The sequence below is a fragment of the Clostridium sp. CTA-7 genome (assembly GCF_054768095.1).
The window spans coordinates 461,372-519,042 of record NZ_BAAAAV010000001.1; the positions used below are offsets into that span (position 1 = coordinate 461,372).

The following is a 57,671-nucleotide window of genomic DNA, read 5'->3' on the forward strand; positions in this document are numbered from 1 at the left end:
CAACTTTTGTTTGTTTAGATGCTGTATTAAAAGCAGTAGAAGGATCAAACATCAAAGTTGCAGCTCAAAACATGCACTTTGAAGAAAAGGGTGCTTTCACAGGAGAAGTTGCTCCAGGAATGTTAGAAGCTATGGGAATTAGCTATGTTGTTTTAGGACACAGTGAAAGAAGAGAATACTTTAATGAAACTGATGAAGCTTTAAACAAAAAAGTTAAGGCTGCATTTGCACATAACTTAACTCCAATACTTTGTTGTGGAGAAAGCTTAGAGCAAAGAGAAAATGGAACAACTAATGAAGTTGTTGGAGCTCAAATTAAAGCTGATTTAGAAGGATTATCAAAGGAATTAGCAGAAAAAGTAGTTATTGCTTACGAACCAATCTGGGCAATAGGAACTGGTAAAACAGCTACTAACGAACAAGCTAATGAAACAATAATGGCAATAAGAAATGTTGTTGTAGAAATGTTTGGAAAAGAAGTTGCTGATAAAGTAAGAATACAATACGGTGGATCAGTTAAGCCAAATACAATTAAAGACCAAATGGCTATGTCAGACATAGATGGTGCTTTAGTTGGTGGAGCTAGCTTAGTTGCATCTGATTTTTCACAAATAGTTAATTTCTAAGAAAATCTCAATATAAATTTCTAAATAACCTTGTAGGAAATAATAAATTTTCTATAAGGTTATTTTTACTTTATAGGAAATTATATTATTGAAATCTGTGTATAAATTATTTATAGAATATAAGTTATTAAAGTTAGTCCTATAGAGTAAAAAATAGAATAAAGTGCGCGTGCAAGATTTTTATAAGGCAAGCTTCGGGCACTGAAAAGTATACTCTCCATTAACCAAATATAAAATTTGTAGTGTCATTTAAATGCACATTCGCGAAAAAAGTCGACAACTCAGTAAGCTCACATTGTCGACTTTTTTATTTTAATTTTACTAATGAGAAAGATAATAATAATTTAAATAGTATATCTTATAGAAAATGAAGTGAAAAATGTTTATAAATGATAAGAATTGACGAGAAAATAGTCACTTAAGGGAAAAATTTGGAATAAGAATAATTTATATATTATCTTATCTATTATAGGGGAAAATAGATAAATATAGGGAAAAATAGATAAAAAATGAAAAAGGAAAATATTTGTAAAACGATTTCTGTAAGAGTATAATGTACCTGTATGATAAATACGACATAACTTTATGATAGCAAAGAAGGTGTGTTTATGATTAATGTTAGTATTTATAATACTTCCTAAAAGAAAGGGTGTATTAATATTATTAAATGTATTAGAGAATTTCGGGGGAACAAATGGGAGAGAAAGTTGGAATGAAAAAATCCTTATCCTTGTGGAATTTTTTTACTATAGGATTTGGAGCAATTATAGGAACTGGATGGGTATTACTTGTTGGCGATTGGATGAAAATAGGTGGCGGTCCTGTACCAGCAATGATAGCTTTCATGATTGGAGCTATTTTTTTATTGCCTATAGGAGCTGTTTTTGGTGAATTAACTTCAGCTATACCAATTTCAGGTGGCATAGTTGAATATGTATCAAGAACTTGTGGTGACAAATTATCTTACTTTACAGGATGGTTTTTAGTGTTAGGAAATGCAATATTATGTCCTTGGGAAGCTATTGCAATTTCAACATTGATAGGAGAGTTTATACCATCGTTAAATGTTATTCCATTATATGAGATTATGGGGGCAACAGTATATCTTCCACCATTAATAATCTCATTAATTTTTGCAGGGTATGTTATTTACCTTAATTTTAAAGGCGCTTCATCAGCGGCTAAGTTACAAGGATTTTTGGCGAAGTTGTTATTAGGTGGAATGCTTATTGCTATGGGAATTTCCTTATTTAAAGGAGGGCCATCAAACATTTTACCAATATATGATGGAACAATATCAGGTGCTGGAGAAGGATCTAGTATATGGATGGGGATATTACCGGTCCTTGTAATGACACCATTTTTTTATGCTGGATTTGATACCATCCCTCAACAAGCAGAGGAAGCTTCTGAGGGATTAGATTGGAATAAATTCGGCAAAGTAATAACTTTAGCTTTATTAGCAGCAGGGGTATTTTATGTGATATGTATATATTCTTTTGGTTCTATTGTTAAATGGCAAGAATTCATAACACATAGTATACCAGCTCTAACGATATTGTCAGTAATAGGACTAGGATTATTTTATAAAATAATGATGGTTATTGCGGTAATGGGACCATTAGGACCAATGAATTCCTTTTTTGCAGCTTCAAGTAGAATACTACTTGCTATGGGCAGAAAGGAACAATTACCAAGTAAGTTTGCAAAGATAGATGAGAAAACTGGAACACCTAAAGTGGCTAACGTATTAATGGCAATTTTAACAATAACAGGTCCTTTTTTAGGTAAAAATATGTTAGTTCCATTAACTAATGTTAGTTCATTAGCATTTATTTTTGCTTGTTTTATGGCAAGTGTAGCATGCTTAAGAATGAGAAAGACAGAACCAAATTTGAAAAGACCATATAAGGTTCCAGGGGGAAAGGTTGGTATTTATGCCGCTTGTTTAACTGCGTTAATCATAATTGCATTATTAGTTCTTCCAATGAGTCCAGCATCCTTAAATAAGGTTGAATGGAGCATAGTTATTATATGGCTTTTATTAGGAATGATTTTTATGGCTGCAAGAAAGAAGAACGTTTACGTTGGTAAGAAAGAAGAATTTTAAGAAATAAATAATTGAATAAGAATGGGTAGGAGGTTTTTATGAGTAAAGTAGCTTTTTTAGGAGGATTATTAATAGATTGTACAGGGGCAGAAGCAATTAAAGATTCTTTGGTATTAGTAGAAGATAAAAAAATAAAATATGCAGGGGAAAAAATAGAATTTGATGATTCATATGAAGTGGTGAATATTAGTGGAAAAACAATAATGCCAGGATTAATAGATTCACATCTTCACTTTAGTGGTAATTTATCAGATAATGATAATGAGTGGGTTTTAGAGCATCCTATTCAAAAAACAGTAGTAGCTGTGGCTCAAGCCAAAGAGGCTTTAGAGCATGGATTAACTTCTGTAGGAGAAATTTCAAGATCAGGTATCCATATACGTAATATGATAGAAAAGGGAATAATTCCAGGGCCACGTGTTGTAACAACTGGACTAGGTTTCTGTAGAACTGCAGGACATGGGGATTCTCACAATCTTCCATGGGAATATAATAATGAGTCACATCCATGGGCAGAGCGTGTTGATGGACCTTGGGAGTTAAGGAGAGCTATTCGTCATAGAATTAGAGAAAATCCAGATGCAGTTAAAATATGGTCAACTGGTGGTGGAATCTGGAGATTAGATGCTAAGGCAGATTCTCATTATTCAATGGAAGAAATACAAGCTGTAGTTGATGAATGTAATATGGTTGGACTACCAGTATGGTCTCATGCTGAAGGTTATCAAGGAGCTTTAGATTCATGTAAGGCTGGAGTAAGTGCGATAATACATGGACAAGAATTAAATGAAGAATGCTTAGAAATAATGAAAGAAAAGGATATAACATTCTGTCCAACATATCAATTCTTCACTGAATGGTTTACTGTGTACGAGCCACCATATAGACCAATACATGATAACTTCCCAGGAGATACAGTGGCAGAAAAAGAATTAAATAGAATAACAAGTAATTTATTAAATGCTAATAAGAAGGGCATTCGTATTACTGTAGGTTCAGACTCTTTCTGTAGTTCATTAACTCCATATGGAAAGTATGCAATTACTGAAATGTATGCATTAAATAAAGCTGGATTGACTGAAAAAGAAGTTCTTTTAGCTGCTACAAAAAATGGAGCAGAAATGCTTAGAATAGATAAGATTACAGGAACTATTGAGGAAGGAAAGTATGCAGATATAATTGTTCTTAAAGGAAATCCTTTAGAAGACATACGTGAGGTAGATGCTGACAAAATGGACGTAATTATGAAAGAAGGACAGTTTGTAAAGAGAAATATTTAATAAATATTTATAAAGAATTAGTATCAAAATAACTTCTGATACTAATTAACAAAAAAGGAGAATTCATATTTGAATTCTCCTTTTTTATGAATTGTTTGAAAATTTATTAAAATTATTTTCTTGCAAAGGTTTACTGAAATAGGTGTTTTATTGTTTATATAGTATAAATATAGTATAATAAAGTTGAATTTAAAGAAAGATAATATTAGATTATTGTCAAATATAGATTTTTTAAAAAATTTGGAGGGAATTATGGCGAAGAAACCTGTAATGTTAATGATATTAGATGGATTTGGAATTGCTCCAAAATCAGATGGAAATGCTGTTGAAACAGCAAAGAAAGTAAATTTTGATGGACTAATAGAAAAATATCCACACACTCAATTACAAGCTAGTGGATTACATGTTGGATTACCAGATGGACAAATGGGAAACTCTGAAGTTGGTCATTTAAATATAGGTGCAGGAAGAATTATATATCAAGAATTAACAAGAATAACTAAAGAGATTAATGAAGGTGGATTCTTTACAAATGAAGCGTTAAATCTTGCAATTAAAAATGCAAAAGAAAATAATTCAGCACTTCATTTAATGGGATTGTTATCAGATGGCGGAGTTCATTCACACATAGATCACTTAAAGGGATTATTACAATTAGCTAAAGATTCTGAGTTACAAAATGTATATGTTCACTGCTTTATGGATGGAAGAGATGTTCCACCATCATCAGGAAAAGAATTTATAGTAGAGCTTGAAAATTACATGAAAGAAATTGGTGTAGGTAAGATAGCGACTATTGCAGGTAGATATTATGCAATGGATAGAGATAACAGATGGGAGAGAGTTGAACTTGCTTATAATGCAATGGTATTAGGAAGAGGGGAAGTAGCCTCATCAGCTGTAGAAGCTATTGAAAGATCATACCATGATAATAAAACAGATGAGTTTGTATTACCCGCAGTTATAGATTCAAATGGAATGATTAAGAATAAGGACTCAGTAATATTCTTTAACTTTAGACCAGATAGAGCTAGAGAAATAACTAGAGCTATAAATGATAAAGAATTTAATGGATTCAAGAGAGAAGCTTTAAACTTAACATTTGTAACTATGACTCAATACGACAAGACTTTAGAAGGTGTTAATGTTGCATATAGAGCAGAAGGTATCAACAATACTTTAGGAGAATATGTATCAAGCAAGGGATTAAACCAATTAAGAATTGCAGAAACTGAAAAGTATGCTCACGTTACATTCTTCTTTAATGGTGGAGTAGAAAAAGAAAACCCAGGTGAAGATAGAGCTCTTATAGCATCACCTAAGGTTGCAACTTATGATTTAAAACCTGAAATGAGTGCTTACGAAGTAACAGAAGAATTAATTAATAGATTAGATCAAGATAAGTATGACATGGTTATATTAAACTATGCTAACCCAGATATGGTTGGACATACAGGAGTAATGGATGCAGCTGTTAAAGCAATAGAAGTTGTAGATGAGTGTTTAGGAAAGATTGCAAATAAAGTTTTAGAAAAGGACGGAACTTTATTTATAACTGCTGACCACGGTAATGCTGAAACTATGATAGATTTCTCAACAGGAAATCCATTTACAGCACATACAACAGATCCAGTTCCATTTGTATGGATATCAAATCATACAGAAGGAAGAACTTTACAAGAAGGAAAGCTTGCTGATATAGCTCCAACTATGCTAAATGTAATGGGACTTGATGTGCCAACAGAAATGACTGGAAAATCATTAATAATAAATAAATAATTTTAAAATAAGATTACGTTAGAGTGGTAAAAGAGTAAGGATATTAATCCTTACTCTTTTATATTTCATAAAATTAACAAAATAAGTATTTTGAATATCAAAACATTTGACATTGGAAAATCTTGATTGTATAATATCTGTAACAAATTAAAAGTTATTATTAATAGGAGTTGAATATTATGAAAGTTAGACTGATAACTGATTCAGCATGCGACTTATCAATAGATTATGTACAAGAGAACAATATAGAAGTAGTACCATTAACAGTTAATATAAATGGAGAATTTATACCAGATGATTTAGGACAGACGTTAAAACATGAAGATTTTTATAAAATGATTAAAGAAGGAGCAATGCCATCTACAGCACAGGTGAATGTTGGAGATTTTTTTGAGGTGTTTAAAAAGTGTGTAGATCAAGGGGACGCTATAATATATATAGGATTATCTTCTAGTTTAAGTGGGACTTATAATAGTTCAACAATAGCAAGACAAATGATATTGGAAGAAAATCCAAATGCAATTATACATGTTATTGACTCACTAAGTGTGTCAGTAGGAGAGGGATTATTAGTTTATCATGCAAATGAAATGTTAAAAGATGAAGTTAGTATAGAGAGTGTTGTAAATTTTGTTGAAGAAAATAAAAGGAAGATTATCCATGCTATAACAGTTAATGATTTAAATCATTTAAAAAGGGGTGGACGTATTTCAGGTACAGTAGCAGCTGTAGGCAGTTTACTTGGAATAAAACCAACCCTTAAAATAGATGATGAAGGAAATGTTATTCCAGGAGATAAAATAAAGGGAAGAAAAAAAGCATTAAAGTATTTAGTTCAAGAATTAAAAGAAAAAGCAATAAATCCAGAAGAGCAAGTTATTTTTATATGTCATGCAGATTGCTTAAGTGAAGCTGAAGATGTAAAAAAAATGATACTTGAAGAAGTTAAGGTTAAGGATATATTAATTAATTCTATAGGAGCAGTAATTGGAACTCATGGAGGTCCAGGAACTTTAGCATTGGTATTTAAAGGAGATAAGAGGTAATAATATTAAAAAATGAAAGCTATGATAAACATAGCTTTTATTTTTTTATAAAATTTTCATCGTATAAGACTCACATATTTAAAGGATTTGGAATAGTTTAATGTATAATTATGTATAAAAAGTAAATTGAATAAAGTATTGACAAGTAAAAACTAAAGAGTATAATTGAAATAAACATATCGGAATAGTAGGAATAAATGCAATGATGAAGAGAGTAGTATAATAATAGTGTTTGCAGAGAGAAGGAAATGGTGAAAGCCTTTAGCGTTATATTATATGAAGTGCACTTCGGAGTATAAAATGTGAAATATATAGTAGCATTTTAACGGAACGCCGTTTATAGCGTAATTTATTAAGGTGGAACTATGTTCAATTAGAGTGGAACCGCGGAGGATAACTTCGTCTCTTATTTAAGTTAAGAGACGAAGTTTTTTTATTACTTAAAATTAATTACTTTCAGAATTGGAGGGATTTTATGGAGCTTGATTTAAACTTTATCATTAGTAGCTTACCTAATTTTTTAGAAGCTGCATTTATAACATTCGAACTAGCTATTATATCTATTATATTATCTATTCTAATTGGATTATTAATAGAAGTAGCAAGATATTTTAATTTAAAATTTATAAATGTTGTATCTAAGATATATATAGAATTTTCAAGAAATACACCACTATTGATACAAGTATTTTTTCTTTATTATGGATTAACTAAATTTGGAATAAAGATAAGTGGTTTTACTTGTGGAGTTGTAGGTCTATCATTTTTAGGTGGAGCTTATATGGCAGAATCATTTAGAGGTGGAGTAGATGCAGTATCAAAAGCTCAAATAGAAAGTGGTCAAGCAATAGGATTAAGTAAAAAACAAATATTAAGGCATATTATTTTCCCTATAAGTTTTTCTGTATCAATTCCATCTATAGCTGCTAATTGTATATTCTTAATAAAAGAAACATCTATTATTGGATCAATAGCAGTTGCAGAGCTTATGTTTGTTACAAAGGATGTTATAGGAATGTATTATAAAACAAATGAGGCTTTATTATTAGTTGTAATATTCTATCTTATAATATTACTTCCTATTTCAATAATTAGTAGAGTTTTAGAGAGGAGGTTAAGATATGGAGAGTTTGGGCAGTAATTTAATTTTTAACTGGGATAACATGAATAGGCTTTTAGAAGGATTACTTGTAACATTAAATGTTGCTTTTGTATCAGTTATTTTATCTACTATATTAGGAATTATATTTGGAATAGTTATGATTAGTAAAAGAAAAGTAGTAAAAATTATTTCAACCATATATCTAGAAAGTATAAGGATAATACCATTAATGGTATGGCTTTTCATATTCTACTTTGGAGTACCAACTCTTCTAGATATTCATTTGGATTCAATATATGTTGGATATATAGTTTTTACATTATGGGGTACAGCAGAAATAGGTGATTTGGTAAGAGGTGCAATTACATCTATTCCTAAAATATATTATGAATCAGCAATGGCTTTGTCTTTAAATAAAATAAAGACTTACAGATATATTATAATTCCAATAAGTATAAGACGAGTTCTTCCTGGGATTATAAATTTAAGTACAAGAATGATAAAAACTACTACTTTAATGACTTTGATTGGAGCAGTAGATTTAGTTAAAGTTGGACAGCAAATCATAGAAAGAACAGTTTTAACAGAGCCATTAGCTTCATTTTGGATTTATGGATTAATGCTTATAATTTATTTTCTAATATGTTTTCCAATATCCTTAGGAGCAAAGGCATTAGAGAAAAAGTTAAACTAGGAGGGATTTTATGAGTGAAGAAATATTACTTAAAGTTAATAATATAAAGAAGAACTACGGAGAAATTAATGCTCTAAAGGGAGTTGACTTAGAAATTAAAAAGGGGGAAGTAGTAGTTATTCTAGGACCTTCAGGTTGTGGTAAAAGCACATTTTTAAGATGTTTAAATGGCTTAGAAAATATAGATGAAGGAGAAATAATTTTAAAGAATTATGGAGTTTTAGGGAAGGAGGTAGAATTTGAAAAGGTAAGAGGAACTATAGGAATGGTTTTTCAAAGTTATGAATTATTTCCTCATATGAATGTTATAAATAATATTTTACTTGGACCAACTAAAGCTCAAAAAAGAGAGAAAGAAGAAGTAATTAAACAAGCAGATGAGCTGTTAAATAGAATTGGACTATTTAATAGAAAGTATGCTTATCCTAGAGAGTTATCAGGTGGTCAAAAACAAAGGATAGCAATTGTAAGAGCATTGTGTATGAATCCAGAAATAATACTTTTTGATGAAGTTACAGCTGCGTTAGACCCGGAAATGGTTAGAGAAGTTTTGAGGGTTTTACTAGAATTAGCACAAAATGGAATGACTATGGTTATAGTTACTCATGAATTAGAATTTGCAAAAAATATAGCAGATAAGATTGTTTTTATGGAGGAAGGTAATATCATAGAAATATCTTCTCCAGAAAAATTTTTTTCAAATCCAAAAACAGAAAGAGCAAAAAGCTTTTTAGCTTCATTTGATTTGTATAAATAATAGCTGTTTTAGATGAAAATGTATAACAGCACTAAATAATAAAAAGAAAGGGGTAAATAAAATGAAAAAAATATTGTCATTGATTTTAATACTAGTAATAGCAGTAGGAGCATTAGTTGGATGTGGATCAAAAAAAGGTGAAAGTAAATCAGCAATAGATGAAATTAAGAAAGCTGGTAAAGTAAGAATTGGGGTATTTAGTGATAAACCACCATTTGGATTCGTTGATGAAAAAGGAGTAAATCAAGGATATGATGTTTATTTAGGAAAAAGGATAGCTAAGGATTTATTAGGAGATGAAAGCAAAGTTGAATTTGTATTAGTTGAAGCGGCAAATAGAGTAGAATATTTACAATCAAATAAGGTAGATATAATACTAGCTAACTTTACTGTAACACCTGAAAGAAAAGAAAAAGTAGATTTTGCGAGCCCTTATATGAAAGTTGCTTTAGGTGTAGTTTCACCTGATGGAAATCCAATAAAATCAGTAGATGATTTAAAGGGTAAGAAACTAATAGTAAATAAAGGAACAACAGCAGAAAATTACTTTACAAAGAATTATCCTGATATTGAATTAGTTAAATTTGAACACAATACTGAGGCTTTTGCAGCATTAAAAGACGGAAGAGGAGCTGCTTTAGCACATGACAATACTTTATTATTTGCTTGGGCTAGAGAAAATAATGGGTTTACAACGTATATTTCAACTCTAGGAGAAGAAGATACAATTGCACCGGCTGTTAAAAAGGGAAATGAAGAGTTATTACAATGGATTAACAAAGAGATAGATAATCTCATTAAAGAAGGATTCTTTAAAGAAGCATTTGATAAGACTTTAGTACCGGCTTATGGGGATACTGTAAAACCAGAAACAGTTATTTTTGGTTCTAATTAAGTTAAATTAATTATTATACTTTTTAATATAATTTAATATAATTTAAAAAAATATATAAATTGTTTTAAAGGGACTCTTCTGCAAGAAGAGTCTCTTTAAACATATCAATAAGAAAACTTACTATAGAAAATACTTAGAAAATTAAAAAAAATATTAAGAAAAAATGTTGACAACCTTTTCAGTAGTAGGTATAATAAAAATATAAAGTAAGTAAACCAGTTTACCAAACTAATTAAATAGTTTGACTCAAGGATGGGATTATTAATAATAAAGATGTTAATAATTCGATTCATTCCAAAAAAATGAAATAGAATGCTATTTAGTTGAAGAAAAAAGTTGAAATTATGAGATTAGATTTGTTGACAGCTATAAGAATGGGATAATTTTCGACAATATAAAACCGGTTTACAAAATGTAGATTTAACTTTCAATTATAGGTATAAAATAGTGATATTCAAACTAAGATAATTATTACGGGGGAAGTCATGATAAAAGAAATAAATGTTGAAGAAATTAAGAAAAGAGAAGAGTTTCTTAATACAGAACTTCTAACAAAAGAAGAAGTAGAAAAAGCAATAGAAAACGTTATAAAACAAATTGATGCGAACATGGAATACTTTAAAGAAAAATTTCCATCATCAGCAACTAAAGATAATAAATATGGAATTATAGAAAATATAGAGTGGACAGATGGTTTTTGGACAGGTTTACTATGGTTAGCTTATGAACATACTGGAAAAGAAAAATATAGAAAATTAGCAGAGAAAAATGTATTATCATTTAAAAATAGAGTTGATAATAATATAGAAATAGATCACCACGATTTAGGATTTCTTTATTCACTTTCAACAGTTAGTGCATATAAATTAACTGGATCAGAAGTAGCTAAAGAAGCATCTATAAAGGCAGCAGATAAGTTAATCTCAAGATACCAAGAAAAAGGTGAGTTTATTCAAGCTTGGGGAGACCTTGGAAGTAAAGACCACTATAGATTCATAATAGACTGTTTATTAAATATACCTTTACTTTACTGGGCATCTGAAACAACAGGTGATAATAAGTACAGAGAAATGGCAGATAAACATTTTGTAACTTCTTGTAATAATGTTATAAGAGATGATGCATCAGCATTCCATACATTCTATATGAATCCGGAGGATGGTAAACCGGTTAAAGGAGTTACAAGACAAGGATATAGCAATGATTCAGCTTGGGCTAGAGGACAAGCGTGGGGAATATATGGTATTCCACTAAACTATAGAAATGCTAAAAACCCACACAGCTTCAATTTATATAAGGGAATGACAAACTACTTCTTAAATAGATTACCAAATGATAACGTTTGTTATTGGGATTTAATATTTGGAGATGGAGACAATCATTCAAAAGATTCTTCAGCAGCAGCAATAGCTGTTTGTGGAATGCACGAAATGGGAAAATATCTTCCAGAAGTAGATAGTGATAAAGAAGTATATAAATATGCAATGCATAATATTTTAAGATCACTAATAGAAAACTATACTAATTCTGATGTTCAAGAAGGAAAACCAGTATTACTACATGGAGTTTACTCATGGCATTCAGGAAAAGGTGTAGATGAAGGAAACATATGGGGAGATTACTACTACTTAGAAGCGTTAATAAGATTTTATAAAGACTGGAATTTATATTGGTAAGAGAAGGAGAAATTAAAATGAGCGTAAATATTGAAATGATGAGAATTGATGAAAGACTAGTACACGGACAAGGACAAATGTGGTTAAATGCATTAGGCGTTAATACTGTAATAGTTGCTAATGATGAAGCTAGCGAAGATAAAATTCAACAAACTTTAATGAAGACAGTAGTATCAAAATCAATTGCTATGAGATTTTTCTCAGTGCAAAAAACATGTGACGTTATTCATAAAGCATCACCACAACAAAAAATATTTATAATATGTAAGACACCAGCAGATGCATTAAAACTTATCGCAGGTGGAGTGCCAGTTAAAGAAATAAACATTGGAAATATTCACAACTGTGAAGGTAAACAACAAGTAACTCGTTCAATATTCTTAGGAAAAGAAGATAAGGCTGCACTAAAAGAATTATCAGTTAAACATGGTATAAAATTCAACACTAAGACAACACCAAGAGGTGACGATGGTGCACTACAAGTAGATATTACAAAATTCTTAGACTAATATTTTCAAAGTGAACTATGCTTTACTCTAGTAAAGTATATAAATAAATAAATAAAAATGGAGGTATAAATATGGAAATTACATTACTTCAATGTACTTTGATTGGACTTTGGACTGCATTCTGTCTATCAGGTATGTTACTTGGAATTTATTCAAATCGTTGTATTATTTTATCTTTCGGAGTAGGAATTATTTTAGGAGATATTCCAACAGCATTAGCTATGGGAGCAGTATCAGAAATAGCTTTCATGGGATTTGGTGTTGGTGCAGGTGGAACAGTGCCACCAAACCCAATGGGACCAGGAATAATAGGTACATTAATGGCAATAACAATGAAAGATCAAGGAATGGATCCAGGTACAGCACTTGCTCTATCATTCCCATTCGCAGTTGCATTCCAATTTTTAATAACAGCAACTTATACTTTCGCAACAGGATTAACTCAATTTGCTAACAAAGGAATAGAACAAGGAAACTTTAAGAAATTTAGATTTTCTGCTAATGCTACAATTTGGATACTTGCAATAGTAGGATTTATCATTGGATTTGCAGGAGCATTTAGTACATCAGGATTACAAGCTGTTGTAGAAATGATACCAGCTTGGTTAATAAATGGTTTATCAGTAGCAGGTAAGATGTTACCAGCAATAGGATTTGCAATGATATTATCAGTTATGGCTAAGGTTGAATTAATACCGTTTGTATTATTAGGATACGTATGTATAGGATACTTAAACTTACCAGTTATGGGAGTAGCTTTCGCAGGTGCTACAGTTGCACTTCTTGAATACTTCAGAAAAGGACACAGTAATGGTTCTGGCAACAACGACGATGAGGAGGTAGTATTTGAAGATGGAATCTAAAAGAGTTTTAAAACAAAGCGATTATATGAGAGCTTCTCTAAGAGCTTTTTACTTACAAAATGGATTTAACTACGGAAATTACCAAGGTTTAGGATATGCAAATGTTTTATATCCAGCTTTAAAGAAAATATATAAAAATAATGAAGAAGGATTAAAGGAAGCTTTAAGTGAAAACGTTGAATTCTTCAACTCTAATCCACACTTCTTACCATTTATAACAAGTCTGCATTTAGTAATGCTTGATTCAGGAAGAACTCCAAAAGAAGCTAGATCTATAAAGCTTGCTCTAATGGGACCTTTAGCAGGAATTGGAGATTCACTTTCACAATTCTGTTTAGCACCTTTATTCTCAACAATTGCAGCTGGTTTAGCACAGGATGGAATGATTGCAGGACCAATACTATTCTTTGTTGCAATGAATGCAATACTATTAACTATTAAGTTATTAACAGGTTACTATGGATACAAATTAGGTACAAGCATTATAGATACATTAAGTGAAAAAATGGCTCAAATATCATCTGTTGCTAGTATGATAGGTGTAACAGTTATATCAGGACTTGCTGTATCATTTACAAAGATAAACATTGCTTACAAATATGTAGCTGCAATGCCAGATGGTAAAGAAAAAGTAGTATCTATTCAAGAAATGTTAGATAAGATAGCGCCAGCATTATTACCAGCTTTATATACAATACTTGTATTTTACTTAATAAAGAAACGTAAATGGACAACTTATCAATTAGTTGGTTTAACAATAGTTATAGGTGTTTTAGGATCTGTACTGAAAGTATTAGCGTAATAAAGTTTAGAATTATAAAAATGATGATCCATTATTCCTAGAATACTTGGATCATTATTTTTAGAATTAGTAGGAATCACAACAGGAGGATGAGTAATGAAAATTTTAGTAGTAGGACACGGAGAATATGCAACAGGAATTAAATCTGCAATTAAGCTTTTAACAGGTGTAGATGAAGGCGTTGATGCAATAAATTTAAATGAAGAATTAAATCATGAAGATTTTAAAATTATGATAAAAGACTATGTAGAAAAAAATAATGATTTAATAATTTTTGCAGATATAACAGGTGGGGCTCCATTCCAAATAACGTCTAGAGAAATATTATTAAATGAAGCTTCAGAAAATCAATATGTAGTAGGTGGAGTTTCAGTAGCTTGTATTCTTGAAATAGTAATGAATACTATAGTTATTCCATCAGGAGATGATACTAGAAAAATAATTGATGCAGCTGTTTCAGGGGTTAGCGATATGGCATCTGTTATGTGTAGAAAGGATTTAATGGATTAATAATGAGCGATAAATTATTAGCGTTGATAGTTTTTTTTGCAGCTTATCCAGTTATGATTTCCTTAATTACACCAATAATAAATAAGAAGAAAATAAAAAAGCAAGAAACTTTAAGAGACGAATATCTTAATACCATAAAAGTAAAAGATAAAGTAGTTACTATATCAGGAATTTATGGGACTATAAAAGGTATCCATGGTAACATAGTAAAATTAGAAGTAGATAATAATGTAGAGATTGAAATAGATAAAGCAAGCATAATGGGAACTTTAAAATAGTAAGGAGTTGGGCAATATGAGTCTAAGCAATAACTTTTCGTTAGATTTTTTTGATTTAGATGGAAAGGTAGCTATTGTAACAGGTGGAAATACTGGTATAGGTATGGCTTATGCAGAAGCTTTAGCTACTGCTGGAGCAAATTTATTTGTAACTACATTTGATGATAATATTCAAGAAGTTAAAAAGAATGTTGAAGCTTTAGGAAGAAAGATAGTATTTATAAAAGGAGACTTAACAAATGGTGAGTTTAGAAATGAGGTTGTAGAATCTTGTTTAAAAGAATATGGTAAAATCGATATTTTAGTAAATAATGCAGGAACAATAAGAAGATCACCTCTATTAGAGTATAAGTCAGAAGATTGGGATGCAGTTATGAATATTAATTTAAATGCTGTTTATTATCTATCACAAAAAGTAGCCAAAGTAATGGTAGAGCAAAAGAGTGGTAAAATAATAAATATCGCATCAATGTTATCCTTCCAAGGTGGAAAATTCGTACCACCTTATACTGCAAGTAAACATGGAGTAGCAGGAATAACTAAAGCATTTGCTAATGAGTTAGCAGAACATAACGTTCAAATAAATGCTATAGCACCAGGATATATTAAGACGGCTAATACAGCACCGATTAGGGCTGATGAAAATAGAAATAAAGAAATTTTAGATAGAATCCCAGCAAATAGATGGGGAGAAGTTTCTGACTTAATGGGAACAGTAGTATTTTTAGCAAGTAAGGCTTCAGACTATGTCAATGGACATGTCTTGGCTGTTGATGGTGGATGGTTAGTAAGATGATAAATAAAGTTAAAATTTTAAATGGATTAATAAAAGATGCATTTGTATTAGTGCTTAGAACTGATACAAAAGAAGAAGGAGTATCTATTGCTAATGCAGCAATAAAAGGTGGATGTAATGTTGTAGAAGTAACATTTACAATCCCAAATGCAAATGAGGTAATTGCAGAATTATCTAAGAATAATAAAGAGGATGCAATCATAGGTGCTGGAACAGTATTAGATTCAGAAACAGCAAGAATAGCAATCCTTGCTGGAGCTAAATTTATAGTAAGTCCAAGCTTTAATAGAGAAACATCTATAATATGTAATAGATATGGGATACCATATATACCAGGATGCTTTAGTGTTAGAGAAGTGGTTGAGGCAAGAGAATATGGTTCAGATATAGTTAAGCTATTCCCAGGATCAGCTTTTAAACCTTCAATAATAAAGGATATAAAAGCACCTATAAAAGGAATTGGAATTATGGTTTCAGGTGGAATAAGCTATGATAATATGTCTGAATGGGTTTCTAATGGATGCGATATAATTAGTATAGGAAGTTCTATAGTAAATTTAAAGGATCCAGTAATTATTGAAAAGGAAACAAGAAAATATATAGAGCGTATTGATGAAATAAAAAATTAGTGGAGGAAAAAATGAAAAATATTTTAGTATTAGGTGAAGTATTATTAAGATTAACGCCTCCTAATAATTTGAAAATAATTCAAACTAATAGCTTTAATTTATATTTTGGTGGTGCAGAAGCTAACGTAGCTGTTGGACTAAGTAACCTAGGAGTAAAAACCAGAATATTAACAGCTTTACCTGGAAATGAAATTGGAAATGCTGCAAAAGCTTTTCTTAAAGCTAATGATGTAGATTGCAATCATATTGTTACAAAAGGTAATAGATTAGGTCTATATTATTATGAAGAAGGATGCTCTGCAAGAAGAGCAAAAGTTATTTATGATAGAAAGAATTCTGCTATTACAGAATTAGAATATGAAGACATAGATGTTGATAGTGTTTTAAAAGATGTAGAAGTTATACATATTTCAGGAATAACTTTTACGTTAGGTGATAAAGTTATTAATGCTGTTACTAAATTAATAGATGAAGCTAAAAAGAGAGATATTAAGATTAGTATAGACTTAAATTATAGAGCTACATTATTTAAAAGCTATAAAGAGTTTGTAGATATTGTAAAGCCTATAGTAAAGGATAGTTACTTATGTTTTGGATGGTTAAATAAAGATACAAGTAGTTATAGTGTTTTTGATGCTGCGAGTGAAGAGATTTCAGATGAAATTTTCATTGAAAACTTTAAGTATATGACGGATGAACTAGGAGTAAAGAACGTAGTAACTACATTACGCACAGGAACTCCGTATAATTATCACACATTAATGGGAATGTTGTTTGATGGAGAAAATTTATATAGATCATCAAAATATGATTTTAGTATGATATCAAGAATTGGTGGTGGAGATGCCTTCGCTGCAGGAATAATCAAGAAAATGTGTAGTGATAAATGCGCAGATCTTAATGAAGTAATAGAGTTTGGTGTGGCTACAGCTGTATTAAAACAAACTCAAATTGGGGATGTAGGTATTTCAACTGAAAGTGAAGTACTAGATCTTATGAATAATAAGAACTTAGGTAGTGTAAATAGATAAGCTATAAAATTTAATTTGAACTCCAAATTAAATTTTAAATAAAATAAAATAAAAAGCATGATCTATAGGATCAAAAAAGTAGAATAGGGATTTGGGTTATGCTCAAATCCTTATTTTCTATTATTATGTAAGGGGGAATAGATTGAAATGGATAGTAATAATGTAGAAAAATTAAAAATAAAAGTAAAAAAATATATGGTATTATATGAAAAGGAAAATGTAGTTAATTATATAAAAAATCAATGTAAAGATAGTTACAAGGAAACCTTAAAAGGCGCTAATTTATTACTGAATAATTCCTTTATCTTTGATGAAGCTTGGGATATGGAGCAATGTAAAACACCATATGTAAATAGAAAACTGGATTGGAATTATACTCCTAATGGAGATGAAGAATGGACATTTATGTTAAATAGACATGAATACATTCATAAATTAATAGTTGCCTATTATGTTGAAAATAATGATATATACATAAACAAATGTAAAGATCTAATTATGAATTGGATAGATAATAATGAGATTAAAGAAGGAAAAACTACAAGAACAATAGATACAGGTATAAGGTGTTTAAGTTGGATGTACACATTAATACATTTAATAAACGAAGATAAAATAAATGATGATGAAATACTAAAAATAGTTTTAAGTATTGTGGAACAACTTAATTATTTAAAAGATTCTTATATAGATAAATATATACTAAGCAATTGGGGAGTGCTTCAAACTACTTCTATAGTAATTTCATATTTCTGTCTTGATAATTTTATTAGCAATGATTTATTTGATTGGGCACTAGATGAGTTATATAAGCAAATTGATATTCAAGTATTTGATGATGGTTCACACTGGGAGCAATCAGTTATGTATCATGTAGAAGTACTTAATTGTTGTATTAAAGTAATTTATATGAGTGAAGTATTCAAATTTGACTTAAAGGAAGAATTTAAAAATAAAGTACATTCTATGGCAAAGTATTTAATGTATTGTGGAGGTCCTAATAGCCATCAAGAAGCTCAAGGGGATAGTGATAGAACTAATATTAGAGATGTATTAGTAAAAGCAGCTACTATATTTAATGATGGGGAGCTAAAGAAAAATGCCTTTGAAAAAATGGATTTAAGTAGTATTTTTCTTTTAGGATATGATTATAATAGAAAATATTTAAATTTAGCAGAGAAAGAAATTACTAATTTAAATAAATCCTTTGAAGATTCAGGTAATATTTATATAAGAAGTAGTTTTGAAAATGATGCTAGCTTTACTTATATTCAAAATGGAACATTAGGGAGCGGACATGGTCATTCAGACTTAGGCCATTTTTCAATTTATTATAAGGGCAAGCCTTTTATGATAGATGCAGGAAGGTACACTTATGTAGAAGAAGATCCAATTAGAGAGTATTTAAAATCAGCTAAAGCACATAATGTTTCTGTTATAGATGATATGCCTTTTGCTATTCCTAATAAATCATGGGGATATGATTTATATGCTGATGTACTAAAAAATTACTTTAGAGAAAAAGAAGAAGTGGCATATGCTGAATTACCTTATTTAGCTGAATTAAAAGATGGTACACCTTATACTGTGATAAGGAAAGTTATGATTATATCAAAAAATATATGGGTTATAGTAAATGATATAAGATGCAAGGGAAACCATGTATGTAAAAATTATTATAATTTTGATAATAATGTTATTATTCAAGAGAAAGATAGCTATATTAAATGTAAAAATGATGATACAATTATTAATGTATATAATTATAATATTGATAAGTACAGTATTAAGAAAAGCATAATTTCTAAAAAATATAATGAAATTAATAATAGTAATAAGTTAGTTACTGAAACTAATTTTATAGATAAATTGATTAATTATGATGTCATTGTAGGAGAAGAAAATAATAGAGAAATAGTAGTAAAGGATGCAGAGATAAGACAATTTAATAATAAAAATAAGATTAGTGATGATGTAGCAATAGTTAAAGAAATAGAAGTGGGATATAATGAAAGCTATGTAGTTATTATATTTAATAAAGAAACTTATAAGGGAGGAAAAGTTTATTTTTATGAAGATATTCCTGTGTATGGGAAGGGAGTAGTTATTCATAAGATAAATGGTAGACATAAAACAATTTTTCTAAAGGGATAAATAAAGTTGAATTATGAAAATTTTTAAGGAGGAATATAGGTGGGGAATAAAAACGGCAAACTAACAATAAACGATATTGCTAAAAAAGCTAACACATCTAAGACTACAATATCATTTTATTTAAATGGAAAATTTGAAAAGATGTCTCCTGATACGAGAAGGAGAATTGAACAAGTTATAGAAGAAACAAACTATAGCCCTAATATTATGGCTAGAAGTTTAAAATCAAAAAAATCTAATTTAATAGGTGTTGTTGTTGCGGATATCACTAATCCATTTAGTAATAATATAGTTAAGGGGATTGATGATGTTGCTAGAAAAAAAGGTTATCAAATTATTGTTGGTAGTAGTAGTTTAAGGTATTCTCATGAAGAGAAATATATAAAAAGAATGTTAGATATGGGAGTAGATGGTTTTATAGTTCAACCTAGTGTTAATTTTGATGAATTATCAAAATTAATTGGAGAAAAAGGGAAAAATCTTGTTTTTCTAGATAGTGTAAAGTCAGATTATAAAGGGAAGTGGGTAAAAACTAATAATTATGATATAACTTATGAGGCAATAATTAGTCTAGCTCAAAAGGGATATGATGATTTTATTTTAGTAACAGAAGATCCAAACTTACTTATCGCAAGACTAGAAAGAAAAAATGGTTTCAAAGATGCTGTAGATAAACTAAAAAGAAAAAATCATATAGAAGTTATTGAGGAAGATACAACATGTGAAGCGATAGCAGATATATTATCAAGCAAAGTTGATAACAATAAAAAAACTTTGGTTTTTGCAACGAATGGGAAAACCTTACAAAAAGTTTTCAGAGCTATTAATATTAAAGGCTGGGATGTTCCAAATAAAGTTGGGATAATTGGTTTTGACGATTGGGACTGGACTTTATATGCTACACCTTCAGTAACAACTATATATCAGCCAACCTACGAAGAAGGTAAATACGCTACTAAGTTATTAATTGAAATGATAGAAGAAAGCGATCAAATACAAGAATCTGAAATTTTTAAGTGTAGTATAAATTGGGCTGAATCAACTAATCTTAAAGCAGATTAATATAATCTGATTACATATTATATTAGTTCTAATAAAAAACTCTTTATAATACTATAATAATATAGGATTATAAGAGAGGGGTTATTATGGCTAGGACTTATGCTTATTCAGCAGATTTTGATGCTGAAACAGAAGAGCTTTTTAAAGGAGCTGTTTTTCTTGGAGAAGGTCATAATGGTATAGTTTATGAATTACCTGGTAATAAGGCTATAAAGATATTTCAAGAGGTGAAGTGCTGCAAAGAAGAAGGCGATATACTGAAGAAAGTAAGTAGATCGAAATATTTTCCTAGAGTTTATAGTACAGGAAATTTTTATATAGTTAGAGATAAGGTAGAAGGACATAGATTAGACCATTATATAAAGAAAAAAGGCTTTAATTATGAAATTGCAGAAGGTTTATATAATTTGATAGAAGAATTTAAAAGACTTAAATTTACTAAAATAGATGCTAGGTGTAGAGATATATATATAACAGATGATAATAAAGTAATGGTTATAGATCCAAAACAATGTTATAAAAGAAAAGTTAACTACCCAAGACATCTTATGAAAGGTCTTTATAAAATAGGTGTATTAGAAAGTTTTATGGAGGATATAAGACAAATAGATTCTGAAAAGGCAGAAGAATGGGAAAAGAAATTTGATCAATATTCTCAAAATAGTGAATTAGAAATTTAGTAAAATTTATAAATAAAAGGAGTTAAACTTTAAGATACAGTTAACTCCTTTTATTTTAAGAATTATTTAATTATAAAGGATACAATTACTAAGATTATGCATATAATACCACCTAACAATTGCCCTATTCCAGAAGCTTCCCCTAATAAGAAAAAATTAAAAATGTTCTTTTTCGTTTGAGTTTTTCCTATGAATGCATCATCATTTTTCATTCTATATATACCCCATAATGTCAAGACTACTCCAAAAAGTATAAATAGTATTTTTCCAATTTCCATAATATTTTCCTCCATTTATTGTTATATTATTTTATTATTTACATTTTACTATTTTATAATTAGTCATCATCTTCAAATATAAAAGTTTCTTCAATTGTTAGGTTAAACACTGAAGCTATTTTATATGCTAGTAAAACAGATGGATTATATTGTTGCTTTTCTAAAGAGATAATTGTTCTTGAAGATACACATACTTTATTAGCTAATTCTTGTTGTGTTATTCCATGTTCTAAACGTAATTCTTTTATTCTATTTTTCATAACCTTCTCCTAATTAAAGGAAGTAATTATAATATTTTTTAGCTAATATGTTAGTAATCATGCAAAATATTATAATTATAAATAAAGCAGTATTCATTGAAAGTATAATCCACTTTGAAAGAAACATCATAAGGATAATCACAATCATTAAAATTTTCATAGTAAAGTGTGAAGCCTTTCCGTCTATTAAATCATCTCTCTCATCGTACTCTTTTGACATCTCTCTTTCCAACTGTTTTTTATTAGTATTAAATTTAATGTGAGAAGTTATAGAAAAAACTAAAAAACCTACTCCTATTAATAATTTTATAATACCAAAATAAAATTCTTTCATATTATTAGTTTTAGAATAATTAAAAATTATCTCAAAAAAACCCATCGTAAGAATAAGTAATGAGAATAAGTAAAGTTCTGTAAATTTATTTTTCAAACAAATCACTCCTAACAGTATGATATGAAGTTTACTTCATGTGAAGTTAACTTCATATTATATTATATTAAATAGAGTGTCAAGAATTAATTTGTTATATCAATACATGAATATAAAAAATTGATACATTATATTTTTTCTTGATATGTTTGACTTGAAAAAAATTAATTATGAGTACATATAAGGAAAAATATATTGAAAAATATGGTGAAAGTGGTATAATGATAATATAAATATAATAATAATTATTATTTAGTAAAAAATGTTATTTGTTTCGTTAAACTCTATAATACAGTACTTTAATGAATAATATTATTTCTGAATGAAATAATAATAAAGGTACAGATATAGAAAAGAGAGCAAATTACATTCAAATAAAGGAGGAAAAATAATGAAAAATTATTGTGAAATAGTAGACGTTGTAGCTAGACAAATCCTTGATTCAAGATGTTTCCCAACAGTAGAAGTTGAAGTATATTTAGAAGATGGTACTGTAGGTAGAGCAGCTGTTCCATCAGGAGCATCAACTGGTATGTATGAAGCAGTTGAATTAAGAGATGGAGATAAGAGCAAGTATTTAGGAAAAGGTGTTTTAAAAGCAGTTCAAAATGTAAATGATACAATTGCAGAAGAATTAATTGGATGCAACGTATATGATCAACCATATATAGATAAATTACTTATTGAATTAGATGGAACTCCAAACAAAGCAAAATTAGGTGCTAACGCTATATTAGGTGTTTCACTTGCTGTTGCTAATGCAGCTGCTAAATCATTAGAGTTACCATTATATCAATATGTAGGTGGAGTAAATGCGAAAGTTTTACCAGTTCCTATGATGAATATAATTAATGGTGGATCACATGCTGATAACTCAGTTGATTTACAAGAATTCATGGTTATGCCAGTTGGAGCAAAAACATTTAGCGACGCATTACAAATGTGTGCTGAAGTTTATCATACATTAAAGAAAACATTACATGATAAAGGGTATTCAACTGCAATCGGTGATGAAGGCGGATTTGCTCCAAACCTTAAGTCAAATGAAGAAGCTATCGAAGTTATTATAGAAGCTATAACTAACGCTGGATACAAAGCTGGAGAAGATATGTTCATAGCAATAGATGCTGCTTCATCAGAGTACTACAAAGATGGAAAGTATGTATTAGAACATGAAGGAAAGACATTAACTGCAGCTGAAATGGTTGACTTCTTAGAAAACTGGGTAAATAAATATCCAATTATATCAATTGAAGATGGTATGGCTGAAGAAGACTGGGAAGGTTGGAAACTAATAACTGAAAGATTAGGAAAGAAAGTTCAATTAGTTGGTGATGACTTATTTGTTACTAACACTGAAAGATTAGAAAGAGGAATTGACATGGGAGTTGGTAACTCAATCCTAATCAAGTTAAACCAAATTGGTACTTTAACTGAAACTTTAAATGCTATAGAAATGGCTAATAGAGCAGGTTATACAGCGGTTATTTCACATAGATCAGGAGAAACAGAAGACACTACAATTGCTGATTTAGTTGTTGCTGTAAATGCTGGTCAAATCAAGACTGGTGCTCCAGCAAGATCAGAAAGAGTTGCTAAGTACAACCAATTAATAAGAATTGAAGAAGAATTAGATGATGTAGCTGAATACAGAGGAAGAAAAGCATTCTTTAACGTTAAAAAATAGTTTGAATTAAATAAGGATAAGGTTATAAATCTTATCCTTATTTTTAATATTCAGGAAAGTATAAAATTTTAAAGTTTTTAAAATGTGATTATATAAGGTTTTTATTAATTCAATGTAAAAAAAGTAGATTTGTTTTATACTTTCCTTATCTTCAGTTTGTAAGTGGGCATATGTAAGTTTACGTTGACTTGGAGCACAGCGACGGAATAAGTAAACTTACATATGTCCACTTTTTTATGTAATGGTATTATTTTGTAGCTACATACTTGTAATATAGTATTCAATATGTTAATATAAATTTATATAAATACGACCGGTTTCAGATATCATGGGAGGTATAGCAATGAACAACTTTTTATTAGTGTTAGAATTAATATTAGGACTAGTAATTATAATATCAGTATTATTACAACCAAGTAAAACAGATGCATTAAGTGGATTAATCCAAGGAAGTAAGACAGAAACTTTCTTTTCAAAGAACAAAGCAAGAACTAAAGAAGCTATGTTGTTAAAGGTAACAATTATAGCTATGACTTTATTTGTTGTGAATACAATAGCATTAAATTTAATATAATGTTATAAAGAGAGCTGCTTTTATTATGGTAGCTCTTTTATATTATAAATAGGAGAGTGAATTTATGGGCATTTTTAACTCTTTAATGGGCAACGCTTCAGAAGTAAACGTAGATGAATTGGCTAAAGAATATGGAAAAATATTATCCCCATCAGAAAAAATAGAAAAGGCTTACAAATTAGTAAGAGACCTATTCATTTTTACTAATAAGAGATTAATTTTAGTTGACAAACAAGGAATGACAGGAAAGAAAACAGAATATCATTCTATTCCTTATAAATCAATAACACATTTTAGTATAGAAACAGCTGGACATTTTGATTTAGATGCTGAATTAAAAATATGGATTTCTGGAACAGCTCTTCCAATAGAAAAACAATTTAATAGTAGTTTAAATATTTACGAATTACAAGCTTTACTTGCAGATTACTGTCTTAAATAATAACAATTTATAATAAAAAATTGAAAATTATAATAAAATTTTTAAAGAAATTTATAATAATGGGCAATTGACAATGAAAATGCACAATTAAGGAAAGAATCATTTCTATCCTAAGCTGTCCATTGTTAATTGCCCATTACTGATTCAAACTTATAATTTTATACTGTTATTGGTGTAATATAAAGGTAAATTGGATAAAATAAAATAGAATGAAATATAGAATATATGGAGGAAAATTTATATATGGGAATTAAACAAACATTATTAAGCTTTATGAGAGAAGAAGCATACAGACCAATGGATATACAAGAGCTAGTATCTGTATTTGATATAAATCCTGACGAATATAAGTCTTTTAAAAAGGTTTTAAAATCAATGGAAAGAGAAGGCTTGATTGTTAGAACTAAAAAGGATAAGTTTGGTGTACCTGAAAGACTTGGGTTAATTACTGGTAAGTTGCAAGTTCACCAAAAAGGATTTGGATTTTTACTTCCTGAAACAGAAGGAGAAAAGGATGTATTTATTCCTAGCTCATCTATGAATGGAGCAATGAACGGAGATAAGGTTTTAGTTCAAATAACAAGGGAAGATTTGAATGGTAAAAAAAGAGAAGGGGAAGTTAGAGAAGTTTTAGAAAGATCTAATACCAAGGTTATAGGAGTATATGAAGATAGCAGAAACTTCGGCTTTGTAGTTCCAGAGGATACTAGATTAAATCAAGATATATTTATATCTAAGAAAGATAGAAATGGAGCTAACGATGGAGATGTAGTAATTTGTGAAATAGTTAAATGGGCAGACAAAAGAAGAAGTCCAGAGGGTGTAGTTAAAGAGGTATTAGGTAGAAAAGGAGATAAGGGATTAGACATACTTACAATAATCAAAAAATATGGATTACCAGAAGAGTTTCCAGAAAAAGTTCTAAGCTATGCTGAAAACATAGAAGAAGAAATAGAAGAAAAGGAATATGCAAGAAGGAAAGATCTTAGAAATTTAAGAATGGTGACAATAGATGGTGAAGATGCTAAGGATTTAGATGATGCAGTTTCAATAGAAAGATTAGAGAATGGTAAATTTAGATTAGGAGTCCATATTGCAGACGTATCGCATTATGTAAGAGAGAAGAATCCTTTAGACAAAGAAGCTTTAAAAAGAGCTACATCAGTATATTTAATAGATAGAGTTATACCAATGTTACCTAAAAAGTTATCTAATGGTATTTGTTCTTTAAATCCCAAAGTAGATAGATTAGCTTTAAGCTGTTTTATGGTTATAGATAAAAGCGGAAAAGTAATTCAACATGAAATAGAAGAAACAGTTATAAAAACTAGTGAAAGAATGACATATACAGATGTAACTAAAATATTAGAAAATAATGATGAAGAGCTTATAAAAAGATATGATTATTTAGTAGATGATTTTAAGGCTATGGAAGAACTATGTAGTATTCTTCGTGAAAAGAGAATGAAAAGAGGAGCAATAGACTTTAATTTTGAAGAATCAAAAATAATATTAAATGATTTAGGAAAACCAATTGATATTAAACCTTATGAAAGAGCTATTGCAAATAGAATAATAGAAGAGTTTATGCTTGTATGTAATGAAACAATAGCTGAGCATATGTTCTGGACTAATTTACCATTTGTATATAGAATACATGAAGAGCCAGATGAAGAAAAGCTAGAGAAGTTTAAGGAATTTGTTCATAATTTGGGATATGTTGTAAGATGGGGACAAGAAGCTCATCCAAGAGCTCTTCAAGATATATTAGAAAAGGTAGAAGGAAAAAAAGAAGAAACAGTAGTAAGTACTTTATTGTTACGTTCAATGATGCAAGCTAAATATTCTCCAGAATGTGTAGGACACTTTGGACTTGCAGCAAAATACTATTGTCACTTTACATCACCAATAAGAAGATACCCAGATCTTCAAATTCATAGAATTATAAAAGAACAATTAAATGGAAAAATAGATGAAAAGAGAACAGGAAGACTTACAAATATAGTAGAAGTAGCATCAAAGCAATCATCAGAAATGGAAAGATTAGCACAAGAAGCAGAAAGAGAAGTTGATGATTTAAAGAAAGCAGAGTATATGCAAGAAAGAATTGGAGAAGAGTTTACAGCTATAATATCTTCAGTTACATCCTTTGGATTATTTGCAGAACTACCAAATACAATAGAAGGATTAATTCATATAACAGCTTTAGATGATGATTACTACATTTATGATGAAGCACATTTATGCTTAATTGGTGAAAGAACTAAAAAGGTATATAGATTAGGTGATGAAGTTAAAGTTAAATGTACTAGAGTTGATATAGATAACAGAGAAGTTTATTTTGACTTAATTGAAGAAGAACAAACTAAAGAAGAAATTGTTCCAAGTGAAAAACTTAGTGAAAAAATTCAAGAAGCTAAAGATGAAATAAGAAATGAATTATCTCAAGAAAATGATGATAGTATAGAAAATGAAGAAAATAACTTATATGACTTATAATGATAAAATGCTATTTGAGTGAACTCAAATAGCATTTTTTTTACTCTATATTAAATTATATTTTTAAAATTTGTGGATAAATTGTTTATAGTATATAAGTTATTAAAGTTAGCACTATAGAGTAAAAAAATAGAATAAATTACGCGTGCAAGATTTTCCTCAGGCAAGCTTCAGAAATGCACATGCGCTAAAAAAAGTCGACGGCTCGGCAAGCTCGCCTTGGCGACTTTTTTTAGGCTCTGAAATACTAAATTGCATTTAATAAATTGATCGAAATTTTAAAAATAATTTATGAATTAATATATAATTTGATTGATTTATAATATTTTAAAAAAGATAGTGATTATTTTTTTATAATATGATATTTTTGAGTTGTTATAGATATCAATGTAAAAGGAGAGAAATATATGGATATTAGAATTGAAAAAATAAAAAAATGTAGGGTTGCATATGTAAGGGGAGTTGGTCCCTATGGAGCTTCTAACATTCAAGTAATGGCGAATTTAAAAAAATGGGCAGAAGAAAAAAATTTATTTGATGAAGAAGCAATAATATATGGTATTCCTCAAGATAATCCCCAAATAACAGCTCCAAAAGATTGTCGCTATGATGCATGTATAGTTATTTCTAATGATTATCAAATAGATGATTCAATTAATGAAGCTGAACTTAATGCTGGAGAATATGCAGTTTATAAAATTAAACATACAGAAGAAGATATTAAAAAAGCATGGAAAGAAATATTCATTAATTTAGAAAATGCAGGATATAAAATTGATAACAAGCCAACTATTGAGAGATATTCTAATGATATGGTTAATAAAGGATATTGTGAAATATGTGTACCTATAAAAAAAATATAACTTAAAGGTTATTTTGAAAATACAAATTTAAGTTCCGTAATAAAAATCAAATAACAATAATAAAAGATATTATTAATTGTGGTATATAGTGTAATTACTATGTTATACTATAGATAGTAATAGAAGGATAGAAACGTGTGGTGAGTTAGAAATGGTAAGGAAGAAAAATAGTAATACATTAGCTGAAAATAGAAAAGCTAGACATGATTATTTTGTAGAAGAAGCTATAGAAGCTGGAATAGCTTTGGTTGGTACAGAAGTTAAATCAATAAGAGCAGGAAAATGTAATTTAAAAGAGTCTTATGCAGATGTAGAAAATGGTGAAATTACTATAAAAGGTATGCATATAAGTCCTTATGAGCAAGGAAATATATTTAATGTTGATCCTTTAAGAGAAAGAAAGCTTTTACTTCATAAAGAACAAATATCAAGATTTGCAGGTCTTGTATCACAGCAAGGATTCACCTTAATACCTTTATCATTATATTTGAAAGAGGGTAAGGTAAAGGTTGCCCTTGGTTTATGCAGAGGTAAAAAGAATTATGATAAGAGAGATTCAATGCTTGAAAAGGCTCATAAGAGAGATATAGAAAGACAGTTAAAAAACTCTACAAGATATTAAAAAGAAATAAAGTTTAAAAAGGACTATAATCTTAATTTTTTAATAATTTAAGATTATAGTTTTAGTATTTTGTAGAAAAATTATCAATCTAATAGTAAACTTATATTATACAGAAAAATATTAGTATGAAAAAGTATTAAGAGGTAAGTGGTCATGTATAATAAAAATTTATTAATTGAGAAATCTCATAAAAGAAGTGAAATCTATGGAGTTGAAAAAAATAGCAATCACTCTAAAACTATATTATATGGAGAAGAACTTACAAAGGTATTATATTTAAATAAAGAACTAATAGAAATATCTAAGCCCTATATAGATAAGGTGGTTGAATCTGTAGAGGATAAGGATTTTATAATAATATTAACAGATAATAATGGATGTATTCTTTATATAAGAGGAGCTAATGAAATAAAAGGGGAATTAGAAAAGTTAAATTTAAAAGTTGGTGCCTATATGGATGAAAAAAATATAGGAACAAATGCAATGGGAACAGCTATAAAGGAAAATACATGTCTTCAAATAACTGCAAAAGAGCATTATATAACAATATTTCAAAGCTTAACTTGTTCTGCAGCACCTATTCATAATAGTAAAGGAGAAATAATAGGAACTTTAAATTTAACAGGAAAAAGCAATATGAAGCATCCTCATACTTTAGGGTTAGTTATTTTTGGAGTTAAAGCTATAGAAAATGAATTATACAGAATAAAAACTAACTATATATTAAACCAAACCTACAATTATATGAAAACTGTTATAGAAAATGTTGATAAAGGAATAATGATTGTTGATATATATGGAAAAATTATAAATATAAATGAATTAGGCCTTAGTATTTTAGATAAAAAAAATCATAATTTAATAAATGAAGATATAAATTACATTATACCAAACTTTCAAAACATAGTAGACAGAGTATCAAATAATAATGAAATAATAACTAAAGAAATAAAATTAAGTCATGCAAGTAGATATAAAACAGAAGTTATACTTAAAGGCATTAAACATAATGAAAAGATAATAGGGATTGTAGTTACTTTAACAAAAGTTAAAGAAAAAAATAAAGAAAATAATTTTACAGGAGCTTTTTTTACATTTAACGATATTATAGGAGAAAGTGATGCTATTAAAAATGTTATAACTAACTGTAAGATCATAGCGAATAGCCCTTCTACAGTATTGATACAAGGAGAAAGTGGAACAGGTAAGGAAGTCCTAGCACAATCAATTCATAATTATAGCTTAAGAAAAAATAATAAGTTTATAGCAATAAACTGCGGTGCTATACCAGCTAATATTATTGAGAGTGAGCTTTTTGGATATGAGGATGGGACCTTTACTGGAGGTAAAAAGGGAGGCCGAATAGGAAAATTTGAAATTGCTAATGGTGGAACACTATTTTTAGATGAAATAGGAGAAATGCCACTTGATATGCAAGTTAAATTATTAAGAGTCCTTCAAGAGGGGAGAGTAACTAGGCTTGGAGGAAGCAGAGAAATTCCAGTAGATATGAGAGTAATAGCTGCAACAAATAAGGACTTAAAAAGGGAAGTTAAAAAAGGAACATTTAGAGAAGATTTATATTATAGATTATGTGTTATTCCTATAAAATTGCCTCCACTTAGAGAACGGAAAGGTGATATAAGAAAGCTTATAGAATATTTTTTAAGTATGAAATCAATAAAATTAGAAAAAGATATACCAGATATAAGCAAGGATTTATTTAATAGGATATTAGAAAATAATTGGCCAGGGAATATAAGACAATTAGAAAATTGTATAGAAAATATAGTCAACTTAAATGGAGAATTATCTGCAGATATAATAGATGAATGTGAAGAAAAGAGAAATGAAATTTTAAATATAAAAAATAAAGACATAATTATAGAAGAAGCTAAAGAAGAATGCTTTAACTTAGAAGAAATTGAAAAGATAGCAATAAGAAATGCTATAGAGCATAATAAATATAATATGACAAAGACAGCAAAGGCTTTAGGAATAAGCAGAAATACTTTGTACCTTAAAATAAAAAAATACAATCTAGATGTAGATTAACTTAATTGTAACATAATAAGACAATGTCCTAAAATAAAACAGTAATTTTCATTAAACTGTTTTATTTTAGGACATATTTATTTTTTGAATTATATAAAATGTGGTAAAGTCAATAATTTAACAATGTTGTTAAAGAAATAACTAATTGGCATGAGTCTTGCTATTTAAATTAATGTAACTTAGTAAGAAATAAATTATATATAAACTTTAGGAGGTTTTATTATGGCTCGTTTCACATTACCAAGAGACTTATATCATGGAGAAGGATCATTAGAAGTATTAAAAACATTAAAAGGTAAGAAAGCAATGGTTGTAGTTGGCGGAGGGTCAATGAAACGTTTTGGATTCTTAGATAAGGTAGAAAGCTATTTAAAAGAAGCAGGAATGGAAGTTGAACTTTTTGAAGGAGTAGAACCAGATCCATCTGTTGAAACTGTTATGAGTGGTGCAGAGGCTATGAGAAAATTTGAGCCTGATTGGATAGTTGCAATGGGTGGTGGATCACCAATAGATGCAGCAAAAGCAATGTGGATTTTCTACGAATATCCAGACTTTACATTTGAACAAGCAGTTGTTCCATTTGGATTACCAGAACTTAGACAAAAAGCTAAATTTGTAGCAATTCCATCAACAAGTGGTACAGCTACAGAAGTAACAGCATTTTCAGTAATAACAGACTATAAAGCAAAAATTAAATATCCTCTAGCAGATTTTAATATAACTCCAGATATTGCTATAGTAGACCCAGAACTTGCACAAACTATGCCGCCTAAGCTTGTAGCACATACTGGAATGGATGCATTAACTCATGCTATAGAAGCATACACTGCATCATTAAGATCAAACTTCTCAGACCCATTAGCTATGAAAGCTATTGAGATGGTTAAAGAAAATTTATTTAAATCATATAATGGAGATAAAGAAGCTAGAAACTTAATGCATGAAGCACAATGTTTAGCAGGAATGGCATTCTCAAATGCTTTACTTGGAATAGTTCACTCTATGGCCCATAAAACAGGAGCTGTATTCCATATTCCTCATGGATGTGCAAATGCTATATTCTTACCATATGTAATTCAATACAATAGAGTTAACTGTGAAGATAGATATGCAGATATAGCTAGAGCATTAAAATTAAAAGGTGAAACTAATACAGAATTAACAGATTCATTAATAGAAATGATAAATGATTTAAATACAGAATTAAATATTCCGCACACAGTTAAAGAATATGGAGTAACAGAAGAAGACTTTAAAGCGAATCTTAAATTTATTTCTCACAATGCAGTTTTAGATGCATGTACAGGATCTAATCCAAGAGAAATTGACGATGCAACAATGGAAAAACTATTTGAATGCACATATTATGGAACTAAAGTTAATTTCTAAAATGCTTTAAATTTTAAAATTAATAGATTGATTTTAAGGTTATCTTGAACTGAATTCATTTTCTTTTTAAGATAACCTTGTTTTAGGATTAACCTAAAAAAAATGCAAAGATAAAACAAAATCAAAGTTAAGAATTGTATGAATATTTAAAAAATGGTAAGATTAAATTACATAGAAAATAGTTGGGGGGACAAGTATGTATAAGATAGTCAAAAAAAGAGAACTTACAGACAATATATACCTTATGGATATAGAAGCACCAAGAGTTGCCAAATCAGCTAAGCCAGGTCAATTTATAATTATAAAAAATGATGATAAGGGTGAAAGAATACCACTAACTATAGCAGACTATAATAAGAGTGAGGGGACTGTTACTATAGTATTTCAAGCTGTAGGAAGAGGAACAAAGGAATTAGCTAATTTTAAAGAAGGAGATTATGTTTTAGATTTTGTTGGACCTTTAGGACAGCCTAGTGAATTTATACATGAGGATTTAGAAGAGCTTAAAAGTAAGAAAATAATATTTATAGCAGGAGGCGTAGGGGCAGCTCCAGTATATCCACAAGTTAAATGGATGCATGAAAATGGTATAGCTTGTGATGTAATAGTTGGAAGTAGAACTAGGGATTTATTAATATTAGAAGATGAAATGAAAAGTGTTGCAGGTAATTTATATATAGCAACAGACGATGGAACATATGGTTTTAATGGTAGAGTAACAGATTGCTTAAAATATTTAGTTGAAAAAAAAGGTAATAAATATGATCATGCAATAGTAATAGGACCTATGATAATGATGAAGTTTATGGCTATGCTTACTAAAGAACTAAATATCCCAACTACAGTAAGCTTAAATCCAATAATGGTTGATGGAACAGGGATGTGCGGGGCATGTAGAGTTACAATAGGTGGAAAAGTAAAATTTGCTTGTGTAGATGGACCTGAATTTGATGGACATTTAGTTGATTTTGATGAATCAATGAGAAGACAGGCTATGTACAAAACTGAAGAAGGTAGATCTCAGTTGAAAATAGAAGAAGGGGACACTCATAATCACGGCGGTTGTGGATGCAAGGTAGAATAGTTATGAATATGCAAGATAGAATGAAAAGAGTACCTGTTTCAGAACAAGCTCCAGATATAAGAGCAAAAAACTTTGAAGAAGTTTGTTTAGGATATCTAGATGAAGAAGCTGTAAAAGAAGCAAATAGATGTTTAACTTGTAAAAACCCAAAGTGTGTAGATGGATGTCCAGTATCTATTGATATTCCAGGATTTATAGCGTATATGAAGGATGGAGAATTTGAATTAGCTGCTAAAGAAGTAGCAAAATATAGTGCATTGCCAGCAGTTTGTGGTAGAGTATGTCCACAAGAAAGTCAATGCGAAGGAAAGTGCGTATTAGGAATTAAAGGTGAACCAGTTTCAATAGGTAAATTAGAAAGATTTATTGCAGACTGGTCAAGAAAGCATAATGTAGAATTAGCAGTAACAGAACCTTTAAACGATAAGAAAGTAGCAGTTATAGGAAGCGGTCCTGCAGGGTTAACTTGTGCAGGAGATTTAGCTAAAAGGGGCTATGATGTGACTATCTTTGAAGCTTTACATGAGCCAGGTGGAGTTTTAGTTTATGGAATTCCAGAGTTTAGATTACCTAAGGAAGATGTAGTTAAAGCTGAAATTGAAAACATAAAAAAATTAGGAGTAAAGATAGAAACTAACGTTATAATAGGTAGAACTATAACTATAGATGAATTAATGGAAGATGAGAAGTTTGATGCAGTATTTATAGGATCAGGAGCAGGACTTCCTAAGTTTATGGGAATACCAGGGGAAAATGCAAATGGAGTTTTATCTGCAAATGAATTCTTAACAAGAGTAAATTTGATGAAGGCATTTAAAGAAGAATATCATACACCTGTTAAAATAGGAAAAAGAGTTGCTGTAGTAGGTGGAGGAAATGTTGCTATGGATGCCGCAAGAACTGCTTTAAGGTTAGGTTCTGAAAGTCATATTGTTTATAGGAGAAGTGAATCTGAGCTTCCAGCAAGAGTCGAGGAAGTACATCATGCTAAAGAAGAAGGAGTTATTTTCGATGTTTTAACCAATCCAACAGAAATTTTAGTAGATGAAAATGGCTGGGTAAAGGGCATGAAATGTGTTGAAATGGAACTTGGAGAACCTGACGAATCAGGAAGAAGAAAGCCTGTAGTTAAAGAAGGTTCAGAATATGTTATGGATATTGATACAGTTATAATGTCTCTTGGAACATCTCCTAATCCGCTTATTTCATCAACTACAAAGGGACTTGAAACTAATAAGTGGAAATGTATAGTAGCAGACGAAAATGGGCTTACAACAAAGGAAGGTGTTTATGCAGGAGGAGATGCTGTTACAGGAGCAGCAACTGTTATTTTAGCCATGGGAGCTGGTAAAAAAGCTGCTGAAGCTATAGATGAATACTTAAGTAAAAAATAGAAATTAAGAGAGTTATTTCTGACATGAAGTTTATTAAGCTTAAGCTTAGTTCGTTAGAAATAACTCTTTTTCATATATTTTCCTGCGATTTAGTGATTAAGTATTAATAAATTATCGAATTTATTAAAAAAAACGTTAATATTTAATATTTTTTTTATAAATTTAGTATAAAATTATAGTATAATTTAATTAATGAATTTTTATATAGTTAGTAATTATTTAATATAATTTGTCAGAAAATTATCAATAAATTTAAAGATTAACGAGAATTATTAAACGAAAGAGAGTGATTTCCATGTACTTATCAAAATTTACTGATTACTCATTCAGAGCCTTGGTATACTTAGCAGAAAATAGAGATAAGCTTTGTACTGTAGAAGAGCTAGCAAAAAAATTAGAGATTTCAGAACATCACTTAAAAAAAATAATACATAAACTCGCTAAAACAGATTTAATAATATCTATTAAGGGAAGAGCTGGTGGGTTAAAGCTAGGGTTAGATCCAAAAGATATAAATTTAGGAGAGGTTGTACATATTACTGAGGATAATCTAAATATTGCTAATTGTTTTAATAAAGAAGACTGTTGCCCATTCATGGACTCTGGATGCAAACTAAAGGGAATAATGAACGAATCTTTAAAAGCCTTCCTTAATGAATTTTCAAGATATACTTTACAAGATTTACTTAAGTAAATCTAAGTTATTCATTAGAAAACAAATAAAATAGGTTATATCTTAATTAAAAATTTGGATATAACCTATTTTATTTTACCTATAATTTCTTACATATAAATTTATTATTTTAAAGATATTATATAAAATTCAGAATTTTTATTGCTCCAGCCTAAATCAAAAGGAACTTTATACTTGTCAATTGAATTAGAATTTATTAAAGGATAACCAGCATTATCAAAGCCTGTTATTATAGCACTATGTTCAATATAATCACCATTTTTATATATTACTAAGTCACCAAGTTTAATTTTATTATTGGAATTATCCATATTATTTAATACATTCTCAAAGGAACCAGAAAAAGATACAAATGCTTTATTAGTAGATAAAAGATGATTTAAAAACTTCTCAGCATTAACCCAAGATTGGCTTGCCAGTACACCCTTTGAGTTATTATATTTATAAGACCAGTTTTTATCCTGAGGTATTTTACCACCTTCATCATAATCACCTAAACATTGAGATACAAAATTAGTACAGTTACCACATCCAGCTTCGTAAGTATAGTAATTTGAGTTATATTTATTATTTAAATTAGTTGAAAAGGAAATGCCAGAATACTTATTAGCATAATTTACAGCAGCTTCTCTATTATAAAGTTCACTTCCTTTTGGACTATTATCAATATTAAAATTCAAGTTGTATGATTTAAACTTAGTTAAAGGAATAATCTTTTCAGTTAAATTAAAATCATAATTTTCTAAGCCACCTTCAAAGCAATCTTGATAATAATCTTTAGTTATTATATAGGAATTTCCAAAAGTTTGTAACTCTAATGTGTGAATTAAAGAAACTCCGAAGTTATTAATTTTTTCTGGTGTGTCATTATATATATAATTAAATTTATATTCTTCGCTTGAAGTTAACTTATATGTATTATCTTTTATTTTTAAATTTTTAATTTTAGGAATAGACTCAATGCTTTTAAAGCTGATATTTCTTTCATTTGACCAATCTCTTAAATAAGCAATTCTTTTAAACTCATGCTTTAAAGAGTAACTACTAAAGGTTTGAGAAGTGTCATAAAATTTATAAAGTTCTTCAACATTACCAGTAACAAAAGCTTTATTACGAGTGCTATATAAATTGTTTAAAAATGAGATAATAGATGCTTCTACATTTTTATCAATATCAGTTATAAAAGTACCAACATTTGCAATTGGCTCAGTTTCATATCCTTCACTAAATAAACATGAAGGAACAAAATATGAGTTTGAAGTTTTAGAAATAAAAAAGATAAAATTAGATATAAGAAAAATGGGAATTAAAAAATAACTTCCTACTACTAATATTTTTTTTCTCTCTAAATCCTTAAAGATATTTCTCATAAAAAAACCTCCTGAAGAAATTTATGGTATTCAAAATACAATATTTCTTCTTATATTTTTATAAAAACAAAAATTTAATAATAATAGTATGTGCATTAAAAATATAAATATTATTAGTTTATATAAATAAGAAAATTAATTTATGTAAAAGCCTTGATAAAGTTAATAAATACAAATTTTCTTTAATAGAAAATGATAAATATATAGGATATAATTAAAATATAAAATTAAAATGGAACAAATGAGTTGGAGGGATAATAATGATTAATATTGGAGTTATAGGAACAAACTTTATAACTGAATGGCTTATAGCTGGAGCCAGAGAAGTTGAAGGTGTAAAAATATCAGCAGTTTACTCAAGAACAGAGGAAAAAGCAAAGGAGTTTGCAGAAAAATTCAATATAGAAAATGTATTTACAAACTTAGAGGAAATGGCTAAGAGTGATTTATTAGATGCAGTTTATATAGCTTCACCTAATGCAATGCATGCAAAACAAGCAATACTATTTTTAAATAATAAAAAGCATGTATTATGTGAAAAGGCATTTGCGTCAAATACTAAAGAGGTAAATGAAATGATAAATGCAGCAAAAGAAAATGATGTTGTTTTAATGGAAGCTATGAAAACAACATTACTTCCTAATTTTAGAGTTATAAAAGATAACTTACATAAAATAGGTAAGGTTAGAAAATATTTTGCAAGCTTTTGTCAATACTCATCAAGATACGATAAGTATAAAGCTGGTGAAATTTTAAATGCCTTTAAAAGAGAATTATCAAATGGCGCTCTTATGGATATAGGTGTATATTGCATAGCACCAATGGTAAATCTTTTTGGTAAGCCAAAAACAATAAAAGCAAATGGAATAATGCTTAAAACAGGAGTAGATGGAGAAGGAAGTATAGTCTTCGGGTATGATGACATGGAAGGCGTAGTTATATATTCGAAGATAAGTAATTCATATCTTCCGTCAGAAATCCAAGGGGAAGAGGGAAGCATTATAATAGATAAGATAAACAGTTTTGAAAATATAAAAATAGTTTATAGAGACGGTAGAGAAGAAAGCTTATCATTAGAACATAAAGAAGCTAATATGTGTTACGAGGTAGAGGAGTTTGCAAATTTAATTAGAAACAATGAAAAAGAATCAAAGATTAATTCGTTAAAGGTTTCTAAAGATGTTATTGAAGTTATAGAAGAAGCTAGAAAGCAAATAGGAATTGAGTATCCAGCTGATGAAGATAGATAATGTTCACATAAAAAATTAAAATATATAATAGTAAAGTAGACTTAAAGTGATGTGGAGACTTTTATCAAATTCAGTAGTATATCTATGCAAGAGATAGTTAAGTCACTTTAAGTTATTTTACATACTATTAATATTTATTTGAGGAGATATAATATGAGCTTAAACATTATTGATATTGCAAAGCTAGCAGGGGTTTCAAAGTCTACAGTATCTAGATATTTAAATGATGGATATGTAAGCAATGAGTCAAGGGATAAAATAAAAAAAGTTCTAATGGAAACAGGATTTCAACCTCAAAGACAAGCCAAGACTTTAAGAACTAAAAAGACAAATTTAATTGGAGTTATTGTCCCTAAAATTAGTACAGAAACGGCCTCTAGGGTTATAGAAGGTATTACAGAGGTTTTATCTCCAAAAGGATATGATGTACTTATAGCTAATACCAATCTTTCAATTGATAAAGAAATTGAGTATTTACAAATATTCAAAAATAATCAAGTTGATGGAATAATATTTATGGCAACAAAAGTAACAGAAAAACATATAGAAGTTATGAATAAATTACAAGTACCAATAGTTGTAGTAGCTCAAAAGATAGAAAACTATCCATCAGTTTACTATGATGATTACAATGCAGCTAAAGAAGCTACTCAATATATAATAAATAAAGGACATAGTAATATTGGTTTTGTTGGTGTTTATAATGAAGATATTTCAGCTGGTTTTTATAGAAGTAAGGGATATATTGATTCCTTAGCCGAAAACAACATTAAATTCATAGAAAGCAATGTGAAAAAAGGAGATTTCTCTCAAGAAAGTGGATATAAATCAGCTAAAGAGCTTATGGAAAAGGATAATAAACCAACTGCTATATTTGCAGTAACAGATAACTTAGCAATAGGAGTAATTGAATATTTAAGAGAGAACAATTATAATGTACCAAAGGATGTTTCAGTATTAAGTATTGGTGATTCTAGATTATCTAAGGTAATAACTCCTAAGTTAACTACTATTCACTATTATTACAAGACATCTGGAAGAGAAAGTGCAGGAATAATTTTAGATATTTTAGAAGAAGGAAAAACATCATCAAAAAATATTGACAAAAATATAAAACTTTCTTATAGACTTATTGAAAGAGATAGTATATAATAATCTTGTAATAAAGATTATTATATTTTTTGAGGTTTATGGGAACGTTCCCTTACGTTAGAATTGATAACTAATTTTTATTATTTCAATAAATAAATTTATTGAAGAATAATTTAAACATTTTCTTTAAAGATAAATAAATATATATATATTGAAAATATCTTTATGAGATTTATGGGAACGTTCCCTTAAGTGATGGAACAAAATTATAAATAGAAAATCATATAATAATAGTTAAAGCAATAATTAGAAAAAATACTTTATAAAAAATATAATTTTTAAGGGGGAGAAAAAATGTCAACAAACAAAAATTACTATGAAACAGCTAAAAGTATATTAACTTTTATTGGAGGTTCTGAAAACGTTATAAGTGCTGCTCACTGTGCAACAAGATTAAGATTAGTTCTTAAGGATGAAACTATTGTAGAAAATAAGCAAATTGAAGGGTTAGATTTAGTAAAAGGAATATTTTCAAATGGTGGACAATATCAAATTATTTTAGGACAAGGAATTGTAAATCATGTTTATTCTGAATTTATAAATCTAGCAGGGATAACTGAAATGAGCACATCAGATATCAAAAATGAAGCAGCAAAAAAATTAAATCCAATGCAAAGATTAGCAAGAACATTATCTAATATATTTGTACCAATTATTCCAGCTATAGTTGCAGCAGGATTGCTAATGGGATTACTTGGAGCGGCAAGTAAGTTTGGATTAGATCAATATGCTGGATCATGGTGGTGGTCTATGCTTGATTGGTTTAGTTCAGCAGCATTTATTTTCTTACCTATATTAGTTGCAATCAGTGCAGCAAAGGTTTTTGGAGCTAATCCATATTTAGCAGCTACAGTTGGTGGAATAATGATTCACCCAGCATTACAAAATGCATGGACACAAGGGCAAGGTTTTAAAACTATGACAGTTTTAGGCTTTATAGATATGCCTCTATTAGGATATCAAGGAACGGTATTACCTATATTAGTAGTTGTATTTTTCATGGCTTATATTGAGAAGTTTATAAGAAAGATTGTACCAGAAGTTTTAGATATATTACTAACACCATTATTTACAGTATTAATTACAGGATTTTTAGCATTAGCTATTATTGGGCCAGCAGCAAACTTTATTGGACATGGAATAAGTATTTTCTTAACATTTGCTTTAGATAAATTTGGAGTAATTGCAGGTTTATTATTTGGTGGAACATACTCAGCAATAGTTATTACAGGGATACATCACAGTTTTCATGCTATTGAATTAGGATTACTTGCAGATACAGGAGTTAACACATTATTACCAATTTGGTCAATGGCAAATTTTGCTCAAGGTGGAGCTGCTTTAGCAGTTTACTTTATGAGTAAAAACTCTAAGATAAAGAGCATAGCGTTACCATCAGCTATTAGTGCATTTGTAGGAATAACAGAAGCAGCTATTTTTGGAGTTAACTTAAGATATAGAAAACCGTTTATTGGGGCAGCAATAGGTGGAGCCGCTGCAGGGGCTTACGTTGTATTAACAAAGGTTTCAATGACAGCAGTTGGTGTAACAGGAATACCAGGAATAGCAATTGTAACAACATCTGCAATGATGAATTATATTATTGGATTAGCAATAGCATTAGTTGTATCATTTATAGCAACATATATGCTAGGAATAAAAGAAGAAGCATAGAAAAACAAATAGTACCTAATGCCAAATATGATTAATTAATAATAGGAGGATAAAATGAAAAAAGTAGTCGCAATTGGAGAAGCTTTAATAGACTTTATACCACAGGAAAAAGGAAGAGCATTAAAGGATGTTGAAAACTTTTTAAAGGTTCCAGGGGGAGCACCATTAAATGTAGCAGCAACAGTGGCAAAGCTTGGAGGAAGATCTGAAATGTTAACGAAGCTTGGTCATGACGGTTTTGGTGATTCTATACTAGATACAGTTAGAGCTTTAGGCGTAGAAGTATCAAGGGTAAAAAGATCAGCAGAAGCAAATACTGCTTTAGCATTTGTGTCATTAAAAGAAAATGGCGAAAGAGATTTTTCATTTTATAGGAATCCTAGCGCTGATATGCTATTAGATAAAAATGAAATTCAAGAAGATTCATTTGAAGAGGGAAACTTACTACATTTTTGTTCAGTAAGCTTAATTGATGCACCTATTAGAGAGGCACATATAAGAGCTATAGAATTAACAGAAAAAAACAATGGAATAGTTAGCTTTGATCCAAATGTAAGATTACCACTTTGGAAAAGTGCAGAAGACTGTAGAAAAGCAATATTAGAATTTTTACCAAAGGCTAATATTGTAAAGATAAGTGATGAAGAGCTGGAATTTATAACAGGAATAAAGGCTGAGGAAGAAGCATTAAAAAGTCTATTTAAAGGAAAAGTTGAAGTAGTAATATATACTAAAGGCATAATGGGAGCCGAGTTTATTACTAAAGATAGAAAAATCTTTGAAAAAGCCTTTAATGTAAAGGCACAAGATACTACTGGGGCAGGAGATTCCTTTATTGGTTCATTATTATACAGCATAGCTAAAGAAGAATATTCATTAAAGGATTTAGTTAATTTAAAAGAAGAAAAAATAAGAGAGATATTAAAGTTTTCCAATGGTACTGCAGCCCTAACTGTATGCAAAAAAGGGGCGATAGGAGCATTGCCAACAAAAGAGGAAGTGTTGGATTTAGTAAAGACGAGGTAATTATGAAAAAGGCACAATATATTGAGGCAATTAAAAAATCTAAAATGAAATATTTAGAAAAAGTTAATAATGATAAGTGGAGAGGGAAATATCATATAATGGCACCAATAGGTTGGATTAATGATCCTAATGGATTGTGTTATTTTAGAGGGAAATATCATGTATATTATCAATACTCTCCTTTAGATGTAAATGGAGGATTAAAATTTTGGGGACACTATAGTTCTAAAGATTTTATAAATTGGCAAGAGGAAGAAGTAGCATTATACCCTGATAGTAGCTTTGATAGAGATGGTGTTTATTCAGGTTCAGCCTTGGTTAAGGATAATGAAGTATACTTTTTCTATACAGGAAATGTAAAAAATGAAGGTGATCATGATTATATTACTACAGGTAGAGAGCAAAATGTAGTTGTAGTAAAAAGTGAAGATGGAATAAACTTTTCACAAAAAACAGTTGTATTAACCAATAAAGATTTTCCTAAAAATATGTCTTTACATGTGAGAGATCCAAAGGTTTGGGAAGAAGATGGTATATATTATATGATTCTTGGTGCAAGAAGCTTAGATGATAGAGGATGTATGTTAATATATACATCAAAGGATTTATATAATTGGAAGCTTTATAATACACCTATTAGTGGAGACGAAAGTATGGGATATATGTGGGAATGTCCAGATTTCTTCAAGTTAAATAATAAAGAGATATTGTTATTTTCCCCACAGGGAATAATGAAGGATGGATATAAATATAATAATGTCTATCAAAGTGGATATATATTAAAAAATATAATGGATAAAAATATTAAGTTAACCTTAAAAGATTTTGTTGAAATTGACAGGGGATTTGACTTTTATGCACCACAAAGTTTTGAGGATAATAAAGGAAGAAGAATAATTATTGGATGGATGGGTGTGCCAGATGCAGAAGAGCATAAAAATCCAACAGTTGAAAGCTTTTGGCAGCATCAACTAACTATACCACGAGAAATAAAGATATCCAATGGAAAGATAATTCAACAGCCTATAAAAGAACTAGAAATGTTAAGAAGAGATTTAATAGAAAAGAAGGAAATAGACATTAAAGAAGAAGCTATTTTAGATTTTCTTAATACAAATAGCTATGAACTAGAAATTGAATTAATAAACAATACTGATTTTGAAATAGCTTTTAGGAAAAATTGTAAATTGATATTTAAAGATAATGTTTTAAAGCTAGCCCTTGGGAAGTCAGGATATGGAAGAGATGAAAGATCAGTTAAAATCCAAGAAGTAAAAAACATTAGAGTATTTTCAGATAACTCTTCTTTAGAAATATTTATAAATGATGGAGAAGAAGTATTTACTACTAGAATATATAATGATACCGTTGATAGGTTTCTTAGTATAAAGGTTAATGGAAAAATTAATTTAAGAAAATGGAATTTGTAAGAATATTTTTAAGCTGTATTTTAGCTATTAATTCATGTTGATGAAAATTAATATGATTAGTAGCAGAATGCAGCTTTTTTATATAATTATCTCAAAAATTATTTATAATAGTAATTAATATATTTACTTAATCTTATTATTTTAACTCTTGTACCCTTTACTTACCATTATAAAAATCTTATCTATAATGATAAAATTATAGAAAATATTTGTTATAGTACCTTAAATTTTATATTTGCTCTTACGAATAGTATTGTAAAGAGGTGAATTATGCCAAGTGATATTAATGAAAAGGTAATGGAACTAAAAAATGACGAAAAGAAAATAAATGATTTTATTGAGGAGTATAAGCCTTTTATTATAGCTTATTGCAACAAGTCCCTAAAAAGATATATTGATACAAATAATGATGATGAGTACAGTATTGCACTGATGGCATTTTATGAAGCGATAAAAGGATATAACATAGATAAGGGAAATTTTTTATCATATTCACAAAGAGTTATTAAGGTTAGATTAATTGATTATTATAGAAAAAACAAAAAAATATTAAGAGAGAAAGTAATAAAATATGAAGGAGATAATAGGGGCAAGTTTATAAATAGTAGATCTATAGAAAATCATCAATTAGAGGATATAAGCTATTTAAGAAAACTTGAAATTGAAGATTTTACTAAAGAATTAATAAAATATAATATAACATTTAAAGATTTAGTTAAAGCTTCTCCAAAGTGGAAATCTACTCGTATTAAATACAACAAAATACTTAATTACATAATAAAAAATGAAGAAGTTATAGAAGAAATAATAAAAAATAAGAGACTTCCAATAGTAATAATTGAAGAAGATGTAGGGGTACCCCGAAAAACTATAGAAAGATCGCGAAAGTATATAATAGCAGTGATAATAATTCTTTTAGGTGATTATCACTATATAAAAGAATACATAACTTTGGAGGTGTAAAGTGAGGAAAGTTTTAGTAGTAGAAGCAAGTGATAACTATATTGTTACTCTTGATAATAAAGGAAAATTTAAAAAAAATAAGAATAAAATGAATCTCAAAATTGGAGATGAATATAAAAAAAGTAATGGAATAAGTATGAAAAAGGGAATTGTATTTGCAACATCATTAGCTTTATTATTAGGTATGGGTGGATTTGGATACTCTTATGCTACTCCAACAGATTATCTAACTCTTGATATTAATCCTAGTATAAAAATTACTACAAACAGATATAACAAAGTTTTAGATGTAGAGTCACTAAATTCAGATGGAGAAGCTATTAGTAAAGATTTAAAAGTTAAAAATAAAAATGTTAAAGATGCTATAAAGCTATTAGTAGAATCGGCAACTCAAAATGGATATATAGGTAAGGATGATGAGAATGCTGTTATGCTTGCATCAACAAGTGATGAAGTACTAGATAAAGCAGAAGCTGGAGTAGAAGAAGGATTAAAAGAAGAAGAAATAAAAAATACTGAGGTAATAAAAGAAAACATAAACAAAGAGAGATTTGAAGAAGCAGAAAGATTAGGCATATCCCCAGGAAAAGTAAACTTAATTCAAAAGCTTCAAGAAGTATCTCCAGATGTAACTTTAGATGAATATGCTAATGCTCCTGTTAAAGATATAATGAAGAAAATAAAAGAGCAAAGAGTCATGAATAATGAAGAAAATAATTCTCAAGAAAAAGAAGAAAAGAAAAAAGAAGATAATTCTCAAGATATAAAAGAAAATAGTAATGAAGCAAAAGAAAAAGCTATAGAAAAGAAAGAAGAAAATAAAACGAATGAAAATTCTTCTAATTCAAATGAAAAGATAAATCAAAATGCTAATAATGAAAATAAAGAACAAGGTAAAGAAAATAAGCCAGAAGTAAACAACAATAAATCTAATGAAAATAAAAATAAATCAGAAGATAAAAAGCCTTCAAAAAATAATAATTAGCATAATATTGAGACTGTATGAAGGTTGAATTTAATAATTCAATTTGATTCAGTCTCATTTAAATTTTTATAAAAATTTCATCTAAAAATTAAAAATTCAAGCTGTAGAAAATATAGCTAATTAATGGAGAAACTACATAATCCAGCTCGGTTGACAGAAAATTTTTTATAATATATAATTACTACACGGAATGAAAATTGAATATTCGCGTTAAACTAATTTTAACCTGGGGATGTTTTGGCTTCGACGGGGGTAAGATGGGTTTGATAAGCGAGCCGAGGCAAGCATGTCACCTCGATAATAAAGTATGCATTAAAGATAAACGCAGAAGACAATTTTGCATTAGCAGCTTAATATAGCCGCTCATCAGTCCGGGATGCCCACGTCTCGGGTCGCTGGTGTCATAAAGTGGGAAACGAAGTTTAGCAAAGCTTTGAGCTAAAGGGGTATTTATGAAGCTAGGGAATTAGGAGTTTGTTTGTGAGCGAACTAAGGACCGAAATTTTAGTCACAAACTACGCTCGTAGAAAGTCAAGCTGGTCTGCTTTCGGACACGGGTTCGACACCCGTCATCTCCACCATAAAAAGCCCACGATTTTTAAATCGTGGGCTTTTAATTTTATAGATATAAACTCATTAAAAAATTCATTTTTAGCTAAAAGAAGTTCTTAAGAATACTACCATTTCTAGATGTAAGTATTTATGTTTTATTTAAGCATAAATGAAACAGTCTTTTTTATAAACTCCTCACTATTAAACTCAGGATTATTAAGTTGATTTTGTATTAATATCCCATCCATAGTAGTAAGTAATAGCCAAGCTAAATATTCTCCATCAAAGTTAGGGAGTCTTTCATTAATCTTTTTAGTTAGATTTCTTTTAAAATAAAGATATCTTTCAACATATTTTTCTCGTAAAGATGTATTTTCAGAAACGCAGGCCCCAATTAAATAAAGTCTTAAATTTCCATATTCTTTTTCAGCACCTCTTTCTAAAACATATTTAAAAAGTCTTGGAGCACTAGTATCTTTTTCTTCATTTTCAACCCAAACTAGTAAATCATCAGCAAGTTTAGAAACGTATCTATCAATAATATCAAATAGTATGTCTTCTTTATTATTGTAGTAATAATACAAAGTTCCTTTGCTTATATTTGATTCCTTTGCAATTTTAGCAAGAGTAATATCATCAAAGGACGTATTGTGTAAAAGTAAAATTGTATTTTTAACAATTTTTTCTTTAATATTCGAATTAAGTGGTGAAGCCATAAAATATCTCCTAACTAACTTTATATTAAGAATTATATATAATTGTAACATATTTCCAAAAATAAATGAATATATTTAGATTAATGAATTAAGTCAGTCGGTTGACTGACAAAGGAGATGAGATAATGCAGTCACTAAACAAGCTTAAGAAAAAATTATACAAGCAGTTTGGGAATAGTATTAGCGTAACAGAAAAAGATAATATTATAACATTAAGTGGCAATTTAAATAGCTGGGATGATGTTGTGAATGCAGGTCGTATATGTGCTGATAGAAAAAGTGGAAGGCGTGTTGTTAACAATATTACTTGTAGTAATATTAAGGCTATGCCTATGAAAATCCCTTTATTAAAGGATAATGTTCTTGAAGGAAAAAAATTTGATGCTATTATAATTGGAGCTGGAATTGTTGGGTGTGCTATTGCTAGAGAATTAAGTAAATGGAACTTAAGTATTTTATTAGTTGATAAAGAGCATGATGTTGCACTTCATGCTTCAAGTAGAAATGATGGAATGATACATCCAGGGATAGATTTGAAAATTGGACAAGTAAAACAGAAGTATAATGCATGGGGAAATAAAATGTACGACGAAATTTGTAAAGAGTTAGATGTACCTTTTAAAAGAACTGGACAATATTTAGGGTTTACAAGTAAGTTTATGAAATATATATTACCTTTAGCTCCAAGGCACTGGAGGAGAATGGATGTGTCTTGTAGTTATGTGAGTAAAGAGGAATTACTAAAAAGAGAGCCTAATTTAAATAAGAATATCAGTTGTGGACTTTTCTTTAAAAGTGCAGGGATTGTTTGTCCTTATGGGTTGACTATTGCTTATGCTGAAAATGCAGTTGATAATGGAGTGAAATTAAGCCTTGATACTGCTGTACTTAATATGAAGGTTGAGGATGGAGCTATAAAAAGTATAACTACAAATCGTGGCACAGTTTATCCTAAGATTGTAATAAATGCAGCAGGTGTCTTTAGCGAAGATATTGCAAAAATGGCAGTGGACCACTTTTTTTCAATACATCCTAGGAAGGGGACAAATTCTATCTTAGATAAAAAAGTAGCTTTTCAAGTAAATACTATTGCTTCTTTAATGGGAACAGTAGATACACAGAAAGCAAAATCTAAAGGTGGAGGGGTAGTAAGCACCATAGATGGTAATTTATTAGTGGGACCAGATGCTATAGAAACTCATAATAAAGAAGATTTTTCAACTGATTTAGAAAGTATTAAAAGAGTATTTGAAAGGCAAAAGGAAATTTCTCCATTATTAAGTAGATCTGATATTATAACCTATTTTACTGGTGTTAGAGCGGCTACATATGAAGAGGATTTCATAATAGAAAAAGGACACTTTACTAAAAATATTGTACATGCCGCAGGGATACAATCGCCTGGTTTAACTGCAGCACCTGCAATTGCTGTAGATGTAGCCCAAATGACAGTTGATTTACTTTCAAAGAATAATAATATTGAAAAAAATAAGAACTTTAATCCTTATCGTAAGAGAATAGTAAGAACCTCCGAACTTGATATAGATGAACGAAATAAGCTAATAAATGATAATCCTGATTATGGCGTGATTATTTGTCGATGTGAAGAAATAAGTAAGGGAGAAATAATAGAGTCATTACGTAGGTCTGTGCCTTGTGACACTTTAGATGGAGTAAAGAGACGTGTAAGACCAGGGATGGGACGTTGTCAAGGTGGTTTTTGTAGTCCATTAGTAGTACAAGTTATTGCTGAAGAAAAGGGAATAGAATTAAAAGATGTTTTTAAAAATGGCCAAGAAAGTAATATTGTTTATCGTAGCACAAAGGAGGAGATAGAAAATGAATAATGTTGAAAGATTTGATGTTGCAGTTATTGGTGGAGGACCAGCAGGACTTGCAGCTGCACTTTCAGCAGAGAGTGAAGGTGCAAAGGTAATATTAATAGAACGTGAAAGTCGCCTTGGTGGAATATTAAAACAATGTATTCATGATGGATTTGGACTCGTAAAGTTTAAGAAGAAAATGGCTGGACCTGAGTATGCACAAAAATTTATAGAAAAAGTTAAAAAAAGTAATGTACAAGTGGAATTATTAACCTTTGTAATTAATATTAAGAAAGAGAAGGATTTAATTCATCTTACTTTAGTAAGCAGAAGTGGAGTTCGTGAGATTATAGCAAAAAGTCTTGTATTAAGCACTGGTTGCCGTGAACGTACAGCAAAACAGATTGGAATTCATGGTACAAGGCCGTCTGGTATTTTTACAGCAGGAACTGCACAGTATTACACAAATATTTTAGGACAGTTACCTACTAAACGTTGTATTATTCTTGGAAGCGGTGATATTGGATTGATTATGGCTCGTAGATTAACTCTTGAGGGGGCAGAGGTTCTAGGTGTATATGAAGCTAAACCTACACCAAGTGGACTTATGCGTAATATTTCACAGTGTTTAGATGATTTTAATATTCCACTTTATACAAGTCATACAGTAACAAGGGTATTTGGGGAAGAAAGATTAACCTCTGTGGAAATTGCAAAGGTAGATGAAAACATTAATCCTATAAAAGGAACTGAAAAAATAGTAGAATGTGATAGCTTAATTTTGTCAGTTGGACTTATTCCAGAAAATGAGCTAGCTGAGGGGTTAAATATTTCTTTAGATACAAGAACAAAAGGACCTATAGCTGATCAAAACTATATGACAATGGAAGATGGGGTTTTTATCTGTGGTAATGCTATGCATGTAAATGACCTTGTAGATTATGTATCAGAAAGTGGAGAATCGGCAGGAAAGGCTGCAGCAAATTATTCTAAAAGTAATCGTGTTCTGGCTAAAATTAATTCAGATAATAGCTTTTTATATACCATACCACAAAGAATTGATATTAATAAAATTTCTGATAAGACAGTTATATTTTTCCGTTCAAATAAAGAGAGAGGGGAAACTATTTTAACTTTAATGGTTGATAATAAAGAGATTTATAGTAAGAAATATAGAAGTTTACGTCCCCCTGAGATGGAACGGATAGTAGTAAATTTTAATAAAGTCGAAATACATGAAAATAGCAATATTCAGCTTTTATTAAGAGAGGTGAATAAATAATGGATATGGTATGTATTGTTTGTCCAATGGGCTGTAAGCTTTCTGTAGAAATGCAAGGAGAAAATATAATTGTAACGGGAAATAATTGCAAACGTGGGGAAGAGTTTGCAAAAAGTGAAATAATAAACCCAGTACGTACATTGACAACTACAGTAAAAACTATTTTTAAGGAAATGCCACTTTTACCAGTACGCACTGATGGAGAAATTCCAAAGGAAAAAGTATTTGATGCTATGAAAGTATTAAATAAAATAGTTATAGATTATGAAGTTAACTGCGGAGATGTTATTCTTGAAAACATTGTAGAGAGTGGTTGTAATGTAATTGCAACAAATAGTATTAATAAATGAAGGGAGTAATATTATGTCTACACCTTTGGTATTAACCTTTGATATGGGGACTCAAAGTGCAAGAGCTATGCTTGTAGACTCCAATGGGAATATTGTTATGAAGTCACAAAAGAAATATGCACAGCCCTATTATGCAAAAGAACCAGGCTGGGCAGAACAAAGTGCAAATTTCTATTGGGAATCTCTTTGTGAGGTAAGTTTAGAGTTGAAAAATCAATGTGGTGAACTATGGGAGGATATAATTGCAGTAACATGTACAACAATTAGAGGGAGTTATATTTGTGTAGATAAAGATGGAGAATCTTTAAGAGATTTAATTTTGTGGTTAGATAAAAGAGAAACAGTAGATATGGAACCAATAAAAATGACAACAAAACTTTTATTCAATTTAATTGGAATGGGGGAAGCTGTTGAGCTACAAAGGAAAGTATCTGCTTGTAACTGGATAAAAACTTATGAACCTGAAATATGGGATAAAACATATAAATACTTATTATTATCGGGATATTTAAATTATAAGCTTACAGGGAAATTTATTGATTCCTGCGCTAATATGATTGGGCATATACCTTTTGATAGCAAATCAAGAGGATGGATGGGAGCAAATAATATTAAGAGATGTATATTTGATGTAGAGAAGGAAAAGCTATGCGACTTAGTTGAACCAGGAGAAATTATTGGTGAAATTTCTTTAGAGGCTAGTGAAATGACTGGAATTGGAACACATCTTTCTTTAATAGCTACAGGGTCAGATAAAGGATGCGAAACACTTGGACTTTCATGTTCAACACCTAATAAAGCAGCTATTAGCTTTGGAACTACTGCAACTATACAACTTACTACTGATAGATATATGGAGCCGTTACCTTTTATTCCTGCTTATCCTGCAGTGCTAAAAAATCACTATAATCCAGAAGTGCAGATTTATCGTGGATATTGGCTTATATCTTGGTTTAAAAAAGAGTTTGCAGCAAAAGAGGTAGAGCAAGCAAAAGAAAAAGGTATTGATCCTGAAGAGTTGTTAAACGAAAGGTTAAAAGAAATTCCGCCAGGTTGTAATGGCCTTATATTCCAGCCATATTTTACTCCAGGCGTAGTAATGCCAAAGGCAAGAGGAGCAATTATAGGTTTTTCTGATATTCATACAAGAACACATATATACAGGGCTATAATTGAAGGTATAAACTTTGCATTATTAGATGGAATGAGAACTATTGAAAGAAGAGGAAAGCTTAAAGTTGATAAGGTTTTTGTTGCTGGAGGAGGATCTAGAAGTGATAAAATATGTCAAATAACAGCTAATATGTTTGGGATTCCTGTTTGCCGCATTCAAACTCATGAAGCGAGTGGACTTGGAAGTTCTATAGTTGCTTTTATTTCAAAAGGTGTTTTCTCAAATATAGATGAAGCAGTAGAAGCTATGGTTCATATTAAAGATGAATTTATACCTGATATGAAAGAGCACAAATTATATGAAAAATTATTTAATGAAGTTTATAAAAAGATATTTCCAAAGCTTTTACCTTTATATAAAAAGAATATTACTTAAATAAATATTTAGTTTAAGTAGCTAGTAAATATGAAAAGATATAAAGAAAATTAATTATTACTACTTAATAAGAGGAGGAAAATTATGTCACATCCATATAAAGATTTTGAACCAAAGTGGGTTAATGAAAAATTTAGTAAAAAATCTTACCGTTCTATTTTCAAGTGGGGGGAACCATCACAGATTAAAGCCCCAAAAGAGAGCTTATATAAGATGCTTAAAGAAACCTTTGGATTAGATGACGAATTCTTTAAGGAATACAAAGAAGATTTGGGCTTTGATGAAGTTAAATATGATATTCCTTGTAAATTAAGTAAGGTACAAATTGATAGATTTAAAGACATAGTAGGTGAAGACTTTGTACGTACAGATGATTATTCTAGGTTATCAGTAGCTTATGGAAAAACTATGTATGATATTTTACGTCTTCGTAATAAGATTATAGAGAATATTCCAGATGTAGTTATTTATCCTGATACAAAAGAGCAAATTGAAAAGATTGTTGCTTATTGTACAGAGGAAAAAATCCCTGTTTATGTTTATGGCGGTGGCTCAAGTGTTACAAGAGGAGTTGAATGTACAAGAGGTGGAATTTCTCTTGATATGAGATTAAGATTTAATAAGGTTATATCATTTAATGAAGTAGATCAAACAATTACTGTTGAAGCAGGGATGAGTGGTCCAAAATTAGAAGAAACATTAAATAATGCTGTTAAGCTTTTTAAAGCAGAAAGAGCTTATACTTGCGGTCATTTCCCACAAAGTTTTGAATATTCATCTGTAGGAGGATGGGTTGTAACAAGAGGAGCTGGACAAAATAGTACCTATTATGGATGTATAAGCGATATTGTAATGGGTCAAGAATATGCAACGCCAATAGGCAATATTAAAACAGATTCCTATCCAAGAAAGTCTACTGGACCTGATATTGGACAAATTATGATGGGTGGAGAAGGGGCTTTTGGAGTTTTAACTCATGTAACACTAAAAGTATTTCGTCATACTCCAGAGACAATTAAGAGATTTTCATTTATGTTTAAAGATTGGGAAACAGCACAAAAAGCTGCAAGGGAAATAATGCAAAGTGAAGCTGGATTTCCATCAGTATTTCGTTTATCTGATCCAGAAGAGACTAAGATTATGCTAAGGTTGTATGGAGTAGATGAAAGTCCATTAAGACGGTTATTTAATATTAAAGGCTTCAAAGAAGGGGAAATGTGTTTATTCCTTGGATTTACCAATGGTGAAAAGGGATTTAGCAAAAATTGTGCGAGGATTGCAAAGAAGGTTGCAAAGAAATATGAGGGGATGAATCTAACAGGAATAGTTACAAAATCATGGGAAAAGGGACGTTTTAATGATCCATATATGCGTGATACTATGCAGGATTTTGGAATTGTTACTGATACTATGGAGTGTAGTGTAAATTGGAGCAATATGTCTCAAGTTCATCGTGATGTAAGAGCTTACTGTAAAAGCAGACCTAATACAATATGTATGACACATATGTCTCATGTTTATCCTCAAGGAGCAAATTTATACTTTATCTTTATAGCAAAGATGAGTGACCCACAAGAATATAAAGCATATCATGCAGGTATTCTTGATGCAATTCAAAAAGCAGGAGCTTCAATGAGCCATCATCATGGTATTGGTAAAATGTTTGGGCCTTGGTTAGAGGGCTCATTAGGTAGAAAGGAGTATAGCATTTTCCGTGCTTTAAAGAATCATTTTGACCCTGATAATATTATGAATCCAGGAGGAACACTTGGTTTAGATTTATTAGAAGAGGAGAAGAAATTTTTGCGAAGTGATATAAAATAGAAAGGATTCAGAGCGTTCCCCGAAAAAATCTATAATTGAGGTATAAGATAAAATTTAATATGAAATAATATAAAATAAAGGTTTATCTAAAGGATAGACCTTTATTTATTAGTATATTTCTATATTTATAAGTATTTTAATTTTATCAACAATTTATAGTATATACTATCGGATTTAGGTTATAAAATAATAATGAATGCTTCAAAGCAGTTACCATATAAAATATTTAATAAAGTAAATATCTTATATATGTAAGGAGGATTAATTAATGAAGAATAAATCTAATACATATTGGAAATTCATATCTATCATATCTATAATGATGGTATTTCTAGTACTAGGAGTAGTTTCTTTCAAAGCTATGTCTAAGGAGACTAGTCAAGCAGAACCAACTTTTTTAGGAGAAAGTAGAAATAATAATATTATTATTCCTAAACCTATAAGCTATGAAAGTGGAGAAGGGAAATTTATACTTAAAAAAGATTCTTCAATTTATGTGAAAGGAAATACTGAAGAGGAAACAGAAGAAATTGTTAAAATTGCAGAGTTTATAAAAGGAAAATTAAAAGCTTCAACAGGATTTCAGTTAAATATTATTAAAGGTGATAATCCTACACCTGGTAGTATTTATTTAACTACTATAGGAGGAGAAGAAGAAGATGGAAATGAGGGTTATAAAATTGTAACTACTCCAGAAATGGTTAAGATTATTGCATACAAGCCAGAAGGGATTTCAAGAGGAGTTCAAACATTAAGACAGTTATTTCCGCCAGAAATTGATAAAGAAACTAAAGTAACTAATATAGAATGGAGTGTTCCAGTTTCAATAATAGATGATAAACCTGAATATGAGCATAGAGGATTAATGATTGATGTAGCTAGGCACTTTTTTACTGTAGATGAAATTAAACGTCAAATAGATCTTGCTGCTCAATACAAAATAAATAGGGTTCATTTACATCTTACTGATGATCAGGGGTGGCGTATAGAAATAAAAAAATGGCCAGACTTAACTACTATAGGTGGAAGTACACAAGTAGGTGGTGGACCTGGAGGATATTATACACAAGAAGAGTTTAAAGATTTAGTTAAATATGCAGCTGAACGATATGTAGAAATAATCCCTGAAATTGATATGCCAGGGCATACTAATGCAGCACTGGCTTCTTATGGATTTTTAAATCCAGATGGTAAAAAGAAACCTTTATATACAGGCACAAGCGTAGGATTTAGTTCTTTCATGACTCATGATGAAAAGACATATGAATTTATTGATGATGTAATTAGGGAAATTTCTGAGATATCACCTTCAAAATATTTTCATATAGGAGGGGACGAAGCAGATAGTACTAAAAAAGAAGATTATGATTATTTTGTAGGGAGAGTATCTAAAATAGTTCAGAAATATGGAAAGACTCCAATAGGTTGGGACCCAATTGATACATCTCCAGAAATAGATTCAAGTGTAGTATTACAAAATTGGAAAGATTCAAATGAGGCAGCTAGAGCAAAAAACATGAAAATGATTATTTCAATTGCACACAAAGCTTATTTAGATATGAAATATAACGAGAACACACCATATGGAGAAACATGGGCAGGTTATATTCCAGTAGAAACTGCATATAAATGGGATCCTACTGATTATGCTCCAAAGGAATTAGTTCTAGGAATAGAAGCACCATTATGGACAGAAACAATTTCTGATACAAAAGCTATGGATTATATGATATATCCAAGATTGTTAGGTTATTCTGAAATAGGTTGGACACCTAAAGAGTCTAGGGATTGGAATGAATATAAGACTAGATTAGAGAAACAAGGGGAGAGAATGAAAAATAAGGAGATAAATTATTATAAAGACAGTAATATATGGGGATCTGAAAAGAATTGAAAAAGAGAATAATGTTTAAAATGAAAAAATAAATTTAAATATAGGGCTGTCGCACTAACAAATATTATTAAATTTAATATTATTATAGCTTTAAAAAGTCATCTAAAGTACTTTTGTACTAAATAGATGGCTTTTTTTAGCTTAAACAAAGAGAAAAAAGTTTTTGAACTGATAAATTAATAAGGATAATTTTCTAATATAAATTTAGATTTTCACATTAAAGTTAAGAATTTTCATACATTTGTTAAGTTTTTCGTATAGAAGTCAATTTATTAAGGTTCTACAATTAAATATGTAAGCTAAGTCAATTATGATGATATTTTGTAAGATAGTTTAAAGTTTAATATGGAAAATAGCTTATAGAAAATTTAAAGGGGGTAAAAATAAAATCTTTAGTTAAAGGGTATTGACAAAAGATGGTTAAAATGATGAGGGGAGATAAAGTATGAAGTTTAAAAAGATATTAAGCTTAGTTATAGCTACAGTAGTAATTACGACTTCTTCAGGGATAACAACATTGGCAGATACTATAGCAAGAGATAATAGTAAAATAGTTAGTACTATAAATAATGAATCACGAAGAACTATATTATTTAATGATGATTGGAAATTTAATTTAGGGGATTTAGCAGGAGCAAAAGAAAAAGATTTTGACGATAGTCAGTGGAGAAATTTAAGCTTACCTCACGATTGGAGCATAGAGTTAGATTTTAATAAAGATTCTCCAGGACGTTATAATGGTGGATTTTTAGATGGTGGAATTGGTTGGTATAGAAAGAGCTTTGTGCTTCCTAAAGAAATGGAAGGAAAGAAAATAAGCATTAACTTTGGTGGAGTATACATGGATAGTTATGTTTATGTAAACGGTAAACAAATAGGGAATAATCCTTATGGATATACTCCATTTACATTTGACATAACAGATGATTTAATATGTGATGGCGTTACTGAAAACGTTATATCGGTAAAAGCAAATAATAAACAACCAAGTAGTAGATGGTATTCTGGTAGTGGTATATATAGAGATGTTAATCTTATAGTTACTGAAAATGTTCATGTTGCAGAATATGGTACTTATGTAACTACACCAGATTTAGAAAACGAATACAAAAAAGATGAAGCTAAAGTTAATATTAAAACAGATATTATGAATGAGGAATCTACAGACAAAGAAGTAAGCGTTAAATCAGTTATAGTAGATGCAGGAGGAAATAACGTAGCGGAAAATGTAACTACTGAAGTAGTTAGTGCAGGTGCTACTAAGAAATTCAATGCAGATGTAACTGTTGATAATCCAATACTTTGGGGAACTGAAAATCCATATTTATATAAGGTAGCCACTACTGTAATTATTGACAATCAAACAGTAGATGAGTATGAAACAGATTTTGGTATGAGATGGTTTGATACGACATCTAATGATGGTTTTTTCTTAAATGGGGAGCAAATGAAGCTCGAAGGTGTATGTATGCACCATGACCAAGGTTCTTTAGGAGCTGTTGATAATAAGACATCAATAAGAAGACAGGTTAAAAAGTTAAAAGAGATGGGAGTAAATTCTATAAGAGTTACTCATAATCCTGCTTCACAACATTTAATAGATATTTGTAATGAAGAGGGAATTCTTCTTATAGAAGAAGCTTTTGATACTTGGTATGGCGGAAAGAATCCATATGATTATGCAAGGTTTTTCGAGCAAAAATCAATCTATGGAGATATGACTTGGGCAGAGCATGATATTAAACAAATGATTAACAGAGGAAAGAATGCTCCAAGCATAATGATGTGGTCATTAGGAAATGAGATATGGGAAACAAGTGAAGCAAAGGGGCTGGAAGTAGCAAAAAATCTTCAGAAGTGGGTTAAGGAAATTGATACTACAAGACCTACAACTATGGGAGAAATTGCATTTATGGGCGATGATGGAGCTCATGAAAATGTAGCTGATATTATAGATGTTGTAGGATTTAACTATGCTGAACATAATTATGATAAATATAAAGAAAAATACGAAGACTGGATAATGTATGGATCAGAGACTTCTTCAGCTATAAGAAGTAGAGGAATATATGCACATCCAGAAACAGTTGGTATAGGTGATAATCATCCAGATTTACAACAATCTTCTTATGATAATGATCGTGTTGCTTGGGGTAGAAGAGCACAAGAATCATGGAAGATGAATAGAGATAGAGAATATATATTAGGAGAATATATATGGACAGGATTCGATTATATAGGAGAACCAACTCCTTATTACAATAAATTCCCATCGAAATCT

51 protein-coding genes, 1 other RNA gene and 1 other annotated feature (2 of these 53 running past the window's edge) are annotated in these 57,671 nt (G+C 29.6%); of the genes, 47 read left to right on the forward strand and 5 right to left on the reverse strand.

Annotated elements, in window-relative coordinates:
• The 21 genes from tpiA to ACYUEX_RS02110 form a co-directional block, all read left to right on the forward strand.
• On the forward strand, positions 1 to 626 hold the 3' portion of the coding sequence (gene tpiA, locus ACYUEX_RS02010) for a triose-phosphate isomerase (protein ID WP_460286336.1). Its footprint begins 121 nt before the window's first position; only the last 626 of its 747 coding nucleotides appear in the window; its start codon lies beyond the left edge, outside the window; its stop codon occupies positions 624 to 626.
• A gap of 694 nt (positions 627 to 1,320) precedes the next feature.
• Positions 1,321 to 2,736, forward strand: a complete 1,416-nt coding sequence (locus ACYUEX_RS02015; RefSeq protein WP_460286337.1) for an APC family permease — start codon at positions 1,321 to 1,323, stop codon at positions 2,734 to 2,736.
• Positions 2,737 to 2,774: 38 nt separating this feature from the next.
• A complete protein-coding gene (locus ACYUEX_RS02020; protein WP_460286338.1) occupies positions 2,775 to 4,016 on the forward strand; it encodes a metal-dependent hydrolase family protein in 1,242 nt (413 codons plus the stop codon).
• A gap of 252 nt (positions 4,017 to 4,268) precedes the next feature.
• Positions 4,269 to 5,795: a 2,3-bisphosphoglycerate-independent phosphoglycerate mutase gene (gpmI, locus tag ACYUEX_RS02025; RefSeq protein WP_460286339.1), complete on the forward strand. Its 1,527-nt coding sequence runs from the start codon at positions 4,269 to 4,271 to the stop codon at positions 5,793 to 5,795.
• Between the two features lie 179 nt (positions 5,796 to 5,974).
• Positions 5,975 to 6,841 (forward strand): DegV family protein, encoded by an 867-nt coding sequence (locus ACYUEX_RS02030; protein WP_460286340.1) that lies wholly within the window; start codon positions 5,975 to 5,977, stop codon positions 6,839 to 6,841.
• Positions 6,842 to 7,034: 193 nt separating this feature from the next.
• Positions 7,035 to 7,251, forward strand: a binding site (T-box leader).
• A gap of 65 nt (positions 7,252 to 7,316) precedes the next feature.
• Positions 7,317 to 7,982, forward strand: coding sequence for an amino acid ABC transporter permease (locus tag ACYUEX_RS02035; RefSeq protein ID WP_460286341.1), 666 nt, complete (start codon positions 7,317 to 7,319; stop codon positions 7,980 to 7,982).
• Positions 7,963 to 8,637 (forward strand): amino acid ABC transporter permease, encoded by a 675-nt coding sequence (locus tag ACYUEX_RS02040; RefSeq protein ID WP_411170027.1) that lies wholly within the window; start codon positions 7,963 to 7,965, stop codon positions 8,635 to 8,637. Before ACYUEX_RS02035 ends, ACYUEX_RS02040 begins: the two co-directional genes overlap by 20 nt.
• Before the next feature lie 10 nt (positions 8,638 to 8,647).
• On the forward strand, positions 8,648 to 9,394 hold the full coding sequence (locus ACYUEX_RS02045; RefSeq protein WP_460286342.1) for an amino acid ABC transporter ATP-binding protein: 747 nt from the start codon (positions 8,648 to 8,650) through the stop codon (positions 9,392 to 9,394).
• A gap of 61 nt (positions 9,395 to 9,455) precedes the next feature.
• Positions 9,456 to 10,289 carry a cysteine ABC transporter substrate-binding protein gene (locus ACYUEX_RS02050; protein ID WP_460286343.1) on the forward strand — a complete coding sequence of 278 codons (834 nt, stop codon included), beginning with the start codon at positions 9,456 to 9,458 and terminating at the stop codon, positions 10,287 to 10,289.
• A gap of 485 nt (positions 10,290 to 10,774) precedes the next feature.
• A complete protein-coding gene (locus tag ACYUEX_RS02055) occupies positions 10,775 to 11,965 on the forward strand; it encodes a glycoside hydrolase family 88 protein (protein WP_460286344.1) in 1,191 nt (396 codons plus the stop codon).
• Between the two features lie 17 nt (positions 11,966 to 11,982).
• A complete protein-coding gene (locus ACYUEX_RS02060) occupies positions 11,983 to 12,474 on the forward strand; it encodes a PTS sugar transporter subunit IIB (protein WP_411170031.1) in 492 nt (163 codons plus the stop codon).
• A gap of 71 nt (positions 12,475 to 12,545) precedes the next feature.
• Positions 12,546 to 13,337: a PTS mannose/fructose/sorbose/N-acetylgalactosamine transporter subunit IIC gene (locus ACYUEX_RS02065; protein WP_460286345.1), complete on the forward strand. Its 792-nt coding sequence runs from the start codon at positions 12,546 to 12,548 to the stop codon at positions 13,335 to 13,337.
• Positions 13,327 to 14,139 carry a PTS system mannose/fructose/sorbose family transporter subunit IID gene (locus ACYUEX_RS02070; RefSeq protein WP_411170033.1) on the forward strand — a complete coding sequence of 271 codons (813 nt, stop codon included), beginning with the start codon at positions 13,327 to 13,329 and terminating at the stop codon, positions 14,137 to 14,139. Before ACYUEX_RS02065 ends, ACYUEX_RS02070 begins: the two co-directional genes overlap by 11 nt.
• Before the next feature lie 96 nt (positions 14,140 to 14,235).
• Complete coding sequence (locus tag ACYUEX_RS02075) at positions 14,236 to 14,649, forward strand: PTS sugar transporter subunit IIA (protein ID WP_460286346.1); 414 nt, start codon at positions 14,236 to 14,238, stop codon at positions 14,647 to 14,649.
• A gap of 2 nt (positions 14,650 to 14,651) precedes the next feature.
• A complete protein-coding gene (locus tag ACYUEX_RS02080) occupies positions 14,652 to 14,927 on the forward strand; it encodes a preprotein translocase subunit YajC (RefSeq protein WP_411170035.1) in 276 nt (91 codons plus the stop codon).
• A gap of 16 nt (positions 14,928 to 14,943) precedes the next feature.
• Positions 14,944 to 15,723: a 2-dehydro-3-deoxy-D-gluconate 5-dehydrogenase KduD gene (kduD, locus tag ACYUEX_RS02085; RefSeq protein WP_411170036.1), complete on the forward strand. Its 780-nt coding sequence runs from the start codon at positions 14,944 to 14,946 to the stop codon at positions 15,721 to 15,723.
• A complete protein-coding gene (locus ACYUEX_RS02090) occupies positions 15,720 to 16,352 on the forward strand; it encodes a bifunctional 2-keto-4-hydroxyglutarate aldolase/2-keto-3-deoxy-6-phosphogluconate aldolase (protein WP_460286347.1) in 633 nt (210 codons plus the stop codon). The genes kduD and ACYUEX_RS02090 overlap by 4 nt, the downstream gene beginning before the upstream one ends.
• A gap of 11 nt (positions 16,353 to 16,363) precedes the next feature.
• Complete coding sequence (locus tag ACYUEX_RS02095; RefSeq protein WP_460286348.1) at positions 16,364 to 17,383, forward strand: sugar kinase; 1,020 nt, start codon at positions 16,364 to 16,366, stop codon at positions 17,381 to 17,383.
• A 147-nt stretch (positions 17,384 to 17,530) separates the two neighbouring features.
• Positions 17,531 to 19,537 carry a heparinase II/III family protein gene (locus ACYUEX_RS02100; protein WP_460286349.1) on the forward strand — a complete coding sequence of 669 codons (2,007 nt, stop codon included), beginning with the start codon at positions 17,531 to 17,533 and terminating at the stop codon, positions 19,535 to 19,537.
• Positions 19,538 to 19,576: 39 nt separating this feature from the next.
• Positions 19,577 to 20,599 carry a LacI family DNA-binding transcriptional regulator gene (locus tag ACYUEX_RS02105; RefSeq protein ID WP_460286350.1) on the forward strand — a complete coding sequence of 341 codons (1,023 nt, stop codon included), beginning with the start codon at positions 19,577 to 19,579 and terminating at the stop codon, positions 20,597 to 20,599.
• Positions 20,600 to 20,685: 86 nt separating this feature from the next.
• A complete protein-coding gene (locus ACYUEX_RS02110) occupies positions 20,686 to 21,279 on the forward strand; it encodes a protein kinase (protein ID WP_460286351.1) in 594 nt (197 codons plus the stop codon).
• Positions 21,280 to 21,341: 62 nt separating this feature from the next.
• Here ACYUEX_RS02110 and ACYUEX_RS02115 read toward each other — a convergent pair whose 3' ends face one another.
• From ACYUEX_RS02115 to ACYUEX_RS02125, 3 genes are read right to left on the reverse strand one after another with little or no spacing between them, the layout of a single operon-like run.
• Positions 21,342 to 21,557: a hypothetical protein gene (locus tag ACYUEX_RS02115; RefSeq protein WP_460286352.1), complete on the reverse strand. Its 216-nt coding sequence runs from the start codon at positions 21,555 to 21,557 to the stop codon at positions 21,342 to 21,344.
• A 59-nt stretch (positions 21,558 to 21,616) separates the two neighbouring features.
• Positions 21,617 to 21,817, reverse strand: coding sequence for a helix-turn-helix transcriptional regulator (locus ACYUEX_RS02120; RefSeq protein ID WP_460286353.1), 201 nt, complete (start codon positions 21,815 to 21,817; stop codon positions 21,617 to 21,619).
• Positions 21,818 to 21,830: 13 nt separating this feature from the next.
• A complete protein-coding gene (locus tag ACYUEX_RS02125; RefSeq protein ID WP_460286354.1) occupies positions 21,831 to 22,247 on the reverse strand; it encodes a hypothetical protein in 417 nt (138 codons plus the stop codon).
• A gap of 391 nt (positions 22,248 to 22,638) precedes the next feature.
• On the opposite strand from ACYUEX_RS02125, the gene eno reads away from it, so the two are divergent.
• From eno to ACYUEX_RS02180, 11 genes are all read left to right on the forward strand, one after another.
• The gene (eno, locus tag ACYUEX_RS02130; RefSeq protein ID WP_411170043.1) at positions 22,639 to 23,934 is read left to right on the forward strand and encodes a phosphopyruvate hydratase; all 1,296 of its coding nucleotides are present in this window, start codon (positions 22,639 to 22,641) and stop codon (positions 23,932 to 23,934) included.
• A gap of 343 nt (positions 23,935 to 24,277) precedes the next feature.
• A complete protein-coding gene (gene secG, locus ACYUEX_RS02135; protein WP_460286355.1) occupies positions 24,278 to 24,508 on the forward strand; it encodes a preprotein translocase subunit SecG in 231 nt (76 codons plus the stop codon).
• Between the two features lie 64 nt (positions 24,509 to 24,572).
• Positions 24,573 to 24,950 (forward strand): PH domain-containing protein, encoded by a 378-nt coding sequence (locus tag ACYUEX_RS02140; RefSeq protein WP_460286356.1) that lies wholly within the window; start codon positions 24,573 to 24,575, stop codon positions 24,948 to 24,950.
• Between the two features lie 243 nt (positions 24,951 to 25,193).
• The gene (rnr, locus tag ACYUEX_RS02145; RefSeq protein ID WP_460286357.1) at positions 25,194 to 27,449 is read left to right on the forward strand and encodes a ribonuclease R; all 2,256 of its coding nucleotides are present in this window, start codon (positions 25,194 to 25,196) and stop codon (positions 27,447 to 27,449) included.
• Positions 27,450 to 27,856: 407 nt separating this feature from the next.
• Complete coding sequence (locus ACYUEX_RS02150) at positions 27,857 to 28,312, forward strand: AraC family transcriptional regulator (RefSeq protein WP_460286358.1); 456 nt, start codon at positions 27,857 to 27,859, stop codon at positions 28,310 to 28,312.
• A gap of 151 nt (positions 28,313 to 28,463) precedes the next feature.
• Positions 28,464 to 28,934 (forward strand): SsrA-binding protein SmpB, encoded by a 471-nt coding sequence (smpB, locus tag ACYUEX_RS02155; protein WP_411170048.1) that lies wholly within the window; start codon positions 28,464 to 28,466, stop codon positions 28,932 to 28,934.
• A gap of 153 nt (positions 28,935 to 29,087) precedes the next feature.
• Positions 29,088 to 30,989, forward strand: coding sequence for a sigma-54-dependent Fis family transcriptional regulator (locus ACYUEX_RS02160; protein WP_460286359.1), 1,902 nt, complete (start codon positions 29,088 to 29,090; stop codon positions 30,987 to 30,989).
• Between the two features lie 222 nt (positions 30,990 to 31,211).
• A complete protein-coding gene (locus ACYUEX_RS02165; protein ID WP_411170050.1) occupies positions 31,212 to 32,378 on the forward strand; it encodes an iron-containing alcohol dehydrogenase in 1,167 nt (388 codons plus the stop codon).
• A gap of 196 nt (positions 32,379 to 32,574) precedes the next feature.
• On the forward strand, positions 32,575 to 33,462 hold the full coding sequence (locus tag ACYUEX_RS02170) for a sulfide/dihydroorotate dehydrogenase-like FAD/NAD-binding protein (RefSeq protein ID WP_460286360.1): 888 nt from the start codon (positions 32,575 to 32,577) through the stop codon (positions 33,460 to 33,462).
• A 2-nt stretch (positions 33,463 to 33,464) separates the two neighbouring features.
• Positions 33,465 to 34,856, forward strand: a complete 1,392-nt coding sequence (gltA, locus tag ACYUEX_RS02175; protein WP_460286512.1) for an NADPH-dependent glutamate synthase — start codon at positions 33,465 to 33,467, stop codon at positions 34,854 to 34,856.
• A gap of 295 nt (positions 34,857 to 35,151) precedes the next feature.
• A complete protein-coding gene (locus ACYUEX_RS02180; protein ID WP_460286361.1) occupies positions 35,152 to 35,550 on the forward strand; it encodes an RrF2 family transcriptional regulator in 399 nt (132 codons plus the stop codon).
• 104 nt (positions 35,551 to 35,654) lie between these two features.
• On the opposite strand, the gene ACYUEX_RS02185 is transcribed toward ACYUEX_RS02180, so the two are convergent.
• A complete protein-coding gene (locus ACYUEX_RS02185; protein WP_460286362.1) occupies positions 35,655 to 36,920 on the reverse strand; it encodes an amidase domain-containing protein in 1,266 nt (421 codons plus the stop codon).
• 260 nt (positions 36,921 to 37,180) lie between these two features.
• On the opposite strand from ACYUEX_RS02185, the gene ACYUEX_RS02190 reads away from it, so the two are divergent.
• The 8 genes from ACYUEX_RS02190 to ssrA all read left to right on the forward strand — a co-directional run bounded on the left by ACYUEX_RS02190 (position 37,181) and on the right by ssrA (position 45,981).
• Positions 37,181 to 38,170, forward strand: coding sequence for a Gfo/Idh/MocA family protein (locus tag ACYUEX_RS02190; RefSeq protein WP_460286363.1), 990 nt, complete (start codon positions 37,181 to 37,183; stop codon positions 38,168 to 38,170).
• 153 nt (positions 38,171 to 38,323) lie between these two features.
• On the forward strand, positions 38,324 to 39,322 hold the full coding sequence (locus ACYUEX_RS02195) for a LacI family DNA-binding transcriptional regulator (protein WP_460286364.1): 999 nt from the start codon (positions 38,324 to 38,326) through the stop codon (positions 39,320 to 39,322).
• Positions 39,323 to 39,616: 294 nt separating this feature from the next.
• Complete coding sequence (locus ACYUEX_RS02200) at positions 39,617 to 40,996, forward strand: sucrose-specific PTS transporter subunit IIBC (RefSeq protein WP_460286365.1); 1,380 nt, start codon at positions 39,617 to 39,619, stop codon at positions 40,994 to 40,996.
• A gap of 54 nt (positions 40,997 to 41,050) precedes the next feature.
• The gene (locus ACYUEX_RS02205; RefSeq protein ID WP_460286366.1) at positions 41,051 to 42,022 is read left to right on the forward strand and encodes a carbohydrate kinase family protein; all 972 of its coding nucleotides are present in this window, start codon (positions 41,051 to 41,053) and stop codon (positions 42,020 to 42,022) included.
• Positions 41,953 to 43,452, forward strand: a complete 1,500-nt coding sequence (locus ACYUEX_RS02210; RefSeq protein ID WP_460286367.1) for a glycoside hydrolase family 32 protein — start codon at positions 41,953 to 41,955, stop codon at positions 43,450 to 43,452. Before ACYUEX_RS02205 ends, ACYUEX_RS02210 begins: the two co-directional genes overlap by 70 nt.
• 270 nt (positions 43,453 to 43,722) lie before the next feature.
• A complete protein-coding gene (sigI, locus tag ACYUEX_RS02215) occupies positions 43,723 to 44,415 on the forward strand; it encodes an RNA polymerase sigma-I factor (RefSeq protein ID WP_460286368.1) in 693 nt (230 codons plus the stop codon).
• A 1-nt stretch (position 44,416) separates the two neighbouring features.
• Positions 44,417 to 45,400, forward strand: a complete 984-nt coding sequence (locus ACYUEX_RS02220) for an anti-sigma-I factor RsgI family protein (RefSeq protein WP_460286369.1) — start codon at positions 44,417 to 44,419, stop codon at positions 45,398 to 45,400.
• A gap of 228 nt (positions 45,401 to 45,628) precedes the next feature.
• Positions 45,629 to 45,981: a transfer-messenger RNA gene (gene ssrA / locus ACYUEX_RS02225) on the forward strand.
• Positions 45,982 to 46,107: 126 nt separating this feature from the next.
• Here the strand turns inward: ssrA and ACYUEX_RS02230 are convergent.
• Complete coding sequence (locus ACYUEX_RS02230; RefSeq protein ID WP_460286370.1) at positions 46,108 to 46,668, reverse strand: TetR/AcrR family transcriptional regulator; 561 nt, start codon at positions 46,666 to 46,668, stop codon at positions 46,108 to 46,110.
• 125 nt (positions 46,669 to 46,793) lie between these two features.
• Here ACYUEX_RS02230 and ACYUEX_RS02235 point away from each other — a divergent pair, with 125 nt between their 5' ends.
• The 7 genes from ACYUEX_RS02235 to ACYUEX_RS02265 form a co-directional block, all read left to right on the forward strand.
• Entirely contained in the window at positions 46,794 to 48,515 is a 1,722-nt protein-coding gene (locus tag ACYUEX_RS02235; protein ID WP_460286371.1) for an FAD-dependent oxidoreductase, read from the forward strand.
• Positions 48,508 to 49,773: an NAD(P)/FAD-dependent oxidoreductase gene (locus ACYUEX_RS02240; RefSeq protein ID WP_460286372.1), complete on the forward strand. Its 1,266-nt coding sequence runs from the start codon at positions 48,508 to 48,510 to the stop codon at positions 49,771 to 49,773. The genes ACYUEX_RS02235 and ACYUEX_RS02240 overlap by 8 nt, the downstream gene beginning before the upstream one ends.
• Positions 49,773 to 50,123, forward strand: coding sequence for a DUF1667 domain-containing protein (locus ACYUEX_RS02245; protein ID WP_460286373.1), 351 nt, complete (start codon positions 49,773 to 49,775; stop codon positions 50,121 to 50,123). Before ACYUEX_RS02240 ends, ACYUEX_RS02245 begins: the two co-directional genes overlap by 1 nt.
• Positions 50,124 to 50,136: 13 nt before the next feature.
• On the forward strand, positions 50,137 to 51,672 hold the full coding sequence (locus ACYUEX_RS02250) for an FGGY-family carbohydrate kinase (RefSeq protein WP_460286374.1): 1,536 nt from the start codon (positions 50,137 to 50,139) through the stop codon (positions 51,670 to 51,672).
• 84 nt (positions 51,673 to 51,756) lie between these two features.
• Positions 51,757 to 53,496 (forward strand): FAD-binding oxidoreductase, encoded by a 1,740-nt coding sequence (locus ACYUEX_RS02255; RefSeq protein ID WP_460286375.1) that lies wholly within the window; start codon positions 51,757 to 51,759, stop codon positions 53,494 to 53,496.
• A 268-nt stretch (positions 53,497 to 53,764) separates the two neighbouring features.
• Positions 53,765 to 55,390, forward strand: a complete 1,626-nt coding sequence (locus ACYUEX_RS02260; protein ID WP_460286376.1) for a family 20 glycosylhydrolase — start codon at positions 53,765 to 53,767, stop codon at positions 55,388 to 55,390.
• Positions 55,391 to 55,835: 445 nt separating this feature from the next.
• A protein-coding gene (locus tag ACYUEX_RS02265) for an Ig-like domain-containing protein (RefSeq protein WP_460286377.1) crosses the window boundary here: on the forward strand, positions 55,836 to 57,671 show its start. Its footprint extends 4,557 nt past the window's final position; the window shows 1,836 of its 6,393 coding nt (coding positions 1-1,836); it begins with the start codon at positions 55,836 to 55,838; its stop codon lies off the right edge, out of view.

Bases quoted from the DNA above. Each gene is read 5' to 3' on its own strand.
- ACYUEX_RS02015 (WP_460286337.1), top strand. From the start codon at position 1,321: ATGGGAGAGAAAGTTGGAATGAAAAAATCCTTATCCTTGTGGAATTTT.
- ACYUEX_RS02020 (WP_460286338.1), top strand. From the start codon at position 2,775: ATGAGTAAAGTAGCTTTTTTAGGAGGATTATTAATAGATTGTACAGGG.
- gpmI (WP_460286339.1), top strand. From the start codon at position 4,269: ATGGCGAAGAAACCTGTAATGTTAATGATATTAGATGGATTTGGAATT.
- ACYUEX_RS02030 (WP_460286340.1), top strand. From the start codon at position 5,975: ATGAAAGTTAGACTGATAACTGATTCAGCATGCGACTTATCAATAGAT.
- ACYUEX_RS02035 (WP_460286341.1), top strand. From the start codon at position 7,317: ATGGAGCTTGATTTAAACTTTATCATTAGTAGCTTACCTAATTTTTTA.
- ACYUEX_RS02040 (WP_411170027.1), top strand. From the start codon at position 7,963: ATGGAGAGTTTGGGCAGTAATTTAATTTTTAACTGGGATAACATGAAT.
- ACYUEX_RS02045 (WP_460286342.1), top strand. From the start codon at position 8,648: ATGAGTGAAGAAATATTACTTAAAGTTAATAATATAAAGAAGAACTAC.
- ACYUEX_RS02050 (WP_460286343.1), top strand. From the start codon at position 9,456: ATGAAAAAAATATTGTCATTGATTTTAATACTAGTAATAGCAGTAGGA.
- ACYUEX_RS02055 (WP_460286344.1), top strand. From the start codon at position 10,775: ATGATAAAAGAAATAAATGTTGAAGAAATTAAGAAAAGAGAAGAGTTT.
- ACYUEX_RS02060 (WP_411170031.1), top strand. From the start codon at position 11,983: ATGAGCGTAAATATTGAAATGATGAGAATTGATGAAAGACTAGTACAC.
- ACYUEX_RS02065 (WP_460286345.1), top strand. From the start codon at position 12,546: ATGGAAATTACATTACTTCAATGTACTTTGATTGGACTTTGGACTGCA.
- ACYUEX_RS02070 (WP_411170033.1), top strand. From the start codon at position 13,327: ATGGAATCTAAAAGAGTTTTAAAACAAAGCGATTATATGAGAGCTTCT.
- ACYUEX_RS02075 (WP_460286346.1), top strand. From the start codon at position 14,236: ATGAAAATTTTAGTAGTAGGACACGGAGAATATGCAACAGGAATTAAA.
- ACYUEX_RS02080 (WP_411170035.1), top strand. From the start codon at position 14,652: ATGAGCGATAAATTATTAGCGTTGATAGTTTTTTTTGCAGCTTATCCA.
- kduD (WP_411170036.1), top strand. From the start codon at position 14,944: ATGAGTCTAAGCAATAACTTTTCGTTAGATTTTTTTGATTTAGATGGA.
- ACYUEX_RS02090 (WP_460286347.1), top strand. From the start codon at position 15,720: ATGATAAATAAAGTTAAAATTTTAAATGGATTAATAAAAGATGCATTT.
- ACYUEX_RS02095 (WP_460286348.1), top strand. From the start codon at position 16,364: ATGAAAAATATTTTAGTATTAGGTGAAGTATTATTAAGATTAACGCCT.
- ACYUEX_RS02100 (WP_460286349.1), top strand. From the start codon at position 17,531: ATGGATAGTAATAATGTAGAAAAATTAAAAATAAAAGTAAAAAAATAT.
- ACYUEX_RS02110 (WP_460286351.1), top strand. From the start codon at position 20,686: ATGGCTAGGACTTATGCTTATTCAGCAGATTTTGATGCTGAAACAGAA.
- ACYUEX_RS02115 (WP_460286352.1), bottom strand. From the start codon at position 21,557: ATGGAAATTGGAAAAATACTATTTATACTTTTTGGAGTAGTCTTGACA.
- ACYUEX_RS02120 (WP_460286353.1), bottom strand. From the start codon at position 21,817: ATGAAAAATAGAATAAAAGAATTACGTTTAGAACATGGAATAACACAA.
- eno (WP_411170043.1), top strand. From the start codon at position 22,639: ATGAAAAATTATTGTGAAATAGTAGACGTTGTAGCTAGACAAATCCTT.
- secG (WP_460286355.1), top strand. From the start codon at position 24,278: ATGAACAACTTTTTATTAGTGTTAGAATTAATATTAGGACTAGTAATT.
- ACYUEX_RS02140 (WP_460286356.1), top strand. From the start codon at position 24,573: ATGGGCATTTTTAACTCTTTAATGGGCAACGCTTCAGAAGTAAACGTA.
- rnr (WP_460286357.1), top strand. From the start codon at position 25,194: ATGGGAATTAAACAAACATTATTAAGCTTTATGAGAGAAGAAGCATAC.
- ACYUEX_RS02150 (WP_460286358.1), top strand. From the start codon at position 27,857: ATGGATATTAGAATTGAAAAAATAAAAAAATGTAGGGTTGCATATGTA.
- smpB (WP_411170048.1), top strand. From the start codon at position 28,464: ATGGTAAGGAAGAAAAATAGTAATACATTAGCTGAAAATAGAAAAGCT.
- ACYUEX_RS02160 (WP_460286359.1), top strand. From the start codon at position 29,088: ATGTATAATAAAAATTTATTAATTGAGAAATCTCATAAAAGAAGTGAA.
- ACYUEX_RS02165 (WP_411170050.1), top strand. From the start codon at position 31,212: ATGGCTCGTTTCACATTACCAAGAGACTTATATCATGGAGAAGGATCA.
- ACYUEX_RS02170 (WP_460286360.1), top strand. From the start codon at position 32,575: ATGTATAAGATAGTCAAAAAAAGAGAACTTACAGACAATATATACCTT.
- gltA (WP_460286512.1), top strand. From the start codon at position 33,465: ATGAATATGCAAGATAGAATGAAAAGAGTACCTGTTTCAGAACAAGCT.
- ACYUEX_RS02180 (WP_460286361.1), top strand. From the start codon at position 35,152: ATGTACTTATCAAAATTTACTGATTACTCATTCAGAGCCTTGGTATAC.
- ACYUEX_RS02185 (WP_460286362.1), bottom strand. From the start codon at position 36,920: ATGAGAAATATCTTTAAGGATTTAGAGAGAAAAAAAATATTAGTAGTA.
- ACYUEX_RS02190 (WP_460286363.1), top strand. From the start codon at position 37,181: ATGATTAATATTGGAGTTATAGGAACAAACTTTATAACTGAATGGCTT.
- ACYUEX_RS02195 (WP_460286364.1), top strand. From the start codon at position 38,324: ATGAGCTTAAACATTATTGATATTGCAAAGCTAGCAGGGGTTTCAAAG.
- ACYUEX_RS02200 (WP_460286365.1), top strand. From the start codon at position 39,617: ATGTCAACAAACAAAAATTACTATGAAACAGCTAAAAGTATATTAACT.
- ACYUEX_RS02205 (WP_460286366.1), top strand. From the start codon at position 41,051: ATGAAAAAAGTAGTCGCAATTGGAGAAGCTTTAATAGACTTTATACCA.
- ACYUEX_RS02210 (WP_460286367.1), top strand. From the start codon at position 41,953: ATGCAAAAAAGGGGCGATAGGAGCATTGCCAACAAAAGAGGAAGTGTT.
- sigI (WP_460286368.1), top strand. From the start codon at position 43,723: ATGCCAAGTGATATTAATGAAAAGGTAATGGAACTAAAAAATGACGAA.
- ACYUEX_RS02230 (WP_460286370.1), bottom strand. From the start codon at position 46,668: ATGGCTTCACCACTTAATTCGAATATTAAAGAAAAAATTGTTAAAAAT.
- ACYUEX_RS02235 (WP_460286371.1), top strand. From the start codon at position 46,794: ATGCAGTCACTAAACAAGCTTAAGAAAAAATTATACAAGCAGTTTGGG.
- ACYUEX_RS02240 (WP_460286372.1), top strand. From the start codon at position 48,508: ATGAATAATGTTGAAAGATTTGATGTTGCAGTTATTGGTGGAGGACCA.
- ACYUEX_RS02245 (WP_460286373.1), top strand. From the start codon at position 49,773: ATGGATATGGTATGTATTGTTTGTCCAATGGGCTGTAAGCTTTCTGTA.
- ACYUEX_RS02250 (WP_460286374.1), top strand. From the start codon at position 50,137: ATGTCTACACCTTTGGTATTAACCTTTGATATGGGGACTCAAAGTGCA.
- ACYUEX_RS02255 (WP_460286375.1), top strand. From the start codon at position 51,757: ATGTCACATCCATATAAAGATTTTGAACCAAAGTGGGTTAATGAAAAA.
- ACYUEX_RS02260 (WP_460286376.1), top strand. From the start codon at position 53,765: ATGAAGAATAAATCTAATACATATTGGAAATTCATATCTATCATATCT.